This is a genomic window from Aliikangiella aequoris, from assembly GCF_053709105.1.
Genome location: NZ_CM132298.1, coordinates 2,332,744 through 2,390,414, shown reverse-complemented (window position 1 = coordinate 2,390,414; position 57,671 = coordinate 2,332,744). Strand labels below are relative to the sequence as shown.

The 57,671-nt window shown below is 40.4% G+C and carries 46 protein-coding genes and 1 tRNA gene (2 of these 47 only partly in view); 30 read left to right on the top strand and 17 right to left on the bottom strand.

Translation table 11 applies throughout. The features are described from left to right. Nucleotides 1-549, top strand: the 3' end of a protein-coding gene (locus tag ACUR5C_RS10325) for a glutamate synthase subunit beta (RefSeq protein ID WP_454465041.1). The gene continues 897 nt to the left of window position 1, outside the view; the window shows 549 of its 1,446 coding nt (coding positions 898-1,446); its start codon lies off the left edge, out of view; its stop codon occupies nucleotides 547-549. Nucleotides 550-728: 179 nt separating this feature from the next. Beyond that, entirely contained in the window at nucleotides 729-1,622 is an 894-nt protein-coding gene (locus ACUR5C_RS10320) for a hypothetical protein (protein ID WP_454465040.1), read from the top strand. A gap of 30 nt (nucleotides 1,623-1,652) precedes the next feature. Here ACUR5C_RS10320 and ACUR5C_RS10315 read toward each other — a convergent pair whose 3' ends face one another. Then, nucleotides 1,653-2,327, bottom strand: coding sequence for a MaoC family dehydratase (locus ACUR5C_RS10315; RefSeq protein ID WP_454465039.1), 675 nt, complete (start codon nucleotides 2,325-2,327; stop codon nucleotides 1,653-1,655). Between the two features lie 338 nt (nucleotides 2,328-2,665). On the opposite strand from ACUR5C_RS10315, the gene ACUR5C_RS10310 reads away from it, so the two are divergent. From ACUR5C_RS10310 to ACUR5C_RS10295, 4 genes are all read left to right on the top strand, one after another. Continuing rightward, the gene (locus tag ACUR5C_RS10310; RefSeq protein ID WP_454465038.1) at nucleotides 2,666-3,358 is read left to right on the top strand and encodes a zinc metallopeptidase; all 693 of its coding nucleotides are present in this window, start codon (nucleotides 2,666-2,668) and stop codon (nucleotides 3,356-3,358) included. A 37-nt stretch (nucleotides 3,359-3,395) separates the two neighbouring features. Next, nucleotides 3,396-3,935: a hypothetical protein gene (locus ACUR5C_RS10305; RefSeq protein ID WP_454465037.1), complete on the top strand. Its 540-nt coding sequence runs from the start codon at nucleotides 3,396-3,398 to the stop codon at nucleotides 3,933-3,935. 545 nt (nucleotides 3,936-4,480) lie between these two features. Further along, nucleotides 4,481-5,556, top strand: a protein-coding gene (locus ACUR5C_RS10300; RefSeq protein WP_454465036.1) for an IS3 family transposase whose coding sequence is annotated in 2 segments (ribosomal slippage) — nucleotides 4,481-4,730 and nucleotides 4,730-5,556 — 1,077 coding nt in all. Because the reading frame shifts where the segments join, the coding sequence is not laid out codon by codon here. 91 nt (nucleotides 5,557-5,647) lie between these two features. After that, entirely contained in the window at nucleotides 5,648-6,319 is a 672-nt protein-coding gene (locus ACUR5C_RS10295; protein WP_454465035.1) for a hypothetical protein, read from the top strand. A 602-nt stretch (nucleotides 6,320-6,921) separates the two neighbouring features. On the opposite strand, the gene argH is transcribed toward ACUR5C_RS10295, so the two are convergent. The 7 genes from argH to ACUR5C_RS10260 form a co-directional block, all read right to left on the bottom strand. Continuing rightward, the gene (gene argH, locus ACUR5C_RS10290; RefSeq protein WP_454465034.1) at nucleotides 6,922-8,238 is read right to left on the bottom strand and encodes an argininosuccinate lyase; all 1,317 of its coding nucleotides are present in this window, start codon (nucleotides 8,236-8,238) and stop codon (nucleotides 6,922-6,924) included. 44 nt (nucleotides 8,239-8,282) lie between these two features. After that, entirely contained in the window at nucleotides 8,283-9,302 is a 1,020-nt protein-coding gene (gene argC / locus ACUR5C_RS10285) for an N-acetyl-gamma-glutamyl-phosphate reductase (RefSeq protein ID WP_454465033.1), read from the bottom strand. Further along, nucleotides 9,295-10,749, bottom strand: a complete 1,455-nt coding sequence (locus tag ACUR5C_RS10280) for an acetylglutamate kinase (protein ID WP_454465032.1) — start codon at nucleotides 10,747-10,749, stop codon at nucleotides 9,295-9,297. The genes argC and ACUR5C_RS10280 overlap by 8 nt, the downstream gene beginning before the upstream one ends. Then, nucleotides 10,746-11,879 (bottom strand): acetylornithine deacetylase, encoded by a 1,134-nt coding sequence (locus ACUR5C_RS10275; RefSeq protein ID WP_454465031.1) that lies wholly within the window; start codon nucleotides 11,877-11,879, stop codon nucleotides 10,746-10,748. Before ACUR5C_RS10275 ends, ACUR5C_RS10280 begins: the two co-directional genes overlap by 4 nt. 2 nt (nucleotides 11,880-11,881) lie before the next feature. Further along, on the bottom strand, nucleotides 11,882-13,171 hold the full coding sequence (locus tag ACUR5C_RS10270; protein ID WP_454465030.1) for an argininosuccinate synthase domain-containing protein: 1,290 nt from the start codon (nucleotides 13,169-13,171) through the stop codon (nucleotides 11,882-11,884). Between the two features lie 26 nt (nucleotides 13,172-13,197). Then, complete coding sequence (locus ACUR5C_RS10265) at nucleotides 13,198-14,202, bottom strand: N-acetylornithine carbamoyltransferase (protein ID WP_454465029.1); 1,005 nt, start codon at nucleotides 14,200-14,202, stop codon at nucleotides 13,198-13,200. Nucleotides 14,203-14,666: 464 nt separating this feature from the next. Then, a complete protein-coding gene (locus ACUR5C_RS10260; protein ID WP_454465028.1) occupies nucleotides 14,667-15,233 on the bottom strand; it encodes a PhnA domain-containing protein in 567 nt (188 codons plus the stop codon). A 253-nt stretch (nucleotides 15,234-15,486) separates the two neighbouring features. On the opposite strand from ACUR5C_RS10260, the gene ACUR5C_RS10255 reads away from it, so the two are divergent. From ACUR5C_RS10255 to ACUR5C_RS10240, 4 genes are read left to right on the top strand one after another with little or no spacing between them, the layout of a single operon-like run. Further along, nucleotides 15,487-16,233 carry an NUDIX hydrolase gene (locus ACUR5C_RS10255; protein WP_454465027.1) on the top strand — a complete coding sequence of 249 codons (747 nt, stop codon included), beginning with the start codon at nucleotides 15,487-15,489 and terminating at the stop codon, nucleotides 16,231-16,233. Further along, a complete protein-coding gene (locus tag ACUR5C_RS10250; RefSeq protein WP_454465026.1) occupies nucleotides 16,233-16,895 on the top strand; it encodes an SGNH/GDSL hydrolase family protein in 663 nt (220 codons plus the stop codon). The genes ACUR5C_RS10255 and ACUR5C_RS10250 overlap by 1 nt, the downstream gene beginning before the upstream one ends. Before the next feature lie 24 nt (nucleotides 16,896-16,919). After that, nucleotides 16,920-17,369 carry an acyl-CoA thioesterase gene (locus ACUR5C_RS10245; RefSeq protein WP_454465025.1) on the top strand — a complete coding sequence of 150 codons (450 nt, stop codon included), beginning with the start codon at nucleotides 16,920-16,922 and terminating at the stop codon, nucleotides 17,367-17,369. A gap of 24 nt (nucleotides 17,370-17,393) precedes the next feature. After that, nucleotides 17,394-19,064, top strand: coding sequence for a cation:proton antiporter domain-containing protein (locus tag ACUR5C_RS10240; protein WP_454465024.1), 1,671 nt, complete (start codon nucleotides 17,394-17,396; stop codon nucleotides 19,062-19,064). A 31-nt stretch (nucleotides 19,065-19,095) separates the two neighbouring features. On the opposite strand, the gene metH is transcribed toward ACUR5C_RS10240, so the two are convergent. Continuing rightward, the gene (gene metH, locus ACUR5C_RS10235; protein WP_454465023.1) at nucleotides 19,096-22,815 is read right to left on the bottom strand and encodes a methionine synthase; all 3,720 of its coding nucleotides are present in this window, start codon (nucleotides 22,813-22,815) and stop codon (nucleotides 19,096-19,098) included. Between the two features lie 106 nt (nucleotides 22,816-22,921). Beyond that, nucleotides 22,922-23,902 carry a LysR substrate-binding domain-containing protein gene (locus ACUR5C_RS10230; protein ID WP_454465022.1) on the bottom strand — a complete coding sequence of 327 codons (981 nt, stop codon included), beginning with the start codon at nucleotides 23,900-23,902 and terminating at the stop codon, nucleotides 22,922-22,924. A 304-nt stretch (nucleotides 23,903-24,206) separates the two neighbouring features. On the opposite strand from ACUR5C_RS10230, the gene cysG reads away from it, so the two are divergent. Both cysG and cysK read left to right on the top strand, forming a co-directional pair. After that, entirely contained in the window at nucleotides 24,207-25,646 is a 1,440-nt protein-coding gene (cysG, locus tag ACUR5C_RS10225) for a siroheme synthase CysG (RefSeq protein ID WP_454465021.1), read from the top strand. A gap of 139 nt (nucleotides 25,647-25,785) precedes the next feature. Continuing rightward, nucleotides 25,786-26,742, top strand: coding sequence for a cysteine synthase A (cysK, locus tag ACUR5C_RS10220; protein WP_454465020.1), 957 nt, complete (start codon nucleotides 25,786-25,788; stop codon nucleotides 26,740-26,742). Between the two features lie 160 nt (nucleotides 26,743-26,902). Here cysK and metJ read toward each other — a convergent pair whose 3' ends face one another. Next, on the bottom strand, nucleotides 26,903-27,196 hold the full coding sequence (metJ, locus tag ACUR5C_RS10215) for a met regulon transcriptional regulator MetJ (RefSeq protein WP_454465019.1): 294 nt from the start codon (nucleotides 27,194-27,196) through the stop codon (nucleotides 26,903-26,905). Between the two features lie 223 nt (nucleotides 27,197-27,419). Here metJ and metB point away from each other — a divergent pair, with 223 nt between their 5' ends. The 7 genes from metB to ACUR5C_RS10180 all read left to right on the top strand — a co-directional run bounded on the left by metB (nucleotide 27,420) and on the right by ACUR5C_RS10180 (nucleotide 33,727). Then, nucleotides 27,420-28,721 (top strand): cystathionine gamma-synthase, encoded by a 1,302-nt coding sequence (metB, locus tag ACUR5C_RS10210; protein WP_454465018.1) that lies wholly within the window; start codon nucleotides 27,420-27,422, stop codon nucleotides 28,719-28,721. Continuing rightward, complete coding sequence (locus tag ACUR5C_RS10205) at nucleotides 28,714-30,243, top strand: aspartate kinase (RefSeq protein ID WP_454465017.1); 1,530 nt, start codon at nucleotides 28,714-28,716, stop codon at nucleotides 30,241-30,243. The genes metB and ACUR5C_RS10205 overlap by 8 nt, the downstream gene beginning before the upstream one ends. Further along, the gene (gene metF, locus ACUR5C_RS10200; protein ID WP_454465016.1) at nucleotides 30,240-31,157 is read left to right on the top strand and encodes a methylenetetrahydrofolate reductase; all 918 of its coding nucleotides are present in this window, start codon (nucleotides 30,240-30,242) and stop codon (nucleotides 31,155-31,157) included. Before ACUR5C_RS10205 ends, metF begins: the two co-directional genes overlap by 4 nt. Before the next feature lie 161 nt (nucleotides 31,158-31,318). Further along, on the top strand, nucleotides 31,319-32,335 hold the full coding sequence (gene galE / locus ACUR5C_RS10195; protein WP_454465015.1) for a UDP-glucose 4-epimerase GalE: 1,017 nt from the start codon (nucleotides 31,319-31,321) through the stop codon (nucleotides 32,333-32,335). A gap of 212 nt (nucleotides 32,336-32,547) precedes the next feature. Beyond that, a tRNA-Val gene (locus tag ACUR5C_RS10190) sits at nucleotides 32,548-32,624 on the top strand. 217 nt (nucleotides 32,625-32,841) lie between these two features. Continuing rightward, nucleotides 32,842-33,480 (top strand): CIA30 family protein, encoded by a 639-nt coding sequence (locus ACUR5C_RS10185; protein ID WP_454465014.1) that lies wholly within the window; start codon nucleotides 32,842-32,844, stop codon nucleotides 33,478-33,480. A gap of 31 nt (nucleotides 33,481-33,511) precedes the next feature. Next, nucleotides 33,512-33,727 (top strand): TIGR02450 family Trp-rich protein, encoded by a 216-nt coding sequence (locus tag ACUR5C_RS10180; RefSeq protein WP_454465013.1) that lies wholly within the window; start codon nucleotides 33,512-33,514, stop codon nucleotides 33,725-33,727. Between the two features lie 113 nt (nucleotides 33,728-33,840). Here the strand turns inward: ACUR5C_RS10180 and ACUR5C_RS10175 are convergent, their stop codons facing one another. After that, nucleotides 33,841-35,304 carry a DUF3300 domain-containing protein gene (locus tag ACUR5C_RS10175; RefSeq protein ID WP_454465012.1) on the bottom strand — a complete coding sequence of 488 codons (1,464 nt, stop codon included), beginning with the start codon at nucleotides 35,302-35,304 and terminating at the stop codon, nucleotides 33,841-33,843. A 225-nt stretch (nucleotides 35,305-35,529) separates the two neighbouring features. Here ACUR5C_RS10175 and ACUR5C_RS10170 point away from each other — a divergent pair, with 225 nt between their 5' ends. From ACUR5C_RS10170 to ACUR5C_RS10155, 4 genes are all read left to right on the top strand, one after another. Beyond that, nucleotides 35,530-35,991 carry an EVE domain-containing protein gene (locus ACUR5C_RS10170; protein WP_454465011.1) on the top strand — a complete coding sequence of 154 codons (462 nt, stop codon included), beginning with the start codon at nucleotides 35,530-35,532 and terminating at the stop codon, nucleotides 35,989-35,991. A gap of 77 nt (nucleotides 35,992-36,068) precedes the next feature. Then, nucleotides 36,069-37,061, top strand: a complete 993-nt coding sequence (locus ACUR5C_RS10165; RefSeq protein WP_454465010.1) for a TIGR01777 family oxidoreductase — start codon at nucleotides 36,069-36,071, stop codon at nucleotides 37,059-37,061. A 242-nt stretch (nucleotides 37,062-37,303) separates the two neighbouring features. Next, on the top strand, nucleotides 37,304-39,367 hold the full coding sequence (locus ACUR5C_RS10160; RefSeq protein WP_454465009.1) for a S8 family serine peptidase: 2,064 nt from the start codon (nucleotides 37,304-37,306) through the stop codon (nucleotides 39,365-39,367). A 76-nt stretch (nucleotides 39,368-39,443) separates the two neighbouring features. Continuing rightward, nucleotides 39,444-39,854, top strand: coding sequence for a hypothetical protein (locus ACUR5C_RS10155; RefSeq protein ID WP_454465008.1), 411 nt, complete (start codon nucleotides 39,444-39,446; stop codon nucleotides 39,852-39,854). A 67-nt stretch (nucleotides 39,855-39,921) separates the two neighbouring features. Here ACUR5C_RS10155 and ACUR5C_RS10150 read toward each other — a convergent pair whose 3' ends face one another. Together ACUR5C_RS10150 and ACUR5C_RS10145 are read right to left on the bottom strand one after the other, a co-directional pair. After that, nucleotides 39,922-42,135, bottom strand: coding sequence for a DUF1631 family protein (locus tag ACUR5C_RS10150; protein WP_454465007.1), 2,214 nt, complete (start codon nucleotides 42,133-42,135; stop codon nucleotides 39,922-39,924). Nucleotides 42,136-42,299: 164 nt separating this feature from the next. Continuing rightward, nucleotides 42,300-42,830, bottom strand: coding sequence for a sugar O-acetyltransferase (locus ACUR5C_RS10145; RefSeq protein ID WP_454465006.1), 531 nt, complete (start codon nucleotides 42,828-42,830; stop codon nucleotides 42,300-42,302). A gap of 108 nt (nucleotides 42,831-42,938) precedes the next feature. Between ACUR5C_RS10145 and ACUR5C_RS10140 the strand changes: the two genes are divergently transcribed. The 4 genes from ACUR5C_RS10140 (at nucleotide 42,939) to ACUR5C_RS10125 (ending at nucleotide 51,346) form a co-directional block, all read left to right on the top strand. After that, nucleotides 42,939-43,532 carry a DUF416 family protein gene (locus ACUR5C_RS10140; RefSeq protein ID WP_454465005.1) on the top strand — a complete coding sequence of 198 codons (594 nt, stop codon included), beginning with the start codon at nucleotides 42,939-42,941 and terminating at the stop codon, nucleotides 43,530-43,532. Between the two features lie 416 nt (nucleotides 43,533-43,948). After that, the gene (locus tag ACUR5C_RS10135; RefSeq protein WP_454465004.1) at nucleotides 43,949-45,085 is read left to right on the top strand and encodes an efflux RND transporter periplasmic adaptor subunit; all 1,137 of its coding nucleotides are present in this window, start codon (nucleotides 43,949-43,951) and stop codon (nucleotides 45,083-45,085) included. Continuing rightward, a complete protein-coding gene (locus ACUR5C_RS10130) occupies nucleotides 45,082-48,219 on the top strand; it encodes an efflux RND transporter permease subunit (protein WP_454465003.1) in 3,138 nt (1,045 codons plus the stop codon). The genes ACUR5C_RS10135 and ACUR5C_RS10130 overlap by 4 nt, the downstream gene beginning before the upstream one ends. Before the next feature lie 37 nt (nucleotides 48,220-48,256). Beyond that, on the top strand, nucleotides 48,257-51,346 hold the full coding sequence (locus tag ACUR5C_RS10125; protein WP_454465002.1) for an efflux RND transporter permease subunit: 3,090 nt from the start codon (nucleotides 48,257-48,259) through the stop codon (nucleotides 51,344-51,346). Between the two features lie 48 nt (nucleotides 51,347-51,394). Here ACUR5C_RS10125 and ACUR5C_RS10120 read toward each other — a convergent pair whose 3' ends face one another. Further along, a complete protein-coding gene (locus tag ACUR5C_RS10120) occupies nucleotides 51,395-52,171 on the bottom strand; it encodes a peptidylprolyl isomerase (RefSeq protein ID WP_454465001.1) in 777 nt (258 codons plus the stop codon). Between the two features lie 283 nt (nucleotides 52,172-52,454). On the opposite strand from ACUR5C_RS10120, the gene ACUR5C_RS10115 reads away from it, so the two are divergent. After that, nucleotides 52,455-53,201: a glutamine amidotransferase-related protein gene (locus ACUR5C_RS10115; protein ID WP_454465000.1), complete on the top strand. Its 747-nt coding sequence runs from the start codon at nucleotides 52,455-52,457 to the stop codon at nucleotides 53,199-53,201. 221 nt (nucleotides 53,202-53,422) lie between these two features. Here the strand turns inward: ACUR5C_RS10115 and ACUR5C_RS10110 are convergent, their stop codons facing one another. Next, nucleotides 53,423-54,448, bottom strand: coding sequence for a hypothetical protein (locus tag ACUR5C_RS10110; protein ID WP_454464999.1), 1,026 nt, complete (start codon nucleotides 54,446-54,448; stop codon nucleotides 53,423-53,425). Between the two features lie 42 nt (nucleotides 54,449-54,490). Then, nucleotides 54,491-55,567: a hypothetical protein gene (locus ACUR5C_RS10105; RefSeq protein ID WP_454464998.1), complete on the bottom strand. Its 1,077-nt coding sequence runs from the start codon at nucleotides 55,565-55,567 to the stop codon at nucleotides 54,491-54,493. Nucleotides 55,568-55,871: 304 nt separating this feature from the next. On the opposite strand from ACUR5C_RS10105, the gene ACUR5C_RS10100 reads away from it, so the two are divergent. After that, nucleotides 55,872-56,537, top strand: a complete 666-nt coding sequence (locus ACUR5C_RS10100; protein ID WP_454464997.1) for an alpha/beta family hydrolase — start codon at nucleotides 55,872-55,874, stop codon at nucleotides 56,535-56,537. A gap of 62 nt (nucleotides 56,538-56,599) precedes the next feature. Continuing rightward, a protein-coding gene (locus tag ACUR5C_RS10095; RefSeq protein ID WP_454464996.1) for a hypothetical protein crosses the window boundary here: on the top strand, nucleotides 56,600-57,671 show its 5' portion. 197 nt of this gene lie beyond the right edge of the window; only the first 1,072 of its 1,269 coding nucleotides appear in the window; the start codon lies at nucleotides 56,600-56,602; the stop codon falls past the right edge of the window.

Below are 57,671 nucleotides of genomic sequence, written 5' to 3'. Positions count from 1 at the left end.
GGTGGAGATACTGCGATGGACTGTGTTCGCTCGGCCATCCGTCAAAACGCTGCTTCAGTGACTTGTGTTTATCGGCGCGATAAAAACGCTATGCCGGGTTCTCCTCAGGAAATTAATAATGCGATGGAAGAAGGTGTGCAATTTGCTTTTAATAGTCAGCCTATATCAATTGAAAGTGATCAGCAAAAGCTTATTGGCGTTACCGTAGCAGCTACGCAGATACAAGCAAATAGTGCGAAGCACACCCGAGGTCAGCTTAAAGTTGATATAGAGAATACTCGTCTTATTAAAGCCGATGTCGTTATTGTTGCTTTTGGATTTTCAGCGAGCCCGCCAAATTGGTTAAAAGAGTTACGAGTAGAAACTGATCAATGGGGGTTAGTAAAAACCACACCTGCGGAGTCCGAAGAGTTAAGTTATTTGCAACAAACGACGGCAGAGGGAGTTTATGCTGGCGGTGATATGGTAAGGGGGGCAGACTTAGTCGTTACCGCCATTGCTGAGGGGCGTCAAGCGGCGAAAGAAATTTTGGAATATTTGAAAGTGTAATTTAGTAATAAAAACAGTTATTTTTAATACTTGATGAGAGTGTTTTATCTAATTTTTAAGGGTTTAACTTAAGTTCAATTAGAATAGGTCACAATAAGTTAGATGTTGACTATTTGGTTAGCTTTTTAGGTTGATTGAAGTTAAACTTCATTTATTGATTATTTCTTGCTCGAGTCGGTATGAAAGAGCTCTCATTACCTCTAAAAACATTTGATATTTTTCATTTATCGCCTTCTCAAGGCTTTGAGTCTCAAAGTGAAATAGAAGACTGGATTCCGCCAGAGGTTAAGCAGCAACTTTTAAAGATTATTAAAATTAGTTTTAAAGGGATTGATGCGGCCAGTTACTTAGAAAAATACTTTTATCCTAAAGACGCTTTTAAGTTTGTCCTAAGGCTTTACTATGTTGATGGTCAGAGTCAGCAAATCGATTCTAGCCAAAAAAGCGCGAGTAGCAAAGACACTGGCGCGAAAATGGGTAAAGACGCGAAATCTTCAAATTGTATCGTTGGTTACTGCTTATTGAGCTTTTCGCGCGCTCAATTTACTGCAAAATCTTTCACTTGTATGAAGGCTTCAGCAGCCTTTCTTCCTGCGTATCGTAATGGCAATAACACGATTGCTTTTTCATTATGGCAACCCATTAAACATTTACTGATGCATCCTTTTGAAAAAGTCATTTACTTAGATACTATCTTAAGTCCCGCAATGTATCGGATGATAGCCAAAAATGTAGCTATATATTATCCCAATAGAAGTGAGCAAACTCCACCTGAGGTTTTGGATTTGATTAAACAGCAACCTTATTCTAGCAATGTAGATTTCGATAATCTTGAACAGCAAGAAATTGCGATGGAGGAACCAAACCCGCACGTAGTTTGGGCTGGTAGAATGAGCAACTATAGCGAAGATGAAATATTAAGTTTACGATCTAGTACTAAGTCAGATATTCAATTTTACTGTGACATTAATCCAAACTTTGATAAAGGTTACGCAATTGTTTGCGCTGTACCAATTGGGTTAATGCAAATATTAAAAACCTTAGTAAAATCTATATTTTATTCCAAGCAGTGATTCAAAACGGCTAGAAATCAAAAAATAATTCTAAAAGTACAGTCGCATGACTGTTTCCGCAACACAAGCAAGGCGCTTGCTATTCTCAACTTCAATACTAATTTCGTTAACGAGTTCGATACTCTTCCGCATAGGGGTTAGCCCAATGAGTTTTGTCCGTGCGCGAACCCGAGTACCAGATTTAACTGGAAACGGAAATCTAACCTGATTAAGGCCATAGTTAACGGTCATTTTCGCTTCAGGGTAAGGATTGCTAGTGTCATCTACTGAATCGGTTAGTTTAGGTAACAAAGATAAAGTTAAAAATCCATGTGCGATAGTGGTTTTAAACGGTGACTCTTCAGCTGCGCGCTCAGGATCGGTATGAATCCACTGTTTGTCACCGGTAACTTCTGCAAACTGATTAATACAGTTTTGATCGACTAAAAACCACTCGCCGACAAAAGTTTCTTCGCCTAAGCTTTGCTGCAGTTTTTGATATGTTTCTGCCGCTTTAGGTGTAAGTACCAATGGCTCTATGGCGTCTGGCGCATCATCGTCAAATGGGTTAAATCGAGAAATCCACGGGTTATTTAAAGTATTAGTGATTTTCTTGGATAGTAGGTCAGAAAAATTTTTAAATTGCGGCTCAATACGAGCTCTAAAAACGGCATTGTTTTGCTGAAACTTTTGAGTTTTTTCTTTAATGAATTCAACAACATTCATAGGGCTAACTCCATTGTCCATCCGGGTTTCGGTTTATAATTACTGTTTGGTGACTCACTTACCCTTATAAAACTTAATTTAAGCGATTATTGGTTGGCTAAATTAGCCAAGTTACCTAAGTTAGCAAGGTTACAGTTTGCTTCAGTAATTTAAAAAAGCTGTTTGAATAATGTTGATTATACAAGGTCGGTTAGGCATAGTGCTACTGGTAGCACCAGTTTTTTAAAAGAATTTGTAAATTTCTGTCTATTCTTAAGCCGCTTTGCACAGAGTTTAAAATGTTACACAATTGGGGTTACTTTTAAATGTGTGATCATGGCTTATATTAAGGCGTATTAATGCACTTTGTTATTATTAGTATCATTATTGTTCTATTGGTCTTTGGACCACAATGGTGGGTTAGGTTTGTTTTAAAAAAGCATCATAAGGTGCTGGACAACATGCCTGGAACTGGTGGCGAGGTTGCTGCTCATCTACTGCATGTTTATCAGTTAGATCAAGTTAAACTAGAAACTACTCAGAGCGGGACCGATCATTATGATCCTGAATCTAATAGTGTTCGGTTAAGTCCAGAATATTTTAATGGCAAAACACTTACCAGTATTGCGGTAGCTGCCCATGAGGTAAGTCACGCGATTCAATTTAACCGCAATGAGCCAGTAACGGTTTTACGTCGACGCTACTTGAGCAAAGCCGTGCTTATTCAAAAAGTAGGGGCTGGTATGTTAATGGGCTTACCCTTACTTGGTTTAATCGTTAAAATTCCTCATGCTATTTTTGTCTACGCTTTGATCGGGTTATTGGTAATGTTGTCGTCGGTTTTTATTCATGCTGCTATTTTACCGGAAGAGTGGGATGCAAGCTTTAACAAAGCTTTACCTATTCTGGAAAAAGGGAATTATGTACCGAGCGAGTATCTACCCGCGATTCGCCAAGTACTAAAAGCCTGTGCGTTAACTTATGTGGCCGCGGCGCTAGCTAACGTTTTAAGTTTATGGCGATGGTTTGCATTGTTTAGGATGCTACGCTAAGAGCATACCCAGTTAAAAAAATCTGTGAGGAAAACTAGTGGTTAAACGAATTGCATGGTTATTGATGTTTCTATTAACGGGCTGTACGTCGGTGCCGCTGTCATCTTTAGTTAAGCTTAACTCACTTGGACAGCAGGGATTAGTTAATGTTTTGCCACAAGAAGTCCGTGCGAGAATTAGTCTCAGCGCGCCAGGGGCGTTAGAGCCCAAGGATGTATCGCTGGTGCTTAAATTTGAATTTTCCGGGGATAGGCCAGCCCAACATTTATTTAAACTAAAGCAGATTTCCAGTAAGTTAATTCCTGCAGAAACAGGTTTTTTTGTTGACCAGCCAGCTAAAAATCAATATGTATTTAAAATCGCCCCCAGTTCACAACAGGACTTTAGGCGAATGCAACGAGAATTTAGCCAGTATGGTAAACCGGATAAATATTATTGGACTGTGTATTATTATTTAAAACCTGAGTCAAAGCATTTGAAAAGCTTAAGCATAGATTTAGAACTACTTTTATCGGCTGCGGATGATTATTTTTTCTTAATTAAAGATGGCACAATAGATAAGCAGTCAATAAATTAATCCAAGGCTTGAGGAATAATTGCAAGCGCTATAGACTGTTAAAAAAAATAAAACTCACAATTTACGGGAAGGAATCTATGATTCTTAACGTGATTTTTTACATATAATAAGCATTAGGAGTCAAAATGATACGGACCGTCACTTTCATTTCAATTGATCTGATTCTTGGTGCATGCGCATCATTTCCGCTTTCAGACAAAGGTCCTCTGATTGTTCTAGCAACTCCTAAGTCGCTGGAGTGAACCGCTTGCTATAGAGACTTCTGTACTGTTGGTCGTTACTCCTCAATCAGATATTCGTGATTGTCCAAATGAGCAATTTTATGCAGGAAACTTTGATGATTGTCTGCCGATTAAAAATGTTTTACAACACTTTGCAAATGGATAAATCTCCTAACAAATGCCAGAAGTTGTAGGCAAAAAACAAAAGCTCCTTGAATTTAAGCGAGCGTTATCGCCAGCCGTACACTAAATCTGTAACTATCCCTTAAAATAATACAGCTTAACCGTAGAATTTTCTTTAAACTAACCTAAGAGGTTTTACACATGAGCAAACGAATGAATGAAAGCCAAATTGTGGCGATTTTAAAAGAAGCAGAAGCAGGCATGTTAGTAAAAGATATTTGCCGAAAGTACAACATCGGCAATTCAACCTTTTATAAATGGCGTGAAAAATATGGTGGCATGGAAGCGTCGGATGTAAGGCGTTTAAAAGAGTTAGAAGAAGAAAATCGTCGTCTAAAACAAATGTATGCCGACCTTAGCTTGAAGTCACAGTTACAGGAAGAAATTATAAAAAAGCTGTAGTGCCTGTTGTTGAGCGCAAAGTTTGGGCAAAAGAGTTGCAATCCACTTACACCATTAGTATTGCCCTCAGCTGTCAAATAACAGGCATGAGTCGTACCGCTTATTATTACAAACCCCAATTATCAAACGATGGTGAGATTATTGACGCACTCAATCAGCTGGTTGAAAAGCATCAACGCTGGGGCTTTCCTAAATGTTATAAGCGCCTCAGAGCTAAAGGGTATCGTTGGAATCACAAACGTGTTTACCGTATTTACACGGCAATGAAGTTAAACCTAAGGAGAAAAAATAAGAAACGACTTCCACCTCGTCAACCTGAGCCATTAGCCGTTCCTAACAAACTTGGCCAAGTTTGGTCGATGGATTTTATGAGTGACACTTTACACAATAAAGTGCGTTTTAGAACGTTTAATGTCATCGATGATTATAACCGTGAAGTGTTAGGCATTGATATTGGTACAGGCATGCCAGCGTCAAAGGTTACTCGTTATCTTGATAGATTGGCAGCTTGGCATGGTTACCCTAAAAAAGTACGAGTTGATAATGGTCCAGAGTTTACCTCGTTTGAGTTTATGCAATGGGCAAAGCGGCACAAGATCACGATTGATTACATCAAGCCAGGTTGCCCTTATCAAAATGCTTATATCGAACGGTTTAATCGTACCTATCGACATGAAGTTTTAGATTTGTATATTTTTACGAATTTACAAGAAGTGATGGATATAACCGAAAACTGGATAACGCTTTATAATACAGAAAGGCCTCATGATTCATTGAATGATATGACGCCTGTGGAATATAAATTAGCTATTTAAATTCTATGAGTGAGTTGTGCTAAGAATGGGGTATTTACAAATCTAATTTAAGTGTCAGTATCCATAGATAGAATATATAAGAGTTTAGAATATGCTTGATAAAGTTCCAACAGAAAGACTTCACTACATTGACGCTTTAAGGGTTATTGCAATCTTAATGATGTTTATTACCACGTTTCAATGGTTTTTGTCGCTGAGTGGGGATGGCATATTAAAAACTCAGCGCAAACTGCAGGGTTCTGAGCTCTCTTATTTTGAATTTTATCAGTCGTTTTTGCAGTTTAATTGGTGGCCGGAAGGTAATTTTCATTGGCTGCATCTGTGGTTTATTCCCTATCTTTTTGCTTACAATATAGTGTCTATACCCATATGTTTGTTGCTTAACCAAGAGACTTTTTTTGTGAAAAAAATACAAGCGGGGCTTGTAAAGCCGTATGGTCTCTATGTATTTATATTGATAGCTATTACGCCTTATATATTCTTGTCAGTACATTATCCAACAACACACGATTTCATTCATGATTACGCACGCCACTCATTTTTTATATTTTTCATTTTGGCAGGACTATTCTTCTTTAGGTTTAAGCAACTATTAGCAACGATAGAAGCGCGCCGACATACCTTTTTTAGGCTGGCATTTCTGTCTATTTTAATCATTAACGCACTTCGCTGGAATGGAATGGAACCCTTTCAATTATGGAGTAATTGGAAAGATGTGCCTCAAACATATCTGTACATAGCTTTATTGAATTTTAACTCATGAATGTGGGTTTTTGTTTGTGTGGGGTATGCTAGGAGGTACCTTAATAGAACAAGTAAACTGTTGGAGTATAGTAATAGGGCTGTTTATCCCTTTTATATATTGCATCAAACGGTAATTGTTATAGTTGCTTATTATGTTGTGCAAACGCCTGACGAAGCTGCTTTAAAGTATGTTTTTCTGCTAGTCACTTGCTTTGCTATTAGCATGATAATTTACCATTTATTTATTTTGCCATTTAAATTGCTAAGATTTACTTTTGGTATAAAGTAAGAAACTATAAAAGAAACGCTGGGGGATTGTGGAGGCGTCTATATATGTCCAGCTAGTCGCAAAGCGTAGTCAAGAGTCACGCCAAAACCTATCTAGCAGTGATATGTTTGTTAGGGCAAATAATTACGGCTGTCTAGCTTCACGCTAAATAGGAGTTTTTAATAGCGCCAGTAGTTCTACTGGCGCTTTATAAGCTTTGTAAGGTTAGCCCTAGAAATGATTATAAACAAGATCTTATTTGTTTTAGCAAACATCCATTTCAACCCCGAGGGATTTTAGTATAACTAACCCGTTAGACAATTAGTCCTAACGGGACTTTTATTTTGAAGCAACTAATTCTTAGTGTCATTTAAACTTGTCCAGCGTTGTTCAAGCTCTGCAAGCATTAAGTTAGCGCAAGCACCGGCTGATATTCGTTGCTTAATAGATTGCTTAATTAAATCTTGAGTCAATTCAGTTTCAGCGAGGTTATTTTTTTGGTAAGCATCGCGAAAAGGGACGCCGCTGGCGGCTAACTCTACTGCGCGATCTGTCGCTAACATACCTATTTCGAAGCTTTGGGCAATGGCTGCTTGGTTGAATTTTATACCTTTGATTAGTTCTGGAAATAAAGCGAGTGTTTTAAGCGCCTCAGACACGCCGCGCAACATTGGTGCCTTGATTAATTGCAAATCTCTTTGGTAACCGGATGGAAGTGAGAGCAATGATTGTATTTCATTGATTGCTCCTTGCAGAGTGGCGTATTTTGCGCGCATAAGTTCAACTAAATCGGGGTTGTTTTTATTGGGCATAATGGAGCTTCCGGTAGTCATGGCATCAGGCAACTGAATAAAACTAAACTCTTGCGAGGTAAATAAAGAAACATCCCAACAAAAACGGCGAATATCGAGAAGACACTGTGCTAGTGTATTAAGTACATTGAGTTCAATTTTTCCGCGGCTATTTTGCGCATATAGAGGATTAATTTGCAGGCGTTCAAATTCTAGTAGTTGTGTAGTAAGCGCTCTATCGAGAGGCAGGTTGACTCCATAACCAGCAGCAGTACCTAGCGGATTAGCATCAACCAATTGCAAGCTTGCTTTTAAACTGAGTAAGTTGTCGATAAAACTTTCCGCGAAGGATGCAAACCACAACCCCGCGGTCGAGGGAACCGCTCTTTGTAAATGGGTGTAGCCCGGAATGGCAAGCATTTTATTTGTTTCTGCTTGAGATAAGCAGGCTTGAATAATTAAATGAATACTTTGTTTCGCCTGGATTAATTGAGACTTAAGATACAAGCGTGTCGCCACTAAAACTTGATCATTTCTTGAACGACCTAGATGCACTTTCTTACCTATATCGCCAAGCTGTTCAATTAAGAAATATTCTATTGCAGAATGTCCATCTTCAAATCGAGAATCCAGTGTAAATAGACCTGAATCTATTTGTGCTTGCAGCTTATCTAGTGCGGTAGTTAAAAGGTCTTTTTCCTGCGAGCTTAATTGGTTAATTGCAAACAAGCCGGCTAAATGCGCTTTGCTGGCGCGAATGTCGTATTCAATTAACTGTGCATCTAGTGCTGTATCTTCACCAACCATAAATTCATTTATTGCAGTGGTTGAATGTTGAGCGGCTGCTTTCTGCCAAATGGGGGCTATATTTTTAGTCATAATGCTATCTCAGTAGTTTAAAAAGTGTAATTTGTCGTTGTGAATTAACTCACCCAGCAAAATGATTTTTTGCTGGGAACAATACCTAGTGTTTGGCATAAGCCAAGCGCTAAATTAATATTTTGAACTGCTTGGCTAGCTGCACCTTTGAGTAAATTATCTAAACAACAAACTAAGCTAGCAGTTAGACCATCGTCGCTTATGTGCAGCCCGCCTATTAGTGCGTTTGGCGTATCGCACACATGTTTTATTGATGGCATCCCGTCAATCCATTCAACAAAAGGCTGCTTTGCGTAGTGTTTTTTATAGTATTGGCGCAAACTAGAATAACTTTGAGGTTGTTGAAAGCAAATTTGAGCGGTTAAGTGAATGCCGCTAAACGCACTCGTCACATGGGGAGAAAATTTAACTTGGAAGTTAAGCTGGTGACTCACTTCTTGCTCATGTAAATGGCCACTGAGTTGATAGCCGATTAAATTGTCTCGTAAATTTTTCTGGTTATTATGTCTATTCGGATGAGTACCTGCGCCGCTATATCCGGAAACCCCAAAGCAGTTCGCAGGCTGCTTGAGTAAATGACAGAGTGGTTTTAGTAGCAACTGCATCGCCGTTGCGTAGCAGCCTGGGTTGCTAAGTTTGATTGAGTTAGACGCTTCAACTGGCAGCCTTTGCTGAGAGTTGACCTGTAACTCTGGTAGCGCATAATGCCAGTTGGAATCAAACCGATGATCCGCCGAAAGATCGATAATAAGCCGAGGCGAGATGCTTGCATTTTCAATTGCAACTAAGTAGTCCTTTGCTAGTCCATTAGGGAGCGCGAGTACTAGCACTTCAACTTGACTAGTTGCTACCTGTTGGGGTGACAGGTGACTAATTAATAAATGGCGGTTTTGTTTAAGCTTTGGGGAAAGCTGTAAGATAGACTTGCCCTGTAACTGACGGCTCGATACCCAAACTATTTTTAATTTCGGATGCTGGTCAATAATAGCTAACAGTCGTTGGCCTACATATCCTCTTACACCAACTATGCCAACACTATACTGGTGCTCATTCAAATTACTCATCACTAGCCTCGCTAGTCGCTAAGCTAACAGGCGTTTGTTTGCACTGAGGATTATCATTTGCAGACTGAGTGATATTTTCAATTAAGGAAGTTGGCTTATTAATCGCGTAGTGAAAACAAGCTTCAATGAGTTTTGGCTGCTTTAAGCCAATCCAAAAAACAATCCATTCGCCATGCTTGCGACAGCCATCACATTGGCTATAATAAAATTGATTGATAGGGTTAGTGATGCGTGAACGCCAAAAAAACTCAGGAAAATAGCTTAGTAATTTTTTCCATACCACTTTACCTAGGCCTTCGCCTTTAGCTTCAGGAGCGACGACAAATTTATCCAGAAAGTAATTTTCGCCAAATTTGCTAAGCACCGCAGCGGCGCGATAAGAGTAAGTTATAATTGCTTTTTCAATTGGGCTCGATTCAAAATAATTTTTAGATAGCGTTTGAGCAAAACTTGTTTCAATTAAATTTTTAAGTTTATGCGTTTTTATACTCTCAATAGAGTCATGTAACATAATGGATTCACCACGGCGCACTAGCGTTCCAGAGCCTTTGTGAGTAAACAACTCTTTAGCCAAGTTGCTTGGAGTAGTAATGGATACTGAGGTGGTAGTGGGTAGGCGGCTTAAGCAGGTTGCTATCTGGATAAGTTTTAGTTTCATTCCACCCTTAAGCCAGTCGCTGGCGAGCAAGTGTGAATAGTCCGTAACTAAATTGATACTGGAAATGATTTTTTTATTTTCATCAAGTATGCCTCCGGTGGGTGTTAGAAAAATAATTTTGTACGGATTTAACGCTATGGCAAGTTCGCTGGTCGCCATGTCGGCATTAATGTTTAGTGTTTGGCCTTGCTCGGTTTCAGCTAAACAAGAGACAATGGGAACGCAGTCATTTGCGATCGCCTGTTGAATAGGTTGTAAATTTACTTGGGTAACTTCTCCAACTAAACCCAATTGCTGGTTATGACTTGGTTTCGCCGTAAATATTCCCGATGACAAAGACACGGCTTTAACGCCGATGGTCTGTAATTTATTAGCGAGTTGAGTATTTTCTTTGAGGAAGACTTGCTTGGCTAGCGCTAATGTCTTTGTATCAGTGACTCTTTCCCCGTGAATGAATTTTGAGGGAATGTTGTGCAGGCTTAAATGAGCGCTCAATTGTTTGCCTGCACCATGTACAATAATTGGAAATAAGCCAATTTGTACCAAAAAGGCGAGCGAGTTACATAGGCTTTCTAAATCATCACTAAGTACCTCGCCGCCAACTTTAATTACCGCAAACTGCATTTTGTCGCCACTCATAAAGCGAGTTAAATACTGCTTGATTTCTTGCGGAGTGGCTAAGTTTTCTAGTAGCTGCAAGATGGTCTTTTTAGGCGAATAATGATTGTCGCTCAGATTACTGTCAGGTTGACGCAAACTAGTTATTGGATAGGGGAGTTGATTGGTCATGCGCTTAATTTTCCTATGCTATTGAGCGTGTTTAACATGTTGAGATAAAGCGCGTTAGCCTTGTCTAACTGAGCGAGTGAAACCCACTCGTCGCTCGTATGTGCTTGCGCAATATCGCCAGGGCCAAAAACTACACAAGTAAAGCCTGCGTTAGAGAATAAACTGGCTTCAGTCCAAAAATTAACGCTAGGTCCAACGGGTAACTTGAAAGCTTGAGCAAGTTGCTTAGCGTTTGCCAACTGCTGCGCAGCGAGACTCGGGTCTGCGGGTAAGCTTGCGCCATAAAATGCTGGTTCAATTGCAATGTGAATCGAATTATCTATGCTACTTAGCTGATGCAAAAAACTGTCGATATTTTGCCCTGGCAAGGTTCTAATGCCAAAGTTGATATGGCAGCTATCTGCGATCATATTCGCTTTAATTCCGCCGTTAATTTTTCCCACATTAAATGGAATTCCGCTTAAATCCGCAAAAGCTATTGGCAGATTTTGACAATACTCAGCGACCAGTTCAATCCATTTGGCCGCTTGATGAATTGCATTGCGAGCAGTGTTAGTACCAGACGCATGACCGGAAACGCCGCTGAATATTGCATTAGCGGTTAACACACCTCTATGACAAACTACGGCATGGCATAGAGTGGGCTCAGCTACCACTACGTTGCTAATCGATAGGCTAGAGACTAATGGATAAACGCTGCTTTTATTTTTATAATGGCGAATAAATGTTTTTACCGCGGTACTCGAACCGTGTTCTTCGTCAGTAGAAAATAGCAATGCAATATCACTTGTAGACTTATTCACTGCATTAAGTAAGCAGGCAGATGCACCTTTAATATCGCAAGCGCCTAGCCCGTAGGCTCTTCCATTTTTAATGTGAAGTTCCAGCGGTGGAGTTTGCCAGCCTTGCGTTACTGGAACCGTATCTAAATGCAAGTTAAATAAGGTGTTTGGTTGTCCTCGCACAGCGAGTAAACTTATACAGCCATTTCCACTGTCTTGCATTTCAAATTTAAAGCCCGGTAATTGACTTTTTAAGTAAACAAATATTGGATCACTTACGCTAATTTTACGCGGTGGGTTTTGGGTATCGAAACTCACTAAGTGTTTTAGGTGTTCAATAGCTTGCATAGCTAAGCCGCTCCACAAGTGTTAGTTTTATTTACGGATGTTAAACAGGCGAGTTTGGTTGATTGGCCAAATAATTTTATAAAGCCCTCAGCTTGTTGTATGTTCCAATCACTGCTCTGGGCGTAAGTTGCATTTTTATTAGCTAAAATATTCGCTGACTCAATCGCTATAGGGAGCACGCTGCCCAGAGAAAGTTCTAAGGTGACAGTGCCACTCACTTGTTTTTGGGTGGAGGTTAAGTAAGCTTGTAAGTCAGTTTTTAACGGGTCATAAAATAATCCTTCATAGACTAGCTCACACCATTTTTCTGCCACGGTTGCTTTAAAACGATTTTGCGCTTTGCTATTAACGCACTCTTCGAGCGCGCGATGGGCGGCATGTAAAATTGAAAGGGCGGGTGCTTCGAAAACAATACGTCCTTTTAGTCCGATAGTGGTGTCACCGGTATAAATTCCTCTACCAATGCTGTAACGACCACCCAGTTGGTTCAGCTGTTTAAGCAGCTCTGCTGGAGTGATATCGTGTGCGAGCAGTTGCTGGTTATAGCGAATAAGTTGACCTTGTTTAAACTCAAGTTTTATTTGGCTTGTCACAGGCGCAGGTTGCAGCGTGTTATGTGCAATGTTAGACGAGTTTGGTTGTTGGCATAATACATAGCTACTTGATGCGGGCGCTTGCCAGTGATCAATTTCTGATCCTGATAAGGTAACGCCTAAACAGTTTTGATTGATTGAATATGCCTTGCTAGCTTGGCTAACACTAAAGCCTTTGGCTTGCAGGTACTCTAATTCATAGTTTCGTACATTATCAGTGATTTTTTGGATCGCTCTTATCGGCGAAATAACCCGATATTCACCTAAACAGGCAACACTAATATCAAACCTCACTTGATCATTGCCCATGCCCGTACAGCCGTGTGCAAAATTGCAGGTATTTAACTCGTCACATAGTTTTAAGCAAGACTCGACAATTAAATACCGATCCGAGCAAAGTAATGGATATTGGTTTTGATACCAATGATCAGCGTAAATCAGTGGCGTAACCACTTGCTCCCAAAGTTGTGTGACAATTGATATTTCGCGATGTTGAATTGCGCCTAGCTGTAAAGCCCTTGCTTTTATTGCTGCTTTTTCTGCTTGGCTTATTCCGCCGGAATCGATAAACGCCGTGACCACTTGATAGCCTTTCTCGATTAAATAAGGCACGCAAAAACTCGTATCTAAGCCGCCAGAAAAGGCGAGTACTACAAGCTGATTATTCGTTTTACTGGATATTGTTGTATTGTTTGTCATTGTATTTCTCAGTTTCTATAAGTTGCTTAAGAGTTGAACAGTTGTGTCATTAATGCTTTTTGAACGTGTAATCGATTTGCCGCTTCCTCAATAACTTTGGAGTAATCTGCATCTACCACTCCATCGGTAGCTTTAATATTGCGACGTAAGGGTAGGCAGTGAGAGAAAAGCGCTCGATTAGTTATTGCCATTTTTTCTTCATCTACAATGAAATGTTTATACTGATCTCGAATTTTTTTTTCACTTTCCCAATTACCAAAATGCTCTAGAGATCCCCAGCTTTTAGCGTAAACCACATCTGCATCAGCATAGGCTTGCTGAATATCGTGAGTCACGGTAAGGCTACCGCCATAGGTGCTTATGTTGCTGCGGGCCTGTTGCAGATAGTCATTGTCGAGTAAGTAGCTAGGCTCAGGGCAGAGCAGCGTTATATCCATGCCAAACTTACTGGCAATAAGAATTGAAGAGTTGGCTACTGCGCTATTTAACGGCTTAGGGTGATAGGTCCAAGTGAGTAAATACTTTTTGTTTTTAACGTTGCCTAGATTGTTTTGCAGCATTTGCATGTGTGCGAGTTCTTGACAAGGGTGAGTGATGGTTTCCATATTAATCACCGGAACACTCGCATACTGAGCAAAGCGTTGAATAATTTTATCCTGCTTATCATCCTGCCAATTATTAAATTGTGGAAATGCTCGAATAGCAATTAAATCACAGTATTCGGAAAGTACTTTAGCTGCTTCTATCACATGCTCTTCGGCGTCGCCGTCCATTGTCTTGGCGAAATCAAACTCCAGCGGCCAAGCATTTTTACCCGGCTCTAGTACAATGGCTTTTCCGCCAAGTTGCCAAGCGCCTAGCTCAAATGAGGTACGAGTTCGTAGGCTTGGATTAAAAAATAACAGGGCGATGCTTTTGTTTTGCAAGTCGTTGCAATTAAGTCCTGACTTAAATTGATTGGCTAAGTCTATTAGGTGTTGCAGTTCATCTTGAGAGTAGTCTTGGGTGCTAATAAAATGCTTTGGTTGCATGAGTTTATTCCTGTTTAACGTTTAAAATGGTAAATAAAAGGCATAAAAAAACCCGGCGCTAAGGCCGGGTTTTTAAGTAATGAGAAAATTTTATTTCCGCATAGCTTCACTCCCGACCTTAAAGGTACGGCGGCGACGGCGGATAACTGTAGTTTGTGACACTAGCTGCGGTTGAAAGGATAAAAGTGACAAAAGTGTTACAGCAAAACTACTGACCTGAATCAGTGAGCGAGAGCTTGAGTAATCAAATGTTGCAATTGGTGTTGCTTGGTTTGTCACGAGTGTCACTTAAAAAGTTAATCGAATGATTATTATTTTTACCATGAGGAACTTTTAGGCTGCAAGTGTTATTACCTTAACTTTTTGGAATAAGGGGCTAGGTCAATTATTTTTGATCTGTTTTAAGTTGAGTGAGGCTAACCAAAGGGGGAGCCTCAGTGAACTTTTATTAGCTGAGCCTTTGATTACATCTTCTTTAAAAACTTACTGACTAGTACTATGCGGGTGCCATTAACTCGACCTTCAATGTGTTCAGGGTTACGGGTTAATGAAATATTTCGAACTGGGGTACCTCGCTTAGCGGTAAAATTAGCGCCTTTTACATCTAAATCTTTAATTAGGGTGACGTTGTCGCCTGCTTTGAGTTCAGCCCCATTGCTGTCATAGGTAGGGGCGTCGTTATGCATGAGCATGCCAGATTTAGCCCAAGCTATCATTTCATCATCTAGATAGAGCATGTCGAGTAAATCTTGTGCCCAGCCTTCCGGGGTTAGCCGATTGAGCATACGCCACGCGGTAATCTGAACTGCTGCAACGCTACTCCACATACTATCGTTTAAACAGCGCCAATGATTCTGATCTAAGTCTACCTCACCCGCCAATTGAGGAGCGCAAATGTCACACACTAAGATACATTTATCACTATCAGCGCTATCTGTCGGCGGCACTTCATAAACGCTTAAGTTTTGGGTGTTTTTACATAGCTCGCACTGGTTTTCTGCGCGGGTCATTAAGGCTTGTTTTACTGGCATGCTGTTTCTCGTAATCTTGAGGTGGCGTTATTATCCACAGTTTAGATTAAATTGAAAGGCGCGCCTAAGCCTTGGTAGCTATCTATCCCTATCATCAGATATAATGCTACCAGTAAAAAATGCTAAAAATTTGTATAACTTGCTGATATAAAAGCATTTGTGAGAAAGCGGTGGTCGCAGATAAAAATATTCATATCGGGTTTATTTAGCCTAAATTTATCCACTTAATATCGATTGGAAGGGGAGCGTATACATGGGTTTAGCTTTTACGGTAAACCATTATAACGGGGTAGTGGCAGCTAGCGAGGACTTTCCAGATAATCCCGCTGAGTTTTTACAGGCCTTACAAAGTTCATTAATTTCTTGGCAAACCGCTGGTCATCCCGTGGTTTGGTTACACCTATCATTAAAACAGTCCGACCTTATTGCGCCCGCTTTAACTCTCGGCTTTAACAATCATCATGCAAATTCACAAGAGTTTGTTCTGACCAAACGATTAATTAAGGATGCACTAATTCCTGACTATGCTAGCCATACTGTCGGCGTGGGGGGAATTGTTATTAATCAGCAGCAGCAAGTTTTGACTATCCGTGAAAAGGCGCATGTAGAAAAATACCCCAATAATTGGAAATTTCCTGGCGGCATGCTAGATATCAATGAGCATATTCAAGCTGGCGTAATGCGCGAAATTGAAGAGGAGACTGCAATTAAAACCGAATTTGTTCGCTTGCTTGGTTTTCGCCATTATCACGAGTCTCAGTTTGGCACCTCTAATATTTACGCCGTTTGCTTGCTCAGGCCTCTTACACATAACATTGTCAAGCAAGAGAGCGAAATAGCAGATGCTAAATGGATTAGTGTAAGTGAATATTTAGCAAATGAAAAAATTGGCGAGCTAAATAAAAAGATGCTAACCGCAGCGCTCAATGGTGATGGATTAAATAGTGTAAGCATTGCAAACTACGCTCAATCAGGTCAAGCATACGAAGTGTTTATATAATGAAGCACAACCAATTAAAGATATTTTGTTTTGGCGATAGTGTCGTGTGGGGCGAATCGGATGAGCTTGGCGGCGGTTGGTGTGAGCGCATAAAATTACTTGCGCTGCAGGGGAAAATTACGCCGAATAGTCAGCCAAGTAAATCTTTAGAATGCTTTGTGTATAACCTGGGAATAGGCGGTGAAACATCTGACGGTCTTGCTCGTAGGATCGAAAATGAGTTAGCTAGCCGAGTGATTCGAGCGCAGCAAAATTGGGTTATTGTGAGTCCAAGCATTAATGACATCGCGATTAAGAAAAATAAAAACACAGTCCCGCTCAGTTATTTCGAACGCAATATGATCGCTTGCATCAATGCAGCCAAAGCGCTTGGTTGCCGAGTTATTTTAAACGAAATGCTAAGTGTTAGTGATGTAATCGATGGTCGGCTTAATTCACACAGTAAACTGTTAAATAATGCCGATGTTAAAATCTATAATCAAAAAGTGAGTGAAATAGCTTTGCAACAAAATTGTCATCTAATAGGCTTTACCAACATGATAAAAGCCAGTGATAAACAGCTATTTGCTGTGGATGGGGTGCACTTAAATGCGCAAGGCCATGAAATTGTCGCGATTGAAATAATGCAACAGCTCAACCAATTGGTTAGCTCAGAAAAATAAGTCTATTGACCTAAGGAAACTCAAATGAGTGCACTAGAAGAATTTAAAGCAATCTATTGTGTTACCCACCAGCAAGAACTTATATGGGGGGATATGGATGCATTTCAGCATATTAATAATACGGTCTATTTTCGTTATTTTGAAAATGTACGAATGGCGTATTTTAACGCGACCCAAGTAAACCAAGTGATGGCCAAAGATAAAATTGGGCCTATATTAGGTGCTACCGATTGCCGCTTTTTAGCCCCTTTAACTTATCCAGATAAAATTACGATTGGAACGCAATTAACCGCATTGCGAAGTAAACGCTTTACCATGGAATATGCGATATTTAGCGAAAAGCAGGAAAAAGTGGTTGCTCAGGGAAGCGGCGAGATTATTTATTTCGACTATACTCAACAATGTAGTCATAAAGTTCCTTCCAAAGTTGTCGCATCGATTCTCGCGCTGCAGCCGGAGCTCAAACAAGAATAATCGCAAGGAAAAAGCTAAATAATTATGGTTTCTCACTACCTAATCGATTTTGTCATACTTTTGACCGCTGCGGTTGTCATTGTGCCCATAGCACAAGCGTTAAAAGTAGGTACTGTACCGGGTTTTTTGTTCGCAGGATTTATGGTTGGTCCAAATGCTTTTGGGCTGATTGCTCGCGCCTCTGAAGTTTCTGTTTTCGCTGAAATTGGGGTGGTTTTTCTACTTTTCATTATTGGTATTGAAATGAAACCGTCGCGAATTTGGCAAATGCGACGACTAGTTTTTGGCGTTGGTGCTCTGCAACTGCTGCTTACTGGTGCGGTAATTGGCTTGTTTGGATATTGGTTTATTGGCTTTTCGTTAGATGCATCTTTTTTGATTGGACTGGCTTTAGCGCTGTCGTCTACGGCGTTTGTATTACAGCTATTAACCGAAAGTAAGTCGTTAACCGCGACCTATGGACGAACCTCGTTTGCAATCCTATTACTACAAGATTTAGCGGTTGTGCCTTTATTGGCAATTGTTCCTTTATTAGTAATGCCAGAAATTACATTTGGCGCTGAAATAGGTATGAAACTACTCGAATCATTATTTGTTGTAGCCGCGGTGGTTATTGTTGGTCAGTATTTATTGCATCCGGTTTTGCACCGTGTTGCTCAATCCGGCAGCCCAGAAATTTTTACGACTTCTGCAGTGTTAATTGTGTTAGGTGCCGCACTTTTAACTGAGCACGCGGGGCTTTCTATGGCGATGGGCGCTTTTTTAGCCGGACTACTTATTTCAGACTCTTCGTACCGTCACCAGGTTAAGGCAGAAATCCAACCATTTAGAGGCTTGTTACTTGGGTTATTTTTTATGTCTATGGGCATGTCATTTAACCTTAGTTTATTACTAAACGAGCCTGTGCTTATGCTAGGGCTAGTGATTGGTTTGGTACTAATAAAAGTTTTGGTTCTGCTACCTATTGCATTGGTTTTTGGAATCGAGCGTAAAAATGCACTTGCTGTAGCGCTAGTTCTAGCGCAAAGCGGAGAATTTGCATTAGTTTTATTTGCGTTAGCACGACAATCTAAAATAGTTGACGATATTGTGTTTCAACAATTAATTCTTATTGTATTGTTGAGTATGCTTTTAACTCCTTTGCTAGCTTACGTCGCAGAGAAAGTGAGTAAACTACCCGAAGAAGATGAGCTACCTGCTGCCGACAGCATTAAAAATTTACCCGTGTTAATTGCTGGTTACGGTAGAGTAGGGCATCGATTAGGTGAGATTCTTACAAGGGCAGAGGTGCCTTTTGTTGCAATTGACTTAGATGCAACGGTTGTAAAAAAACAACGTAAACGTGGGATACCAATTTTTTATGGTGATGTGACTAAGCCTGCTTTGCTCAGTTCGGCTGGAGCGAGTCAAGCCAAAGTCATTATTGTAACCGTTAACGAACCTGAAGCGACTAAGAGTATCGTTGCTAGTTTACGCAACTTATACCCTAAAACCGAACTGTTAGTCCGGGCACATGACCAAGAGCAAAGTCGTCAACTAATGCAGCTAGGTGCAAGCCATGTAATTTCAGAAAACTTTGAAGCCAGCATGGAGCTTTCTAGCATGGTGCTTACCAGCGCCGGGGTTGAGCGAACCAAAAGCCGTCACTTAATTGCAGAGTTTCGAGCTGAGTATATTGCAAAAATTTCCGAGTAAAATTTTCTTGCAAAAAGCAGAGCTCATGGCTTTATGAATCATAGCCTAAATTAGGTGCAAGCCATCGCTCAGCCTGTTGAATGCTCCAACCTTTGCGTTCAGCATAATCGATAACTTGTTCTTTGGAAATTTTACCTACGCCAAAATATTGCGCATTTGGATGTGAAATATACCATCCAGATACGGCGGCAGTTGGGTACATAGCGAAGCTTTCGGTAATATTTAAACCGATGCGCTTATCCGGCTGAAGCAGCTCCCAAAGCGTACCTTTTTCGGTGTGATCGGGGCAAGCAGGGTAACCGGGAGCCGGTCGAATTCCTTGGTACTTTTCAGCAATAAGCTGTTCATTGGTTAATGATTCGTCACTTGCATAGCCCCAATATTCTCTTCTTACGCTTTCATGCATATGCTCTGCAAAAGCTTCTGCTAGCCTGTCTGCTAATGACTTAAGTAATATGGCTGAATAGTCATCGTTGGCTTGCTCAAAGCGGGTAACATGTGCTTCTATTCCAATTCCTGCAGTGACCGCAAAGCCGCCAATATAATCATTTACTTTAGACGTTACTGGTGCAATAAAATCAGCTAATGCAAAGTTAGGCTTTCCCGGTCGAGTTTGCTTTTGCTGGCGTAAAAAGTGAAGTGTTGCTTTTACTTGCGCTCTACTATCGTCGGTAAAGATTTGTATATCATCATCGTTAACGCTATTGGCAGGATAAAAGCCAATGACCGCTTTAGCGGTTAACCATTTTTCTTCTACTATGGCTCTTAGCATTTGCTGTGCATCGTTAAATAATCTTTGTGCTGACTCTCCAACGACTTTGTCTTGTAGAATTTTAGGATACTTGCCTGCAAGCTCCCAGCTTCTAAAAAATGGGGTCCAATCGATTCGCTCGATTAGCTTTTCAAGCGGGTAGTCTGTAAATACTTTCTCCCCCAAAAACGAAGGCTTTAGGCTATTATAGCTGCGCCAATCTTGGCTAAACTTAAACTCACGAGCAACTTTTAATGGCGTTGCTTTAAACTTGACTTGTTTGCCTTCGCGTTCAAGGCGCATTTTTTGATACTCTTGTTTTACCTCATTTATATAATTTAGTTTGGCTTCGTCACTTAATAAAAAGCTTGCCGCTGACACGACTCTTGAAGCATCGGTTACGTAAATTACTGAGTGCTCATAGTTAGGATCAATTTTTACTGCAGTATGTATTTTAGAAGTAGTTGCGCCCCCAATTAATAAAGGAATATGCAAGCCTTGCTGCTGCATTTGTTTGGCGACATAAACCATTTCATCTAGCGACGGTGTAATTAATCCAGATAACCCAATAAGGTCGCATTGTTGCTGTTTTGCGGTTTCAATGATCTTGTCGCAGCTAACCATCACGCCTAAATCAACGACTTCATAACCGTTACATTGGAGCACGACACCAACAATGTTTTTGCCAATATCATGAACGTCGCCTTTAACCGTAGCTAATAATATTTTTCCTTTTTTCTTATCTACTAAGTTAAGCGATTTTTTTTCTGCTTCCATAAACGGCTCTAAATAAGCAACTGCTTTTTTCATCACTCGAGCCGACTTAACAACTTGAGGTAAAAACATTTTTCCAGCACCAAATAAATCCCCTACGATGTTCATACCTGCCATCAGCGGGCCTTCTATTACGTGTAAAGGGCGTGCACACTGTTGTCTGGCTAGTTCAATATCTGCTTCAATATATTCGGTTATTCCCTTGACCAAAGCATGTTCAATACGTCGATTTAAATCGAGATCTCGCCATGCCAGTCGAGTGTCTTCTTTTTCTTCTACAGCGCCAGGTTGATACTTTTCTGCAAGGCTAATTAGTCGTTCCGTGGCGTTAGCGTCGCGGTTGAGCACTACGTCTTCGACAACTTGTTTTAATTCCAAGTCAACTTGTGAATAGACCTCAAGCTGACTTGCGTTGACAATGCCCATATCCATTCCCGCTTGAATGGCATGATAGAGAAAAACCGCATGAATTGCTTCACGCACTGGATTGTTACCACGAAATGAAAATGAAACATTAGAAACTCCGCCTGAAACTAACGCCCCAGGCAGGTTTTGTTTTATCCATTGAGTCGCTTGAATAAAATCGACCGCATAATTATTGTGCTCTTCTATGCCAGTTGCTATAGCAAATATATTAGGATCAAAAATAATATCCAATGGATTAAAACCAATTTCTTTGGTTAAAATATTGTAGGCTCGCTCGCAGATATCAATTTTTTTCTGATAGTTATCGGCCTGTCCGCTTTCGTCGAAAGCCATAACAATAACTGCAGCACCATAGCGTTTCGCCTTAGTTGCGTGCGCTTTAAACTCTGCTTCACCTTCTTTTAGCGAAATGCTATTAATGATGCCTTTGCCCTGAATGCACTGTAAACCGGCTTCAATAATTTCCCACTTTGAAGAATCAAGCATAACCGGTACTCTTGAAATATCGGGTTCGGCAGCTATTAGATTAAGAAATTTTACCATGCTCTGTTTAGAGTCGAGCATGCCTTCGTCCATGTTTATATCAATTATTTGGGCACCATTTTCTACTTGCTCCCTAGCAACATCGATAGCGGTTTCAAAATCATTTTCTTTTATTAAACGTAAAAACTTTTTAGAGCCTGTGACGTTGGTTCTTTCACCTACATTCACGAACAGGCTTTCATGATCAATGCGTAAGGGTTCAAGTCCAGAAAGGTGACAGGCTGGCTTTATATTAGGTGGCACTCTTGGCTTGTATTGCGCCGTTATGTGACTGAGCGCTTTGATATGTTCTGGAGTCGTACCACAACATCCTCCGATAATATTTAACAAACCTTGTTCGGCCCAAGTCGCAAGCTCATTCAACATATCTTGTGGTGATTCGTCATAGCCGCCGAACTCGTTTGGAAGCCCTGCATTTGGGTGTGCAGAAATATAGCTTTCACAAATTGAAGATAATTCTGCGATATAGGGGCGTAACTCTTTTGCCCCGAGAGCACAATTTAACCCAAAGCTAATTGGTTTAGCATGTTGTAATGAGTTGTAAAATGCCGCTGTTGTTTGACCGGTTAAAGTTCTGCCTGAGGCGTCAGTGATGGTACCTGAAATCATTATTGGACGGGTTTGACTAGAATGTTGAAAATATTCATCGACAGCATAGATCGCTGCTTTTGCATTGAGTGTGTCGAAAATCGTTTCTATTAATATGATATCTGCACCACCTTCTATAAGCGCTTGGGTGGACTCATAGTAAGCCTGTTTAAGTTGCTCAAATGTTATTCCTCGAAAACCAGGGTCGTTAACGTCTGGAGAAATTGAGCTTGTCTTATTTGTTGGGCCAAGAACGCCAGCAACAAAGCGTGGCTTTTCTGGCGTAGAATATTTCTCTGCAGCTTGTTTTGCTAGCCTGGCAGAGGTTACGTTGATTTCGTAACTTAGCGCTTGCATGTCATAGTCGGCCATAGCAATGCTGGTCGAGTTAAATGTGTTGGTTTCGATAATATCTGACCCAGCAGCTAAGTATTCGTTATGAATATTAATAATTGCTTGGGATTGCGTTAAGCTCAATAAGTCGTTGTTGCCTTTTAAGTCGCAATGCCAATCTTTAAAGCGCGTCCCTCGGTAGTCAGCTTCGTCAAATCGATGCTTTTGAATCATGGTTCCCATTGCGCCATCTAGCAATAAAATTTTCGATTTTAATAGCTCGGTTAGTTGTTCCGTTTTATCGAGATGGTTTTGTGGGCCAGACAAGAGACTCATAATATTGTGGTATCCAAAAATTAATCCAATATAAAAAATAATAGTGATTCAACACGGCTTGAATTTTCTAAGCGGTGTAAAAACTAGCTAGCTTGAAGCTGCTTGTTTAATGCATGGGTAAATGCTTTTGATTGACCGAACTATCGAGATTGGTATCTCCCGAAAGCTCTTTATTAATAAAGCTATTGAGCCAGTCTTTGGTAATGTGCGGTGCGAAGTACTCGATAAATGAATACATATAACTTCTGAGCAACAAGTTTTTATTAAAGGCAAGCCATGTAGTACAGCGGGGCAGAATTGACTTAGCCGAATAACCAATTAAATCATGATCAACTTTAGGATCAAACGCCATGCTTGCGATTATTCCAATACCCATGCCATTGCGAACGTAAGTTTTCATTACATCAGCGTCTCTTGCGGTAAAAACGATATTCGGACGTAAGTTGTTTTGCTTCATCGCTTTTACCAAACTTGACTCGCCAACTTTCGGTTCGTTATAAGTGATAATAGGGTATTGAGAAATGTCTTCTAGCGTAGGCTGAGTTAAATCACCGAGAGGATGGTCTTGTGGAAATACAATAACGCGATCCCAGTGGTAACATGGTATTTTAATGATGTCAGCAGAAACCGCCGAATTATCAGAGGCAATTACAAAATCAATCTGTTTCTTTTCTAATAGTTCATTCATTTGTTCGGCAGAACCATGTTGAATATCAATTTGCAACTGAGGAAAGCGAGAATGAAAGCGTTTAAATACGTTTGGTAATACATATTTTGCTTGAGTCTGTGTTGTGGCTAAGGAAAAGCTACCACTTTCTACTTTGTTTTTATCTTGCGCAAGACGTTTTATATTCTCAACTTCTTGCAATGCTCTGCGGGCATGCTTAACCACATCTTCTCCCAGCGCAGTTAGCCCTATCAACTGTTTACCACTACGCTCAAAAATTTTGAGATCTAGCTCGTCTTCTAACAGCCTTAGTTGTTTGCTTATACCTGGCTGTGAAGTGTAAATTTTTTCAGCGGCGGTTGTGATATTAAAGTTGTTTTCCACAATGGCGACTAAGTACTTTAACTGGTGTAACTTCATAATGATTCCAACATTAAAACTGTAACTTTCTGGTTTTGGACGTCTAAACGTAAAGATGGCGCAAATTTAACATCGTTACCCTATAATAGCAATAGGTATTATGGCCTTATTAATTATTGGTCTTTAGTTGCCTGCGAGAGGCTAGTTATTATTCAATAATAGAAGGCTGCGTGGCTTAATGCTAACGTGTTGGCTCGAAAGCAGTGTATTGCCACTAGTTATAACAGTATGGGCTTTGTTTATTTTGCTAAACCTAAAAATAATGGTGTTATTCGCAAAATGACTTTTTAGCCAAGAGGTCCGTATGGACTATTTACCAATTACTGTTCAAATGCAAAACCGTCAATGTTTAATCGTTGGTGGAGGGGAAGTGGCCGCCAGAAAGCTAAAGCATTTATTAAAAGCGGGTAGCCAAATCACAATTGTTAGCCCTAAATTTTCACCACAGCTCGAAGCGGCGGCAGTTAATACTTCTACTAAGCTAATTAAAGCAAAGTTTAATGAAAGTCATTTAAGTAATCAGTATTTAGTGATTGCCGCTACCGACGATGAGCAACTTAATACTCGAATTAGCACGGCAGCCAAAGAGCGCAATATTTGGGTTAATGTTGTTGATAACCTCGCTTTGTGTAGTTTTATTATGCCTGCGGTTATTGATCGCTCGCCCTTATTAATTGCGGTTTCGAGTTCGGGCGTTTCTCCGGTTTTAGCTCGCAAGATTAGAGAGAAAATTGAAGTCTTGTTACCAAAAAATTTAGGCTCTCTGTTGCTCCGCTTACGCGAGCTACGTCCATGGATAAAAAAAAACTTAAGCAACTTTGGCGTTAGACGAGCTTTTTCTGAGTGGTACATAGAAACTGCGATAAGTAATTCAAATGTGCTAGCCTTAAACTCTAAAAAGCTACTGCAACGCTATAAAACTGAGTTGAAGCATCCTTTGGGCAAAATCTACTTAATTGGCGCGGGGCCGGGCGATGCCGAACTATTAACGGTTAAAGCATTAAAAGTTTTACAAAAGGCCGACGTAGTATTATATGATGCACTGGTAAGCCAAGATATTTTAGATTGTGTGCGTAAAGACGCGACTTTAATTCATGTTGGTAAGCGCTCCAACCTTCACTTTGTAACCCAAGATAAAACCAACCAGCTATTAGTTGAGCAGGCTGAGTTAGGATTATCTGTTGTTAGGCTCAAAGGCGGCGATCCCTTTATATTTGGGCGAGGCGGCGAAGAATTGCAACATTTAAGTGACCATCAAATTGAGTTTGAAGTTATTCCTGGAATTACAGCCGCTTCAGGCTGTGCCAGTTATGCTGGAATTCCGCTAACCCATAGAGATTACTCTCAATCACTTCATTTAGTTACCGCCCACGAAAAAGGCTCTCAAAGCCGTGTCGACTGGCGAGCGATGGCGCAAGCGAACCAAACGCTCGTCTTCTATATGGGACTTTTGAGTAATCAAACCATCAGTCAAAAGTTGATTGCGTATGGATTATCTCAGAGTACACCAGTCGCTGTTGTAGAAAACGGAACTTTAGTGAATCAAAGAGTGCTATTAACTCGCTTAGATTATTTAGCTGCAGCGGTAGTTAAACATCAAATAAGTACCCCCGCGCTCATTATTGTTGGAGAGGTAACTCGATTGGCAAAAAGCTTAAATTGGAACTCGCAAAGCGTGTTAATTAATGAGCTTGAAAACGATGCTTTTAACCAAGTTGAGTCGCTTTTTAAAGAGGCACTATAAAATTGAAAGACCTTAGGTGCTGGCATAGGCAAAAGGGCACTCGACTTAATCGTCTCTTGAATTTGTGTAGAAGTTATATTTAATCACAAGATTTTTTAAACTAAATTGATATGTAAACTGATTAACAAGGATATTCACCATGAAATATGATTCTATTTTAGACACCATAGGTAATACACCGGTAATTAAAATTAACCGGCTAGCGCCAAAGCATGTCACTATGTATGTTAAAGCAGAGTACTTTAACCCTTTAGCATCGGTTAAAGATCGGCTTGCTTATGCCATAATTAATGACGCCGAAAAAAAAGGTCGATTAAAGCCAGGGCAAACCGTTATTGAGGCGACTTCGGGTAATACAGGTATTGCGCTAGCTATGGTTTGTGCAGCTAAAGGTTACCCTTTTGTCGCGGTTATGGCAGAAACATTCTCTGTGGAGCGACGAAAAATCATGCGCGCGCTGGGCGCAAAAGTAGTGTTAACGCCTGCGGCAGAGCGCGGTAGTGGCATGGTTAAAACTGCTGCTGCCTTAGCTGACAAAAACGGCTGGTTCTTAGCACAGCAATTTGATAATCCTGCGAATCCTGAGTTTCACCGTAATACAACGGCGCCAGAAATACTTAAAGATTTTGCCGGTGAGCGTTTAGATTACTTTGTGAGCGGATATGGTACTGGCGGTACCATAACCGGCGTGGGCGAAGTATTAAAAATTGCCAGACCAGAAATTCAAATTATTGGCACTGAGCCTGAAGGCGCCCAACTACTTGCCGGTAAGGAATGGAGCCCGCATAAAATTCAGGGGTGGACACCTGACTTTGTTGCCAGCGTTCTAAATAAAAAAGTGATAGACCAAGTGATTCCGGTAAAAGACGATGTAGCAATAAAGACTTCATTAGAATTAGCCAAAAATGAAGGGATCTTTTGTGGGATTTCGGCAGGAGCAACATTTGCAACGGCGCTAAAAATTGCGGAAACAGCCGCGCAAGGCTCCACTATATTGGCTATGCTACCTGATACGGGTGAGCGTTATTTAAGTACGCCATTATTTGCAGATATAGCAGAGGGATCAGACGAGGCTATCCTGGACTCGCTTAAATAGTTAGCTGCGGTTTAGATAAGTTAGACAATCTTGTCTAGCTTATCCTTAAACCTTAAAATTGAATAAATTTTTTTTAATACCCAGCATACTTGGCCTAAAAATTAACCCCAAACTTAAGTTTTAGCTGCGAATGATTAGAACTTTTGCTTATAGGTTTTTACTATTTATTTTCATTTAAAGTGCGCATCATACGCTCTGCATAATCTTCATTTTGTTTAGACAAGTCTTCGTCGGTGGGCAATGGTTGGCCCGTATAAGCGTGCAAAAATGCCTCGCATAATAATTCGCTATTAGTGGCGTGACGTAGGTTAGATACCTGCCTGCGGGTCCTTTCATCCGTTAAAATCTTTAAAACAGAAAACGGAATAGAAACGGTAATCTTTTTTACATTATTCTTTTTTTCACCATGTTCAACATAAGGGTTGATGAATTCCCCATCCCATTCAATTGCCATTTTGACCTCGATAGTTAATAACCAAAGGCTATTCTACACTAGTTTAAGACGTCTATACATCTTGACATCGACATCAAAGCAAATATACTTCTAGCCATATGGCCGTCTATACGGTTTGTTATGGATGTTGGCTAGTTTGGTCAACTACTACCCAGCAATTTGAATTGGCAGCTTTGCGAGTCGATTAGATTGTCAGGCGACTAAATAAGATGAGGATAAATAAATGAGCGTCGATTCAGATCAATTACAAGCGACTAAACCAAGCCAAGCAACAGATTTTCAAGCAGCACTACCCACGGAGTCTATTTTTGACCCACAAGAGCCGAACGCCGTTCGCTTAGACACTGTGAGTGTTCGTGCCGGAATTGAAAGTGATACTCAGCATGGCGCTATTACACCGCCACTTTATTTATCGAGTAATTACAGCTTTGCAGATTTTAATGAACCTAGAGAGTATGATTACACTCGTTCAGGAAATCCAACCCGACAAATTCTTGGTGACGCACTTGCCCAGCTAGAAGGCGGCTTTGGTGGGGTAATCACTTCAAGTGGTATGTCGGCCATTTTTTTAGTTTTACAGCTGTTAAAAGCTGGAGAACGAATTTTAGTACCACACGACTGTTATGGCGGTAGTTTTAGATTATTTCGTAGTTTTCAAGAGCGAGGTTTGCTTAGCGTTGATTTTGTTGATCAAACTAATCCAACCGCTCTTCAATTAGCGTTACAGAAACAGCCTAAAATTGTTTGGATAGAAACCCCAAGCAATCCATTGTTACGTTTGGTCGATATTCAGCAGGTGAGTGCGGCGGCGAAACTAAAAGGGGCACTGGTTGTTGTGGATAATACGTTTTTGTCACCTGTTCTACAGCAGCCATTGCTGTTAGGTGCAGATATTGTTGTACATTCCACTACAAAGTACATTAATGGCCATAGTGATGTAGTGGGTGGTGCTGTAATTGCAAAACAAAAATCGCTTTATGAAGACCTAAAGTGGTGGGCTAACTGTACAGGTATCACCGGTGCGCCATTTGATAGTTTCTTCATTTTAAGAGGTTTAAGAACACTTGATGTGAGAGTTAAACGCCATTGTGAAAATGCGCAAAAACTTGCTGAATATTTAAACGGCCATTCACTTGTTGAGCAAGTCTATTATCCCGGGCTAAAAACGCATAGTGGTCATGCTATTGCTGCTCGCCAGCAGTCTGCTTTTGGTGCGATGATATCATTTAAATTAAAAGGTGGATTAGCTGAAACGAAAGCATTTTTAAATGGCCTTAAAATATTTTCACTTGCCGAGTCTTTAGGTGGCGTTGAAAGTTTAGTTTGTCATCCTGCAACTATGACACATGCGGCTATCACTGAAGCAGAACAAATCACCGCAGGGATTACTAACAACTTGTTAAGGCTGTCAGTTGGTATTGAAAATATTGAAGACTTAAAAGCAGACCTAGAAAGCGGTTTTAAATTAGCACAAAGCGCGCTAAATAAAGCGAAACACACTACAAAGGCAGTTTGTCATGGTTAGTTTTAGTGATCCTGTGATTTCGCCAAAAGCATCGCAGTTGTTAAAAGATGCTTGCACGAACAGTGCTCAGCAAGTTGATAAAGTGAGTGTGCATAAGTTTGGTGGCTCGAGCTTGGCTAGCGCTCAAAGAATTCGTCATGTTGCAGATATTATTGCTAAATTGAGCGATCCTAATGACTTTATTGTGGTTTCCGCAAACGGAAAAGTTACTGATTGGCTTGCACAGTTGGTGACAGGAAATGCCCAAATACTCAAGCATATTCAGAATTTTTATATGGCTCTGGCGGTGGAACTTTTAAACAATCCACATGACTTTTTAACAGAGTTTAGCAGCCGCATAAAAAAGCTTAATGCTATTTCGGCTAACGAACTTTGTGAGCATCAGAGTGCACAGATAATTGCCTTGGGAGAGTATTGGAGCGCACAATTACTAATTGCCTATTTACAAGAATGCAAGATAGCGTCGAGGTTGATTGATTCGCAGCAACTGCTACGTACGAGTTGTCCGGACGATTATCAATGCTTTGATCGTACTTATTTTTTACGGCAAATCAACCGATTAACCTATGGCAACTTTAATAGTCGATTTGTAATGACTGGTTTTGTTGTGTCTGATATTCAAGGAAAAGCACTTTTACTAGGACGTAATGGCAGTGATTTTAGCGCGACTCTTTTAGCGAACTTACTGTCTGCTCGACAAGTTACATTGTGGACAGATGTTAATGGAATTTATCAGGCTGATCCTAACATTATAGATAACGCGCAAGCGATCAAACAGCTAAGCTATGAAGAAGCGCAGGCGCTAGCCAGTCTAGGCACCAATGTTTTACACCAAAAAACTATCACTCCTTTGATTGCCGAAAAAATACCACTTAGAGTTTGTTCATCGATAACGACTGCAGAAATATCTACCACCAAAAAAGTGCAAGGCACGCTAGTTGCTCAGTGTGATAGCGAAACGCGACCCAAGCAATTAAACCGGTTAAAACAAAAAAACAAGTCGGTAAGCGACGTTTTTAAATCCGCTATTAAGTCAATTGCAATTCAAGCGAATGAAATTATATTGGTTGGAAAAAACATAAGTTCAAACAGTGAATTTCTGTTAATTCTTAATACAATCATTAACGAGTTAAATCGACAAAATAATTCAAAAGTAAGTTTCTCCATTAAGTTGAGTAAAGAACAAACTCCTCGCTTTAAAAATAAACAGAATAATACTGAGAACTATTTACTCGCCATTTATAGTTCGCTTCAAGTACAAGATTGCGTTGCGAAAGCGAATGAGCCTGTTATATCGAAAGGCCGGCTAGAGTTAGAACCCTCATTTACTACCAAGAAAAGTGACCCCTTAGTGAAAGCAGCACAGTTACTGAATGATTTGTTGGTAGGTGATTTTAAAACATTAGATGATTTTTATTTTAAGCAAGCCAGATTATCCCCTGCTATAAATCAGCAAGCAACGCAGCAAACGGCAGTTTTAAATGCGCCACCACAAACACTTCGTTCGATAGGTTCGTTATGAGTAGTTTTCATGTTCAACAAATTGAGTCACTTAATCAAGGACTTGCTGATTTACAAGGCAAAGTCAATGTATCTTTTGAGTTCTTTCCACCTAATTCGGCACAAATGGAAACCACTTTGTGGAATTCGGTAAAACGCTTAGAAGTACTTGCGCCACAGTTTGTGTCGGTTACTTACGGCGCAGCTAATTCGACCAGAGAAAGAACCCACAAAATTATAACTAAGATCCAAACAGAAACTGAATTAAAGCCAGTACCACATTTAACCTGCATAGGAGCGTCTCAATGGGAACTAGAAGAAATTGCTAAAGGCTATTGGGAACAAGGAATTAAGCATATTGTGGCGCTGCGCGGAGACTTACCTGAAACTAACGCTGCAAACAGCGACAAGCCTGAACTCTTTGCATTAGATTTAGTTAAGCTCTTAAAGCAAGTCGCCGACTTTGAAATCAGTGTTGCAGCCTACCCAGAAGTTCATCCAGATGCGCCAAGTGCCCAGTTTGACTTACTTAATTTAAAGCGTAAAGTCGAGGCGGGCGCAAGCAGAGCCATTACCCAGTTTTTCTTTGATACAGCAACCTATTTACGCTATCGAGATAAGTGTTTAGCAGCAGGAATTGAAGTTGAGATTGTGCCGGGAATTTTACCCGTCACTAATTTTAAACAATTACTCAAGTTCTCTAAAATGACTAACGTGACTGTTCCAAGTTGGATGCATAAGCAGTATCAAGGTTTAGACAATGACCCAGTAACGAGAAACTTAATTGCCGCCAATATCGCCATTGAACAAGTTAAACTTTTAGCTAAAGAGGGGGTACGAGATTTTCATTTTTATACTTTAAATCGGTCTGACTTGACCTATGCAATTTGTCACTCGCTAGGAATAAAAGCACAAAGTCAAGAGCTAGTAGCTTAATTGAATTGAAGCGTTGCACGGGTAACCTCATTTGCCTATAATGCTTGTCATAGTACGAATTCAAAGGGTTAGCTTAATCATACTTCAACTCTTTGAAAGCTTTTCAATTGATAAAGTTGCTTCATCTCTAACGACGAAGTCCCCACTTACAAGGAATTAAAATGACGCAAAAAATATTAGTTACCGGTGGAGCTGGTTATATTGGAAGTCACACCACGTTACTATTACTGGAAGCCGGATATGAAGTCGTCGTTGTTGATAACCTGTCAAACTCATCGATTGAAGCATTACGCAGGGTAGAGAAAATTACTGATAAACCTGTGACTTTCTATAAGTTAGACTTGCGCGAAAAAGCAAAGTTAGCTGATGTTTTTCAAGCACACCAGTTTGAAGCAGTGATTCATTTTGCAGGACTAAAAGCTGTTGGTGAGTCGAGTGAAGTTCCTTTAACTTATTACGACAATAATATTAATAGCACCCTAGTATTACTAGAAGTTATGCGGCAGCATCATTGTAAAAAGATTGTCTTTAGCTCTTCTGCCACAGTTTATGGTGATCCTGCGAGCGTGCCCATAACCGAAGATTTCCCCACTTCTGCGACTAATCCTTACGGTAGAACTAAGCTGTTTATTGAAGAAATTCTCAGAGATTTAGTGGTTTCCGATCCAACCTGGCATGTTGTCATGCTACGCTATTTTAACCCGATAGGCGCCCATGAAAGCGGCACTATTGGTGAAGACCCGCAAGGTATTCCGAATAACTTAATGCCTTTTGTTAGCCAGGTAGCTGTCGGTAAACGCGAAAAGTTATCTATTTTTGGTAACGATTATGCAACCATTGATGGTACCGGAGTTAGGGATTATATTCATGTAATGGACTTGTCTGACGCTCATGTTAAGTCGGTACAAAATATTGATGCTTTAAATAAAGTTAATGTGTTTAATTTAGGAACTGGTAATGGCTACTCTGTATTACAGATAGTTAAGGCGTTTGAAGAGGGCGCTAACAAACCGGTGCCTTATCAAATCGTAGCACGACGACCAGGCGATATTGCTGAGTGCTGGGCCGATGCGAGCAGAGCCAAACAAGTCATTGGTTGGCAAGCATGCCGAGGCTTAGAGCAAATGGTTGCAGACACTTGGCGCTGGCAAAGTAATAATCCTAATGGATATAGCTAAAATACCACTAATTGCTAAAATTATAGCTCGCTGCAAAACATAGGTTTAATAAAATCAATGTGTTGCAGTGAGATTTCTTGAAATTTTGACAAAAAAACGCTAAAAATGGCTTGCGCAAAATTATCTTTCTGATAACATACGCGCCTCGTTGATAGCAGCATGCACTGGCCAAAGCTAGCAAGTGTTTATTTCTCAACGAATCTATTTATATTAGTCGCGTAGCTCAGCTGGTTAGAGCACCACCTTGACATGGTGGGGGTCGGTGGTTCGAGTCCACTCGCGACTACCAATTTATTCCTTTCAAATACAAACGCCTTATTGACAAGCTAGTGCGCAAAACAAGCGCTTATAGTCTGCGATCCTAACTTTTAAGCAAAACCGCCCAACTATTTTGTGCTCTCTGTGTTACGACACCGTTATTTACCTTTTTGATTGCTTTAATCTACTGATGAAATATTCGCGTATATATTATTTGTTCTAGTATGAGTTTATTTGGGGTAATGCGAATGAAGCTATTAAAACAGCCTCAAACTTTTTTAAAATACATTAAATTGCTTTTGTTGGGAGGAGTGATGGGCACGCTCGGATTAGCCGATTTAGCGATAGGTCAAAATAAAAGTCAAAATCATAAGCAAAATACAGTTAACTCTAAGCAAAACTTCATTATTGATTTTACTCAATCGGCAGAGTTAGCTCGCTGGTTTGTGATAAATGACGAGGTTATGGGCGGACGTTCATCTGGGCAACTACAAAGTGATCATCAAAGGGGCATATTTAGCGGAGAAATTTCCTTAGATAATAATGGGGGCTTTAGTTCGGTTTACCGAAAACTTGATCAACTTGAGTTGGAGTTTAGCCAAGTATCGATTGACATAGAGGGAGATGGGCAGGCCTATCAGCTAAGAATGGTCACTAATATAGAAGGCTATCGAGTCGATTATAAAAGAGAATTTAAAACTCAGCGCGGCAAGCGGCAGTCGCTTAATTTTGTACTAGATGATTTTAAAGCTACATTTCGTGGTCGTCTAATTCCTAATGCGCCAGTTTTGAATTCAACCAAAGTTCGAGCGGTAGGTTTTCTTATTAACAAAAATTTAGCAGGTGATTTTGCATTAAGAATCAACCAAATTGTTTTTTCGAAATGAGTATAAATAACGCGAGATTCAGAGAATTAATGTGAACAGTATTCATCCAAAAGCACTTCTCAATAGTAAGTGGACTAAAGTTAAAGTGGATAATAAAGAAAAGCACTTTATTGTCACCCAGGTTACATTTGATGAACAAGGCAACGTCACTAAATGTATTTTAGAAGCGATTATTAATAATGCTGAATATCTTATCAATTGGCGAGAATTAAAGCAGTCTCAACAGTGGCGAATTGGCTGGCAATAGTTCGTTCAAGCCGTTGGGTAGCCACCATTAAAATTCAGGCTCAAGAAGCGCATGAATTTTAACGGCGGGCTTTTTAAAGGAAAAGTTAAAGCTGCTTTTAAAAAAAAAGGGTGTTAACGCCTTTCTCTTGAAGTTGATCTGTCAGAGCGCCGGTTAGAGTGAGATGAACGCTGTGATGCTCGCGCTTCACTTCGTGTCGTTCTTTCTGATCTTTCCGATTTTTGTGACCTTTCCGATCTTTCTGCTCTTTCCGATCTGCTCTTTGAGCGAGAATTACGCTCATTGTAGTTTTCCTTGCGAGCTCGGTTGGTCGAACGCTCTACTGGTACTTCTCGCGGTGGTTGATAAGTGCGCTCTCGAGTACTGCGCTGTTTATCCACTTTTTGTTGTTCAGCTTTATGTTTCTCAGCCGCTATTGGTTGACGCTTTTCTACTTGGCGTTGTTTAACTTGCCGAGGTTGAGAAGAATCACCACGCCAATGATCTCGTTCTATTCTTTTATTAAGCCGTTCCTGTGGTTTACGCTCTCTAAGACTCTTTTTATCATCTACTGAGTGAGCGCGCATTTTTTGTTTGATGCGTTGTTGCCGGGTTAGTTCTGGCTGCTCACGATCGGCTTTTATTTTAGTGTTTAAACGAGACCCAGATAAGTCCTGACGTTTATTTCTAATTTGATGTTCGTTGCTGCGAATTTGTTTAGTGGTTAATTGACTCGGACGATTGCTAGCATAACGATTGCGCGTAACTTCGGTTCGATAGGCCACTCCGCGTCGATGCTTAGGGTTATGTTGCCAGCGGCGCGCATTTTCGTGTCGAATAATATGGGTGCGATGGTAGCGGCGTTTCGCATAGCGTCTATGATCTAATACCACAACGTGATGGTGTCGCCAGTTAAACGCACTAAAGTGGTAATGATGGCTGTGTGATAAGTAAACGCGTGGGTGCCAATAAAAATAGCTCGTATGTGAATAGTGGCGTCTGTGACCCCAGTGCCAATCCCAGTAAACCGGTGGGTGACTGTGCCAATACCAGTTTCCATAGACTACCCGAGTGTCATAATAGGGAATGTAAATGGTTTCTATTTCGACTGGTTGGATAATAATTTGGCGTTCTTCCCGAATAATTTTAGTATTCTCCATTTTACTCAGCGAACCAGCTTCATCGGCTTTTCTGCGTAATGATTGAATACTTGCAAGCACGCGTTCTTCGTCTTGAATAAAAGCATCGCCAATTGATTGCATCCAGTCGAGCTCTTTGCTTAGCCTTTCTAGAACACGAGGGAAGGGAACTAATGCTTTTACGCTTAAATCCCAATCTTTATCTTCTGTCTGTTGAATCGCTTGGGCAGCGCTTAAATTAGCGTTATCTTCAAGCCAACGGTGGGCTTGAACAACTTCTAATGGGTAAGTAGAAGCAATTAAAATATGAGTTAACACACTGTCGGGGTAAAGAGCGATGGGGGCTAAAATTTGTTCTAACTGGGCTTCGCTAAAGTAGTCTTCGCTGTTCGCTTCCGACCAGCTTTTAGCAGAGCTCAGGCTAAATATTAGCGCTATTATTACTACAATATTTTTCATCGTATCGGTCCTATATCGATTGTGACCTGTGTATTCAAACATAACCAATCTGAATGCTAACTTAATAGCTATGCTCGTGGTATTAGAAGCATGTAATTCAACGCTTTAAGGCGTAACAGGCATTAATAACAAGGATTGCACTGAAATAAGTGTAAGGCTAAGATTAATTTAACAGGCTGAGTCATACTTAGCTAGCGTTAGGCTTTTAAATTTGGAGTAATTTTCATGGCATATTGGCTATTTAAAACAGAACCAGAAGAATTTAGTATTGATGATCTTCAAAATATGTACCCAAATGCCGAGCCTTGGGATGGCATTAGAAATTATCAAGCAAGAAATATTTTAAGAGATAAGGTCCAAGTGGGTGATTTTGCGTATATTTATCATAGTAGCTGTAAAAATGTTGGCATTGTAGGCGTAGCTGAAATAGTTAAGGCTGGCTATCCCGATCCAGCCCAGTTTGATCCTCATAGCCGCTACTTCGATGAAAAAGCGTCAAAAGATGAGCCTAAATGGTTTTGTGTTGAGGTAAAATTTAAACAAAAATTTACCCGCGTGATAAGTCTTAAAGAAATCAAGCAAGTACCTCAGCTGAGTGAAATGCAATTAGTGAAACAGGGCAGGCTTTCTGTACAAGCTGTTACAGCAAAAGAGTGGCAGTGGATCAACTCTCACCTTGCAAAGTAAGTGAGTTAATAACGGGGCGTTTTTAGAAAGTTATAGCGGCACTATATAAATGTTTACCAATTTAAAGAGGTACACGCATGTCTAATTTCCTTATTACTGGTGGTACAGGTTTAATTGGTTCTCAGTTGACTCAAGCGCTAATTACTCAAGCTGAAAATATTTATGTGCTCACGCGCAATGCCTCTAGAGCGCAAAATCACTTTAAACTGATACTAAATGAAGCAAAACCAAATGAAGCAAAACTAAATGAAGCAACATTATCAAAATTAAAGTTTGTAGAGAGTTTCGCTGCTATTCCCAAAACACTTCAGTTTTTGGCGATTATTAATTTGGCTGGAGAGCCTATCGCCGATAAAGCCTGGAGCAAAAAGCAAAAGGTGCGCTTGCGTAGTAGTCGCATCGATTTAACTAAGCAATTAGTCGAGTGGATTAAAAGCCTAAGCGTTCCGCCTAAAGTTTTGCTTAGTGGCTCAGCGGTTGGTTGGTATGGTAGTCAGGGAAACAGCCCTTTAACCGAGGCGAGCCTTGCAAAGTTTAATCAAGTAGGAGACGAGTTCTCGCATCAATTGTGTGAAGACTGGGAAACCGAAGCGAAAGCCGCAAGGTTGCTTGGCATTAGAGTGTGTTTGTTGCGAACCGGTTTGGTGCTTAGTAAAAATGGCGGCGTATTGGCGAAAATGCTATTGCCCTTTAAGCTTGGGCTAGGCAGCCGACTAGGAGACGGCAAGCAATTTATGCCCTGGATACATTTGCAAGACTATATCAACGCGGTGGTGTTTTTAATTAACCAAAATAACCAACAAACTTCTATATCAGCACCATTAGAAGGCGTGTTTAATTTAACTGCGCCTAATCCTGTCACTAATTTAGAATTCAGCCAGACCTTAGCAAGCCAGTTAAATCGGCCACTGATATTTTCTGCGCCAGCTTGGTTATTAAAAATATTACTAGGCGAGCGTGCAGGCTTGTTGATTGGAGGACAAAAAGCTTTGCCAAGTCGGTTGACCGAGCTTGGGTTTAATTATGAGTTTTCTCACCTAAAAAATGCGCTCAAGTCGCTGTTAAACTGATTAAAATTAAGTGGCATAATAATAATTCGCACAAAATCCAACCCCGCCGCCCCCGAACCGGGTGAAAACCGCCTGCCTTAATCGTTATTTTTATTACCTATCATTCTAAACAGGTCGCTTATCTCAAACTAAATTAATATAGGGCGTAAATTGTCTCACCCTAGGGGATTTCCCTGATACCTCGAGCAGGCGTTTTAGCGCATAGTATTGTGAAAATAAAACAATCAACGAGGATAATAATAATGCTAAGTAAAACAACTCGCGCACTACTATTAAGCTTATTTGCAAGCGGTGCGGCTTGCGCAAATGCAAACCCGATTATTGGCAGTCAGTTAGAGCAGATGATGCCTACCCTGACCGGGAAGGTAAAGGTTATTGTTTCAACCCATCAGCGTGATCAGTTAGACGCGGTAATGAGCAATCTAAACATTCCATACTTGGCAATGAGCACTCTGCCTATGGCTGGCGCAAGTCTTTCAAAGACTCAGTTAGAATCAATGGCAAAAGATGAGAGGGTCAAAAGTATATATTTTGATGCGCCGGTTGACTACTATAACTTTACCTCGGGTGAAATAACTCAAGGGCATTATGTACACGATGTAGAAGGCGTTACTGGAGTTGGCACAACTATTGCCGTTTTAGACTCAGGTGTCGATGCGACTCATCCAGATTTAACCTTAGGCGATAAGGTTGTTCAAAATATAAAAATTGCTGGTGACTTAGATTTTGCTGGCGGCAAAAATTTATTTATTGAAGGTTTGCCTAATTCAGATACAACTTCAGGACATGGTACTCATGTTGCTGGAACTGTTGCGGGCAGTGGCGCTGCATCGGCAAACGATTCACGACGAGCTTTTTATCACGATGGTATCGCTCCCAATGCCAAACTAGTTGGTATTGGTGCGGGCGATGGAGTTTCTATTCTCTATTCTATCGCAGGTTTTGATTATGCTATTGCGAATAGCGAACGATATGATATCGATGTCATTACTAACAGCTGGGGTGGGGGCGATGGCAACAATTTTGACCCTAACAATCCTGTAAACCAGGCGTCGTATGCTGCGTATAAAAAGGGCATAGTGGTTACTTTTGCTGCTTCTAACTCCGGGCCGGATAACAACACTTTAAATCAATATGCCGTTGCGCCTTGGGTAATTAACGTTGCTGCAGGCACCAATGTTAAAGGACTCGCAGATTTTTCTAGTCGAGGTGTTGAAGGCGATAAAATTAAACAGCCGGACATTACCGCGCCCGGTAGTGGAATTATATCGACTCGAGCGGTGAACACGGCACTACCAGCAATTGGACCAGTCATTGATACAACACATCCAGACTATCACATTTACTATGCGCGAATGAGCGGTACTTCTATGGCTACTCCATTTGTTGCCGGTGTTGTTGGCTTGCTTTTAGAAGTTAATCCGCAGTTGTCGCCAGACCAAATTGAAGAGATTATTAAAGTTACTGCAGAGCCTATGCCTGATTATAAAACCCATGAAGTGGGAGCAGGCTATATTAATGTAAAAGCCGCAGTCGATTTAGCCAAAAACATTCAAGGTAAACGTGGCGAGTTTTTATTAGGAGATACCGCATACTCTAGTCAAGGTGACTGGAATATCATCGCCGAAACAGATCAATACGTTGACTATGTGTCTAACTGGTCATTAAAAAGCGACGCTTTAGCTAGTGATGGCGTTTATTTAGAAAGTAAACGGCGCCGAGCACAATTGTTATTCAATTTTGTTGGCGAAACCCTTCAAGTAAATTATATTGCTCATCCAAATGGGGGGCATGCCAGCGTAATGATTAACGGAGTGAACCAGGGAGTCATTGATTTTTATTCACCTACAAAAACGAATAAAAGTTATGTGGTTTCTAATTTAGATGGCAAAGTAGTGAATGCAGTTTCAATAAAACGCATGAACGGAAAGATCAATATCGACGGATTTAAAACTGACGGATTTATGGTTGATAATGGACTGAGTATTATTAATGAACAACAAATAATAACAGGCAATATTGGCCCTTCTGCTGAAAACATTCAAGCTAACGACCATCTCATTAAGGTTACCGATAATACGACGGCGATCAACGCAAGCTTGTCGTGGCCTGGTGTCGCAGACCTAGATTTTCAGCTAATTAATCCGCAAGGTGAGGTTGTTGCAAGTAGTGCATCTTTAGAAAATCCTGAAGTCATTGATTTTCGACCCGACTCAGGTGGCGACTATTTGCTAAGGGTGAATGGCTACATTTCAGTTAACACAAATTATGAAATTGATTTAGAAGTTTCAAGTGTTAATCAATAAGGTAAAGCCCACCTGACTGTAAATAAAACCTCAGCTTATTACAAGCTGAGGTTTAGCTGTTAATGGAGTCTAATTAATGAGTAACCTAGATAACGTTGTAGAATTAAGAATTAGATGGCGCGCCAAAATGCATGAGCTAAGCGCGAAGAAGACCATGTTTTGGGAAGATGCACCTGCATCATTTAAAGTTCCCATGTTTGAATTTCTGGGCGCGCCAGTTATTCTGTCGATAGAAGATGATAAAAATTTTATTGTTATTTGTACGCGAGGCGTTCATGCTATTTTAAATGGAGAAGAGCGGGCGTTTTTACACACAGAAATTTCTGGAATAGTCGGCCCCAAAAGTCTAGAAAATATTAAAGAAATGGAATTAAAATGTTTTGAGATTTTACTCGATGATGGAAGTAAAATTAAAATTGAAGCAGAGCAAGGTGCGCCTTTGCTGATGATTTGGAACGTGTTGGTTATGCTGGAAAAGATGTGTTGACTAGGAGCAGTGTAGCCTAAATTAATTGAATATATTAAAAAATAAACTGGTGTGGTTAGAGATTTTTCTATTTATCTGATTTTAAATTGCGCATATTTGAAATTACAGAAGCAAGTGCTTGATCGAACACATCATCATTTTCATCTAATAGAAGCTGTTTATTAACATATAAATGGGCTAGTTCATCAAGCAAGCACTCTTTTATCTTTAGACCGCTTCGATCGGTAAAAATAAATTTACCAGTTGAACTGATTTTTGCAGCAAGTCGACATTTTGTTAATTCATCATTAATGAGTATCTTTACCCAAGTTCCTACTGCTATTTTGTTAACTCGGCTTTTGTCTGCTTCACTGGCTTGTTTATTGCCAGACTGAGTGAGCTCAAGTGATTTTGCTTTACTAGTCTTAACTGATGCTACTTTAATTTTTTCTACAGCTTGCTTTGCTAATGCGTCTTTTGGTACAGCTTCCTCTTTTGCTGGCTTGTTTTTTGATAATTCAGCTGATTGGTTTTTTTCGGAATTAGCTGCTTTAGATTTTGGTAGACTTTCGTTATGGCTTTTAGTTGTGTCAGTCTTTAGTTTGTTTGGCTGTTTGTTGGAATTAGATTGTGCAGTTCTACTATTGTCATCTTCTTGCAAGTCTGGCGCTGTCTCAGTTTGCAACGTTTGAGTATCTGAGTTGGTTCTATTTTTGGCTTGAATATTTTTAAAGAGTTCACTAATTACACTTTGAAAGGCAAGCTCATATAAAGGCTTGTCCTCAACCATTGTTACTTGCTTTGACTGGAGTTTGTCTAGCATTTGTTGCGATGAAAGCTCTCTAAACTTAGTGCCAGTTGAGGTAACTAAGATATATTTATCGTTTGACTTGATGTAAGACGCTAGTTTGCATTTAGTTTTCTTATTTTCATCTATATAGTTTAACCATCGTCCGGGTTTGATTAAATCTAAAGATTTTTTGTTAGCTATAGTGTCTTTTTCTTTACGGCTTTTGGGAGCATCTTGCGACTGAGACGGCTTGTCAGTTAATTGATTTGGTATCTCAGAAAAAAGTTTTAATACCCATTGCTGACTATTTATTTTGCTTATGTCTTCTTCATTAGTTGGATCTTCAGATGAGTTTTCAAATAATTCAGATTCAAAGGGGGTTGCTGGTTTCAAACGGATGATTTTTTCTTTTGGACCTTGCTCTAAGCTTGACTTAGCATCAAGTATGATTTGGGAATGCAATGCGTCTAACTGTTGAAAAAACGCGGTAGTTTCTGCGTGTGAGTAGGAGGTTTTAGCTAAATCAATCTTAAGTTGTGAATAGAGCTGATCTTGAATCTCTAAGAATTTCTCCAACTCTTCAACGGTTTCTACTTTTAGCGTACTCACTAATAAACACTTTGCAAGGTGGATAGCATGAAATGCTTCCAACTCAGGTGCTTTTAAATATTCAAGGTAAAGAATATGGCGCCAAGCATTCTTAAGCATATGGATGATAAAGTCGGGAGTGTTTTCTTTATACAAAAACTCCTCAATAGCAATATTGGCCCAACGGTCGGCTTGCTCTGCCTTCGCTTTACCTTCTTCTGCTTCTTTAATTCGTTTTTCGAAAATTTCAATGCGTTTAACATGCGCTTGTGCAAATTCAGCTAAGTGCTGAGCGGTCTCCTTAAATGCTTGCTTTAAATTTTGGTTCGCAGCCGCTTGCGCTGAGAGAAAATCGAGAGCTTGCTTTATTTGTTGACTTATTTGCTGAGAGCGATTGTCACCTTCTTGCCAAATAAGACCACAAGTCATTAAGGCGTCTAAAAGTGGTTTTAGTGGGTTAGAGCGATTAAAGAGTAGCTTTGGATGTTGCACAAACAAAACTAAACTGAGTAATTTAAATGGCATTATTGCTTTGGAAAATTCAGGGTGAAAGTCACTACCTTCAATGACTTTTAAAAATAGCGTGTCAGTTAATTCAACTAGATGTACATGAGGCTCGGGTAAGACTACATTGTTGCTCTTAAGTGCCGCCTGGACTTCTGCTAACAGGCTTTGCTGAGTTGCCCTAAGTTCAGTCACAACGCTATTTGACTCTTTAGTTGTTGAATGATTTAGCTTTATTAACTCTATGAGTTGCTGCGTGTAATTGAGCTGGTTATCACTTGATTGTTCGCAAGTGCCAAGATTAGATTCGGTGAATTGATCTAAGCTGCTCACAAATGACGCGATTAAAGCTTTGTTTTTGTTTGACTGTTGGTCGTTAAGTGTACTTTTGTCTTGAATTGATTCGGATGTTTTGGGCATAAGGTAGCTATATTCAATCAAAGTAAAAAAACAACGCCAGCCAAATTTTTGTCTAGCCAGAACATTTTGAAGTTTAGGTATACATGGTGGAGCAGACTCTAAGTGTTAATTATAGTCATATCCATGATTATTTTATGGGAAATTTTAACAAAAATAGAAGAAACTTATATTTTGCGGATAAGGCAAGCTGGGTTTCCTGCATAAAGACAATTGCCAGGGACTGTTTTTGTTACAACGCTGCCTGCTGCGATGACGCTATTATCGCCAATATTTACGCCAGGTAAAATGATAGCGCCAGCTCCAATCCACACGTTTTTACCAATGTTAACCGGGCTAGCCAAGTTGGTTCGTTGGGCACGCAGCGCTGGGTTTGTTGGGTGATTAATGGTTAGAATCTGTACATTAGGGCCAATTAGGGTGTCATCACCAATTTTTACTGGTGCACCGTCAATTATGGTGCAGTTAACGTTAAGGTAAACCTTGTTGCCAATTTCTAACGGGAATGCATAGTCACAGTGAAATCCCGGCTCAATAAAAACTGCGTCGCCGCAAGATGCAAACAGCAACTTTATCTTTTTTAAGTTCCCTTTACTCGGGCTGCGAGTGTAGTTTCTACATAATTCATGTGCTTTTTGACGCGCTGCACGCATTGTTGGAGTGAGACTATCAAACTCTATTGCGGAATGATTGGGCATTGAATAAAGTGCTCTCGATGTTTGGGCTTTTAAAGCATGGTTACGGACTAGTGTTCAAGCGGTAATAATGCGACAATTTGTGGCTAGTTTCTATCGTGAGAGTTGTAAATGCAAGACTTTGAGTTTAATCAACAAGATCTCAATCAGTTAAACTTGTGGCAACAGCAATTATTTGCAACAGCCTTGTTGCAACGTATGTTGCCCAATTTTGACTATTTTGTGCAAGGAATGGCGTTACCTTCAAATCGACTAATGCATAATCAAATTGATAGTTTATGGCAGAAACTTAGCGGTCTTCCTATAAAAATCAATCATGAAATTCAGTTAGAAAAACTCCAGCAAATTACCCCAGAACCAAACGATTACGATTGTTTTGCGGTTTTTCCTGCGCTTAATTGTTGTACTGGATTAAACTGTGTATTAAGCAGCTTTATCGAAGCCGATCATCAGCTCGCCTATGAAGTCAGCCGTTTGTCTTTAGAAACGGTTACTGGCTATTTAAATTATGTTCAGCTACAGCAGTCTCAAGGTGAAGCTCCGGCAGCCTTATTAAGTAACGACCCGCTTTATTTATGGGAGCTAGAAACCCAAAATGGACTCTTCAATTTGGTTGTACAGGCCAAGCAGGGCAAAGCGAGCTGTGATGCAGCAAAAGTATTGGTTACAGAGCAGCGCTTGTCGAATCTAGCAATTGAATATTAAGCGGTATTTAAGCTAACAAAGCGATAAAAAATAGGATGGGGCGCTATTTTATTCCGTGGGAAAAATAGGCCGCGCAAGGAATTTGTTCAGTAATTGAATAATTGTCATTGTCCAGTAATGAATATTTACATTTTTGTATCAATATGGCCCAAGCATAGCTACAGCAACGAGGGGTTTCCAGTTATGCTTACGAGTTATTAAATTGACGCTGCGTAGCAGTTTTACTGGCTGTCAGGCCGAAACGCGGCGTTGCTTAAACTCAATGATATGGCTGATAAAAAGTATAAAAATGTAAAGACACTATACACATACTATTTAGTAAGGATAATAGCCTGAAATACTGAGTTAATAGCAACCTTAATGCGAAATTTCTTTTAAAACTTAAATGATAGATACATTAAAAGCGAAAATAATCTATGAGAAACTTTAATCACCTTACCACTCGCGTACTGCTTCCACTTGTCTGCATTTTGTTGGTTGTAAGTTGTGGCAATGACCAACCAAACAAGCGCGGTAAGCGCGGCGCAGAACAAGCTAAACGGGCTATTCCGGTCGCTACTGAAGTCGCTAAGGTTGGCCCAGCAAAAGCCTTTTACGTGACTACTGCAACTTTAACGCCCAATAGCGATGCACAAATTAATGCACGTACTAGTGGTGTGGTAACCCAGATTCTTCGAGAAGAAGGCGATCAAGTAAAGGCTGGCGAAGTGCTGTTATTACTAGAAGATGACGATCAAAAGCTAAGATTAAAGCTTGCAGAGCAAAAGCTGGAAAGCAATAAGCGAGAGTTTAACCGGTTAAATAAAATGAAAAATGCGGGTGCGGTTTCTCCAAACGAGTGGGAAACAGTTAACAGCGCCTATTCATCAGCAACTATTGAATATGAGCTTGCCAAGTTAGCGTTAGATTACACCAGAATTTCTGCGCCCTTTGATGGCACAGTTGTTTGGCGGGAAGTTGATTTAGGCGCCTATGTTGCTAACGGCCAAATGCTCTATCGAATCATGTCAGTTTCTCCACTTTTAGTAAAAGTCTACGTGCCGGCGAACCGAGTTGCGAATGTTAAATCGGGGCAACAAGTAGAGTTAACCGTAGACAGCGTTGAGCAGCCGTTGCTAGCTGAAGTTGACTTAGTCAGTCCTATCGTTGACCCAAACACTGGCACGGTGAAGGTAACGCTAAAATTAGAAAATTATCCTCAAGGTGTTAGACCTGGTGATTTTGCTGAAGTTAAGCTAGTCACTGAAAAGCGAGACCAAGCCATGTTATTGCCGACGGTTGCATTAATAGAAGAACGCGGCAGTTTTTATGTGTTTGTTGAAAAAGATGGCAAAGCGGTTCGTAAAAATGTGGAAATTGGGTTTGTTGTTGACGACTTAACAGAAATTGTTGCGGGGCTAGAAATGACTGATCAAGTCGTTGTGAAGGGACAACGCAACTTAAATGACGGCAATTTAATTCAAGTAATGAATAAAGAGGGTGGTTCAGCAAGTCAAACTGCTGACAGTGGTAATTTGGCTAAACCTAAAAGCCGTGGCGGTAAAGACTCATGATTCATGGGGCGGTAAAATTTTCAGTAAAACGCAAAGTCACTGTTTTTATGGTGGCTTTAGCGGTGATTACTTTTGGAACGGTTGGTTTTTCACGCTTACCTATCAACTTGTTACCATCATTAAGCTATCCTTCATTAACTGTGCAAACCGAATTTCCTAACGCCGCACCGGCAGAGGTTGAGCAGTTAATTACGCGCCCTGTAGAAGAGGTTGTAGGCGTTTTAAAAGGGCTAAAAGAAATTCACTCGGTGTCTCGCTCAGGCATTTCAGAAGTTACCCTGGAGTTTGCGTGGGATGCTGACATGACCGATTTGGCTATGGACATTCGAGAAAAGCTCGACCGCCTAATTCTACCCCTAGATGCGGAGTCGCCAATTGTATTGCGCTATGATCCCTCGCTCGATCCGATTTTAAAATTAAGTTTAAGTGCCAATGAAAGTGTTTCATTGGCGCAGCTAAGACTGCTAAGTGATCGACAAGTTAAAGAAACCTTAGAGCGAATTGAAGGCGTAGCTTCTGCAAAGATTCAAGGTGGGGAAGAAGAAGAGATTCATATTAATATTAATCAAGGAAAAGTTGCGGCAATGGGCATCAGCCCGTCTCAACTAATTCAATTGCTTGGAGATTCAAATATTAATCGCCCCGGCGGTAGTTTAAAAAACCAACAGACTCAATTATTAGTAAGAACTTTAAATGAGTATGACAATTTGCAAGAAATGCGCGATCTACGTATTACACCACCAGGTCAGGCCGCTGTGCGCTTGGGTGATGTGGCAGAAGTCGTATGGGCAAGTAAAGATCGCGAAGAAATCACACGCTTTAACGGCAAAGAGGGCATTTTAATTTCTCTTTACAAAGAAGGCGATGCGAATACGGTTGAAGTCGCCAAGGCGATTAAAGCCAAACTAGGCGAGCTAAAAGCCAAGCTTCCAGAAGAAAGTCAAATTAACGTTCAGTTTGATCAATCACGTTTTATTGAACAGTCGATAAACGAAGTTAAAAACTCGCTCATGATTGGTGGGCTTTTGGCCATTATGATCTTGTGGCTGTTTTTAAGAGATTTTCGCTTAACCGCAATAATAACCACCGCCATTCCCTTATCGGTTATCGCTACCTTTATTTTTATGTACCGCGGTGAAGTGTCGTTAAACATTATGTCTTTAGGTGGACTTACTTTGGGAGTGGGAATGTTGGTAGATTCTGCCATTGTGGTGCTAGAGTCTATTCACCGGCAGCGCGAAAATGGATTAAGTTTAACCCAAGCAGCAATTGTTGGAACAACTGAAGTTGGCGGAGCTGTAACCGCTTCGGTGTTAACGACAGTCGCGGTGTTTATTCCCATCGTTTTTGTAGAAGGTATTGCAGGGCAGTTATTCCGTGACCAAGCATTAACCGTTACATTCAGTTTATTAGCCTCACTGGTGGTTTCATTTACTTTAATTCCTATGCTTGCATCATTGGGCGAAAAAGGCCGCAGTAGCTCAAAAGTACCTAATAAAAAACTGCCTAAAGAGTCGCTCGGGTCGTTGTCTCGTTGGTACGAAAAGAGTTTGCGAGCTTGTTTAAAAATAAAGTGGGCAGTTGTTGCGAGCGGGTTTGTTGCATTGGCTTTAGTTTGGCAGTTACTACCATTAATTCCTACTTCATTGATTCCGCAAATGAGTGAAGGCGAGTTTTATTTTGATGTTAGTTTACCGGAAGGCACTGCTTTGCCTACGACTAATCAAGTGCTTTTAGAAATGGAAAGCATTGCGTTAGCTCAAGCGGGAGTTGCAAAAGTTTATACTTCTGTCGGCAGTCGAAATGTGAGTGGTGGACTTTCGCTGAAAACTAAAGATGAAAATTTAGGGCAAGTTAGTATTGTAATAAATGATAGAAGTGACGGCGAGCTTGAAGAAAGTGTGGCAATCGCTTTAAGACAAGCCTATGCCAATATTCCGCAGGCAGATATTCAGTTTGGGCGTCCTTCGTTCTTTAGCCTCAAAGCACCCCTACAACTATTGTTTTTTGGTGAAGACCTCGAGCTTTTGCGAGAGTACAGCATTCTTTTGATTGATAAAATGGAATCTATTGATGGTATTGCAGATATACAAGCGTCATTAGAAACCGGTAATCCAGAATTAATGATTGAGTTTGATCGCCAAAAGCTATCAAGACTTGGTTTTACCGTACAAAGCGTTGCACAAAACTTAAACCAAAGAGTTAACGGTGAAGTTGTTTCGCGTTTCCAACAGCCAGATCGGCAAATTGATATTCGGTTACGTAACCGAGTCGATGATAGAAACTCGTTAACTGATATTCAAAATATGGTGATAGGCGAGGCTGATGGTAAACCAGTGACGCTTGCTGCTGTCGCGACCATTAAAAATGCGCAAGGACCCGCGGCAATTGATCGAATTCAGCAATCAAGAGTCGCCATAATTGAAGCTAACTTTAAGCAAAGAAGTTTGGCTGATGTTGCGATGGAGCTAGAATCGTTAATCGCAAACAATCCTCCTCCGCCAGGAATTGTGTTTGAATTTGGTGGCCAAAAGAAAGAAATGGAGCAGTCTTTTAACAGTATGTTGTTTGCTGTTTTGTTGGCTATATTTTTAGTTTATTTAGTTATGGCTGCTACTTTTGAACATTTGGGACACCCATTTGTCATTCTGTTTACCATTCCATTAGCCATGATTGGGGTAATTTTAGGGTTATACATAACAGGCTATGCCATTAGTGTTATTTCATTAATTGGCGCGGTATTTTTAGTCGGTGTGGTTGTCAATAATGCGATTGTGCTGGTAGACGCCATTAACCAACAGCGTCGCGCTGGATTAGCAAAGATTGAAGCGGTGGTTAGTGCTTCAAAAGCCCGATTACGCCCCATTTTAATGACTACTTGCACCACGGTTTTAGGCTTGCTGCCTATGGCAATTGGCTTTGGCGAGGGGGCAGAGTTACGTGCTCCACTTGCGGTTGTGGTGTCGTTTGGGTTAGTTGTTGCTACAGGGCTTACTTTGTTTATTATTCCAGCCGCTTACGCGATTATGCCATCGACAATTAGTTCTGACGAAGAGCTCGCGGCCTTAGAAAAGGCAGTTTCTGACGCAGAAGATAAAGAAATGCACCATGTTCCGCAGAGCAGTAATTCGTAATGTTGTACTTTCTTAATTTACAAAAGGAGAGCAGCTAATGACGCTTCCTGAAATTGCGGTAAGGCGACCGATTGGAACATTAATGGCGCTTATTAGTTTACTTGTTCTTGGCGTTATCGCATTAACAAGGTTAGAGCTTGCATTTATGCCGGAGGCTGAAAGAAAGGCGCTATTTGTTGTTGCTAACTATCCCAATGCTTCACCTAAAGCCTTAGAAAGAATGATATTAAAACCTTTAGAAGAAGCGCTTTCTTCTATGAATGGGTTAGAACACATGTGGTCTAATGCAGACAGCCGCGGCGCGCGAGTTAATTTAAATTTTGCGCTAGAAGTTGATATGGATTTAGCGCGAGCGGAGATTCACGAGCGAGTCGATAGAATTAAAGATGAGCTGCCTGAAGATTTAGAGCGAATCATTATTGCTGGAAACTGGAATCCTAGAGAAACTGGCGAAACTATTATGGAAGCTCGGCTCAGTTCGGGCCGAGATTTAAGTAAAAATTATGATTTGCTCGATCGTAAAATAGTCAAGCCATTAGAAAGAATTGCTGGTGTGGCGGTGGTTTCACTCGATGGCGTTAACCCGCGCGAAGTTAGGGTCAACCTTAACTTAGATAAGCTCAAACAACACAATATTAATACTGCGCAAGTTTGGCGCGATATTTCAATGAATAATCGAAATATGGCGGTTGGCGTGTTGCGCAGTTCATCGACCAAAATTAGTTTACGTGCGCTTGGCACCTTAACCAATATTGATGAGATTAAAAGCTTACCCTTGAGCGGCACCAGTTTAACCTTGGGTGACATTGCTGAAATACGATACCAAGAACCGCCCCTGACTTATGGACGGCATCTTGATGGTGACTTTGCGATAGGATTAAACGTTGCTAAAGAGTCCTCCGCAAATACCATCGCAATTGCCGATGCGGTTTATGCAAAAATTGAACAAATGAAAAGTGATCCTGAGCTTGACGGTATTAACTTTTTGGTTTGGCAAGATCAAGGTAAAGAAATAAGAAACACTTTAGGCGACCTACAAGAAACCGGACTGTTTGGCGCAATATTAGCGAGTATCGTTCTGTTTTTATTTTTGCGGAAGGTGTCGACGACGATGGTCGCTGTTGCCTGTATTCCTTTTTCACTGATTGTGGCTTGTGGGGTTATTTGGCTTCAAGGAAAGTCGCTCAATACCATTTCTTTACTAGGCCTAATTGTTGGATTGGGCATGTTGGTCGATAACGCCGTTGTGATAATGGAAAATATTGATCGCTTTCAAAAGAAAGGCTACGAAGGCAGGGTGGCCGCTATTTTAGGTTCAAAAGAAGTTTCTGTTGCAGTCATTACCGCCACTTTAACTTCGTTAATTGTGTTTTTGCCGATGATATTTTCTAAGCCAAATAATATGAATGTAATATTGCAAGAACTCGGCCTAACAATATGTATTACATTAATTGCTTCACTTTTTATTAGCCAAACACTCATTCCTCTCGCTTCGACTAAGCTGCTAAAAAAATCCAAGCAACAAGTAAAAACGCCAATCATAGATTGGTTACAAAAACACTATGCACGGATTTTAAGCTTTACTTTAGCGCACCGCTATATTGTTGTTATTGTGGCGCTGTCGGTATTAGGCTCGATCTATTATCCGATAAAAAATATTAATTTTAATTTCGACGCAGCACCAACTGAAATGTTTATCGGAATTCGAGTTGATATAAGCGAGTCGCTTTCGTTAGAAGCAAAAGAAGATATTATAACGGAAATTGAACAAGCGCTCGAGCCGCATAAAGAAGCGCTAAATGTAAAATCCATTTACGCTTGGTGGAGTGAAAATCGCTCCATCATTAGGCTTTACATGGAGTCGGGCTTTCAAAACGAAGAAGCGATGAACGCGGCGCGAAAGGTAGTTCCTGGGTTGCTACCTAAAATAGCAGGGGTTGATTTAAAGTTAGAAGAAAGTGGGCCTTTCTGGCGGCGTAATAGTGGGCGTCGAGTTGCAGTGCAGTTAAGTGGACCAGACTCGGAAACTTTAGGGCAGTTATCGAGTGAAGCGCTTACTTTAATAGAAACGATTCCGGGACTGTTTGATTTTTATAGTACGGCAGAAGGCGGCCAGCTTGAGTTTCATGCAGAGCTCGATAGAAGCCGAATGGCAGCGTATGGGGTGTCGCCTAACCAGCCAGCAAATGCAGTTGAAATGACTTTTAGAGGGCGACCTTTACCGCGCTTTAAAAGTGAAACTGGTGAAGTAGAAATGCGGCTTATTATCGATGAAGAACAAGATACTTACGTTTCTGATGTCAAGAACTTGGTCATTCCTAAAGACCAAGGCACCACCATTAGACTCGATAATGTTGCAGATTTTTCAACCCAAAAAGGTCCCGCGAGAATTAATCGTCAAAATAAAGTTTCCAGTGTCTGGGTTGGAGCAAGGTTTGAAGAAGGCAAGCGTAACGAATACCAAAAACAATTAATCGACGCGCTAAAAGAAATGGAGTTGCCCAATGGGTACAATTGGGAGTTTAACTCTCGCTGGCGTGGAGCTGAAGATAGTGAAGAAGAGTTTCTACTTAACCTTTGTATGGCATTAGGGCTTATTTTTGCAGTAATGGCTGCGCTGTTTGAGTCGATGCGCCAAGCTTTTGCGTTAATGATTAGTTTGCCGTTTGCTTTGGCGGGCGCATTTTGGACGTTATATTGGTTTCAAGTTGATTTTGATCAACCCGCATCGGTTGCAGTATTGCTACTTTTAGGCGTGGTAGTTAATAATGGCATTGTAATGATCGAACATATCAACCTTTATCGACGTGACGGTTGGGAACGCTCTGCAGCAATGATACAAGGCGGTAAAGAACGCTTGCGCCCAATCATAATGACTGCGTTAACGACGCTCGTAGGGCTAATTCCGATTGTTATCCAAAAACCATCACTGGGTGGTGTCTATTATTACTCTATGGCGTATGTGATTATTGGCGGATTATTATTTTCGACCTTGCTCACCACGCTATTTTTGCCCGCAACTATTTCGTTAATTGAAGACTTTTGGGTAATGATTAAAAGGTTTTTTGGCTGGGTAAAACGAAAGCTGCTCGGCTTTGGCAAGTCAGTATTAAGTCATTCAAGCTAAAAGTGCCGCTACAACGGCACTTTTAAAGGAATTTATACCAAGCCAAGGTTAGCGCTTTAACTGGCGTCTTAATAATAACATTAAGCCAATCAATGTGAATCCTAAACTACCCCCACCGCTACTTTCAACTACCGGCTCTGGCTCTGGTTCTGGCTTAGTGCTTAACGCTGGGCTTAAATTTGCTGCTGTATTTGCGTTGGCATCGATCACGGTAATGCTAGTCACCAAAGCTAAGTGAGTTTCATTCGGTGGAGTGCTGCCGCTAGCGTCATAGTTTTGTAATGGCAGATTGTTTAAAGCACCGCCAAAGTTAAAACGGGGTAAGGCTGCTATCGCATCGACTACGGCCATGCCATCTCCTGTGACTTCACCAAATACCGTAAAACCGTCATTTTGAATATCTAAATTAGCGCTGTTGTCAGCTAAGTTAATAAACCATTGAGACGTTGCGCTGTCGGGGCTAGAGGGTAGTTTCGCCATGGCGATAGTGGCGCGAACATTAGAATATTTAGGCTCATTTTGAATGCTGGCTCTGGTGGTTATAGACTCCGGAGGCCAAGCATTGGCGTAAGTAAAGCCACCGCCTTGAATAATAAAATTAGGTACTGAGCGGTGTATAAAAGTGTTACTAAAGTCATTTGCATTAACGTATTCAAGAAAGTTGTTAACCGCAATCGGGGTTTCTTGATCGTAAAGGTTTACTTCAAAATTGCCTAAAGGGGTTTCAAATTGCACAATAGTCGCAGTCGCTTGAAATGAGATAAGGCTTAATGTTGATGCAAGCAACGCCGTTTTTATTTTATTAATAGGAAAGAGTTTGTTCATCTGATACCTGTGCGATTTCCTGAGTTACTAAAAGAGGCACTTAGCATAACCATCTCTTAACCGAGTCTCAACTGAGATTTATCTTTTTGAGTGGCATTTTTTGTTATTAGGTTATGCTTTTCCGCTATTAGTTGGGCTGGCTGCTGTTTTGTTACGCTATTGGTTAAATTGAATACTTGACCGCTTACCCCTAATACTTTGGGAATTTCGCATTAGTAATTAGCGCATTAGTAATTAGCGCATTAGTAATTAGAAAGTCTCAATACTTCCAGAGAGAGTTGTTTTGGCAAAAATAATGGTTTTTCAGCATGTGCCCTATGAGCCTTTAGGAACACTAGATGCACTCATTAGATTAAGAAAACACCGAATTCGATATATTAATTTTGGGCGTGATCCGCAGGCCAAGCCAAATATTGAAGGGTATGATGCCTTAATTATCTTAGGTGGTCCCATGAATATAGGCGAAGAAGCACTTTACCCTCATTTGGACATAGAAAAAAAAGTAATTTTACAGGCGATCGATTTAAATATACCGATTTTGGGGATTTGCTTGGGTGCACAACTTATTGCTGCTGCTTGTGGCGGTAGGGTGAAGCTTGCCGCTGAAAAGGAAGTTGGTTGGTATAAGATGACTAAAACAAAGGCAGGCCGAGCTGATCCTGTGATAAGGCATCTATTGGCAGAGCAAAAGATTTTTCAATGGCACAGCTATACTTTTGAACTTCCTGCTACTGCTGAACTGCTTGTTAGCGGTGATTTAGTGACTAACCAAGCATTTAGATTAAAGCAAAACGTTTATGGTTTGCAGTTTCATCTAGAAGCAAACTTAGCATTAATAGAGCGCTGGTTAAAGTTGCCGCAGCACTTGGAAGAGCTAGGGTTAAATACCGCACAACAACAAGTCGAGGCGATATGGACCGAAACTCGTTACCAGATTGAAAACTCATTAAATGTTAGTAAAAAAGTGTTTAGCGCTTTTTTAGATCTTATCCCTAAAGTTAAAGCCAAACATCGTTTTAGCCATCGTTAATCAGTGTTTTAACAGTCTATTGTCGTTAAAATTATTACTCTTTGTAGATATTTTTGCGAATAATCATTATTTTGGTACTTTACCCGTTGAATTGTTTTATTACTCACTATATCCTGCTTCAACTTAATAATGAGTCGGCACAAGTCGATCCATAATTTGAATGGAATCCCCTCCGTTGTTTTATAGGTTAAGTTTAAGGCTAGCAATTGCTAGCCTTTTTTTTATTCAAACTGTTTTCTCCACTGTCGATAATTTTGCTGTTTGTCAGAGAATACTTTTAATAAGTCTAGGCTAATAAAATAGCCCTTGTCATTGCCATGTTTAGAAAATCCAAGGGTATAGGCATTATCAAAATGTAAAAAAATCGCTTCGCCTCGGTCTTGAACGCCATTGCGATCGCTAAATACAAAACCAATTGAAGCACCAAATGGAACTCCTAAGAAAGAGTCTTCCCATTGATTAAAACCAAGCACTTCTATTCCAATGGCTTCTTTAGTTTGCTCTCCATCTGGTGATGCATTTACATTTTCAAAAACTAGCGTAGGGTGAAGAAGAAAGTACTGAGTTGCAGGCGGGTCTAGCAAGTTATCATTGTCTTTATTTTTATTATAGAACCATGTGGTTAACCAAATATCGGTAAAAGTTTGAACACGTCCTTGCTCTATAAAATGATTCCATTTATTGGTTAGAATCTCAAGTTCACCGATAACACCATCTAAGCTACCCTTTTTTACAAAAAATGGACCTCTTAAATAATTTAATAGCCCTGCAAGCTGCGTAAAGGTTTTATGGCAGTTTTCTGCAAGACAAGCGCCAGCTTTTTCGTCTTCAATGGTTTCAACAAATGTGGTCTGGTTGTTTCCGCTACCTAATTTAAAACCAATGAAGTCTCGTTGCGGTATTGCCACTAAACTAAAAACCCCGACTGGCTTAGAGCGATTCATTTCCTCATTAAACATCTGTAGCCAAATAGAACCATACGACGAAAAATAGTTATGTTGCTGAAAAAGTTCTAGTTTAGCCATTTCAATAACCGGTTTAACTAAAGTTTCTATTTCTTGGAAAGTATAAGAGCGGTTATTTTTATTACACTCTGCTTGAACTAGTTTTTCTGCAAGTTCAAAGCTCTTTTTAAAAGCTGAGTTATTTGTCGAAAGTGGCTTTGAGCAGCTGAAATCTTGTGCTGGTAAAAGTGGCGTTAAAAATAGTCCAAAAACAAGGATTAATTGATGTAGTGAATTTTTCATATTGTTGAGCCCATGATTAAACTAGAAGCTTGAATGACAAAGTTAATGATTGTTTGTTTGAAAAGCTTGAAGAAATTTCCAAAACTTCTCAGCTTCACTAATGATCCTTTCCACTGAGTCGGCTTTTTTAAAGCTAGTAGCGTCTAGAGTTTGTTTAAGAATATCAAATTTAGTTTGTTCTGTGGTTTCAAGAAAGTTTTTAAATGCCGTGTCTTTCTGTTTTTTTGTCGGTCGAAAATCTCCGCCGAAAAGTGTGTAAAATAAATCAATATACACTTTAGGATTTTGCAAATAATGTGTTATTGCATGAGTGTTAAAATCGTTAACTGCCGCTAGTTTAATATCTCTGAACAAGCCAAAGTCTAAATTTTGGCTAGCGATCCAGTCTGGCATATCATTGACAGGGTCAAAAGCGCGTGGCCAAGTAAATGGATCTAGGTTATGTCGAATATTGATTAATTGGTTGCAAACTCCGCCAACAGGTTTTACTAAGCTGAGGTAAGGATCTTTAGCGCCTAAAACTAAACGGCTAACATTGGCGACCATAATTACTGCGTCAAGTTGGTATTCTGCAATACTTAATTTTCTATTGCCGGTTGCGCCAGGACCAAATAGTTTATGTAAAGTATCGTGAAGAACGGCAGTACCTAAAGAGTGACCAAGCAATACGATAGGCGTTGTAGGGTCGTTAAGTTTAATGCGTTTGATTTCTTTGGCTAAGGCTAATGCCATGTCGGCACGAATTTTTTCGCCATAAAAGGTTTTATATAAAATCACGTCGAGCCAGTGTGTGTTAAAGAAAGTATCTTCGCCAAAGTCTGCTTCAAGCTCAATGAGTTTATTGGCAATTTCAGTCGCTTTGTCGATACCAACTAACTTACTCTTTAAACTACCAGCATTTTGAGAAATTTTTTGTCTAATTTGATTAAACGTTTGATTATAGGCGATGCAAACAACTTCAACTTTTTGCGAAAAGGGCTCTGTATTTCCATTGGCGTCTTTAAAAAAGGCTTTAAAATTAGGTGAAGCTTGGTCGAGTGTTTGGGTGATTTCTTGTTTGAATGAGTCAGCGGTATGATTTCCCATGCCGTGTAATCCAATAAGAACGGGCTTTGCCATGCTAAGAACCTCCGTGTGCTTGATAAAATCGATTCAAACTTGATGAAGCGCTTGTTTATTCCAAACGAACACTGGTTTAACAGCCTATAGAATCAAGGTTGAGCGTTTAATATACCCGATTATTAGGCTGGCAATCCGACTTTATAAGAAATAATCTATAAATCGAGATAAGTAAGTCGAGCTAATAAGTTCGTCTCTCGTTCGTTGAACCGTCTTTGTTCGCTGATATTCGTTAAATAAATATCTCAAAACTGTTAAACTGCGAAGGTTCGCAATCTGGATAAATTATTATAGGAAAGTTACATTGCCAAACCTTTTAAATCAGGCTAAAAATAGTGTTTTTCTGTTTGCTCACGGTGCAGGAGCCGACAAAGATTCTGATTGGATGCTGGCGTTAGAGTCGCGTTTAGTTCAGGCTAAGTTACCCGTAATCCGCTTTAATTTTCCTTACATGCAGCAGCGCCTCATTGATGGTAAAAGGCGCCCACCTGACAGGCAACCCAAATTATTAAAAGCTTTTGCTGATGAAGTCTTAAAGATCCCGCTAGATAAAAAAGTCATCATTGGTGGAAAATCAATGGGAGGGCGTATGGCGACATTGTTAATTGATCAAGCGGTCAAAGAAGTCGTTTCAGAGCATGAGCAACCAATTTTAATTAAAGAGCAGTTGGCCAGAATTGTTGGCGTTGTGTGCATGGGGTTTCCATTTCACCCGCCTAAAAAGCAGGATAAATATCGTGGTGAGCATTTACGTGATTTTGTTTGTCCTACGCTAATTTTGCAAGGAGAAAGAGACAGCTTTGGAAATAGACTAGAAGTTAGTGATTATCCGCTGTCTGCTCAAGTTAAAGTTGAGTGGCTTGCTGATGGTGATCATAGTTTTAAACCAAGAGTAAAGTCTGGGAGTTGTTTAGCCGACAACCAAGATACAGCTGCGCAATCCATAATCAATTTTATTAATAGCTTATAACTATTTGAATTAAATAGGATTTGTTCTAGTATAGTCAGCTAAATTTAGCGAGCGATAAAAGCATGCAAGCAGTCACCTTAAGTTTCCGTATAAAAACTGAGTTATTTACCTGGTCTAGTTTGGCATTTATTTTGGCCTTATTAGAAGGTGGAGTGATGGGCGTTGTTATCAAAAACGGTTTCGACGGGAAAGTGTCTGATTGGGTGCTTAATATTGCCGTAGCAATAGCAACAGGGGCTCCTTATTACTCTAATCTTGTGAGTTTTGTTTGGGTTCGGTTGAGTCGAGGGCGCAGTAAAGCACGGCTAATTTCCAATTTAGCATTAACTTGTTGCTTCTGCGGCTTAGGCATCAGCTTTGTTGAGTTTAACCTGCTGGGGCTTGTTGGACTGTTAAGTCTGTTAATTGTCGCTAGAACTTGTTGGTCTGGCATTTTAACGGTTAGGTCAACTATATGGCGTGATAATTACCCGCGCTATATTCGCGGTAAAGTCACTGCAAAATTAGCCACCTTAACTTCCTTGCTGATGTCATTAGCGGCCATTAGTGCAGGCTGGCTGCTCGATTGGCAGTTTGCTTCGTTTCAGTGGCTGTTTTTAGGCTTTAGTGGGTTCTCACTTTTGGGTGCATACCGTTATCGACGCTTATCTGTACGTCATCAACACCGGCGAATCATTAGCGAACAAGCTAATTTAAACCCGCTTTCTGCGGCTCGAATGTTTGCTTTGTTACGAGATAACAAAGCTTTTGGCAAATATATGTTAGCGATGTTTATTTTAGGCAGTGGTAATTTAATGTTTATGGCGCCGTTAATCGTTTACCTAAATGAATACACTATGCTGGCCAAGAGTAGTCAAATTTTAATTACCACTGCGATTCCTTTAGCGTTAATACCATTTGCGGTAGGCTGGTGGGCGAGGCTTTTAGACGGCAATCATATATTTCACTTTAGAGCAATTCATAGCTGGGGGTTTGTAGGCGCTATTGTTACTTTCGTGCTGGCACAAATCACAGGCTTCAATGAGCTCTATTATGTTGGCGCTGTTTTCTACGGCGTGGCGATTTCAGGTGGTGTGATTGGTTGGAATTTAGGCCATAATGATTTTGTCGGTAAAGCCGACCCTATGGAATATA

Bases quoted from the DNA above. Each gene is read 5' to 3' on its own strand.
- ACUR5C_RS10320 (WP_454465040.1), top strand. From the start codon at position 729: ATGAAAGAGCTCTCATTACCTCTAAAAACATTTGATATTTTTCATTTA.
- ACUR5C_RS10315 (WP_454465039.1), bottom strand. From the start codon at position 2,327: ATGAATGTTGTTGAATTCATTAAAGAAAAAACTCAAAAGTTTCAGCAA.
- ACUR5C_RS10310 (WP_454465038.1), top strand. From the start codon at position 2,666: ATGCACTTTGTTATTATTAGTATCATTATTGTTCTATTGGTCTTTGGA.
- ACUR5C_RS10295 (WP_454465035.1), top strand. From the start codon at position 5,648: ATGCTTGATAAAGTTCCAACAGAAAGACTTCACTACATTGACGCTTTA.
- argH (WP_454465034.1), bottom strand. From the start codon at position 8,238: ATGACTAAAAATATAGCCCCCATTTGGCAGAAAGCAGCCGCTCAACAT.
- argC (WP_454465033.1), bottom strand. From the start codon at position 9,302: ATGAGTAATTTGAATGAGCACCAGTATAGTGTTGGCATAGTTGGTGTA.
- ACUR5C_RS10280 (WP_454465032.1), bottom strand. From the start codon at position 10,749: ATGACCAATCAACTCCCCTATCCAATAACTAGTTTGCGTCAACCTGAC.
- ACUR5C_RS10275 (WP_454465031.1), bottom strand. From the start codon at position 11,879: ATGCAAGCTATTGAACACCTAAAACACTTAGTGAGTTTCGATACCCAA.
- ACUR5C_RS10270 (WP_454465030.1), bottom strand. From the start codon at position 13,171: ATGACAAACAATACAACAATATCCAGTAAAACGAATAATCAGCTTGTA.
- ACUR5C_RS10265 (WP_454465029.1), bottom strand. From the start codon at position 14,202: ATGCAACCAAAGCATTTTATTAGCACCCAAGACTACTCTCAAGATGAA.
- ACUR5C_RS10260 (WP_454465028.1), bottom strand. From the start codon at position 15,233: ATGCCAGTAAAACAAGCCTTAATGACCCGCGCAGAAAACCAGTGCGAG.
- ACUR5C_RS10255 (WP_454465027.1), top strand. From the start codon at position 15,487: ATGGGTTTAGCTTTTACGGTAAACCATTATAACGGGGTAGTGGCAGCT.
- ACUR5C_RS10250 (WP_454465026.1), top strand. From the start codon at position 16,233: ATGAAGCACAACCAATTAAAGATATTTTGTTTTGGCGATAGTGTCGTG.
- ACUR5C_RS10245 (WP_454465025.1), top strand. From the start codon at position 16,920: ATGAGTGCACTAGAAGAATTTAAAGCAATCTATTGTGTTACCCACCAG.
- ACUR5C_RS10240 (WP_454465024.1), top strand. From the start codon at position 17,394: ATGGTTTCTCACTACCTAATCGATTTTGTCATACTTTTGACCGCTGCG.
- metH (WP_454465023.1), bottom strand. From the start codon at position 22,815: ATGAGTCTCTTGTCTGGCCCACAAAACCATCTCGATAAAACGGAACAA.
- ACUR5C_RS10230 (WP_454465022.1), bottom strand. From the start codon at position 23,902: ATGAAGTTACACCAGTTAAAGTACTTAGTCGCCATTGTGGAAAACAAC.
- cysG (WP_454465021.1), top strand. From the start codon at position 24,207: ATGGACTATTTACCAATTACTGTTCAAATGCAAAACCGTCAATGTTTA.
- cysK (WP_454465020.1), top strand. From the start codon at position 25,786: ATGAAATATGATTCTATTTTAGACACCATAGGTAATACACCGGTAATT.
- metJ (WP_454465019.1), bottom strand. From the start codon at position 27,196: ATGGCAATTGAATGGGATGGGGAATTCATCAACCCTTATGTTGAACAT.
- metB (WP_454465018.1), top strand. From the start codon at position 27,420: ATGAGCGTCGATTCAGATCAATTACAAGCGACTAAACCAAGCCAAGCA.
- ACUR5C_RS10205 (WP_454465017.1), top strand. From the start codon at position 28,714: ATGGTTAGTTTTAGTGATCCTGTGATTTCGCCAAAAGCATCGCAGTTG.
- metF (WP_454465016.1), top strand. From the start codon at position 30,240: ATGAGTAGTTTTCATGTTCAACAAATTGAGTCACTTAATCAAGGACTT.
- galE (WP_454465015.1), top strand. From the start codon at position 31,319: ATGACGCAAAAAATATTAGTTACCGGTGGAGCTGGTTATATTGGAAGT.
- ACUR5C_RS10185 (WP_454465014.1), top strand. From the start codon at position 32,842: ATGAAGCTATTAAAACAGCCTCAAACTTTTTTAAAATACATTAAATTG.
- ACUR5C_RS10175 (WP_454465012.1), bottom strand. From the start codon at position 35,304: ATGAAAAATATTGTAGTAATAATAGCGCTAATATTTAGCCTGAGCTCT.
- ACUR5C_RS10170 (WP_454465011.1), top strand. From the start codon at position 35,530: ATGGCATATTGGCTATTTAAAACAGAACCAGAAGAATTTAGTATTGAT.
- ACUR5C_RS10165 (WP_454465010.1), top strand. From the start codon at position 36,069: ATGTCTAATTTCCTTATTACTGGTGGTACAGGTTTAATTGGTTCTCAG.
- ACUR5C_RS10160 (WP_454465009.1), top strand. From the start codon at position 37,304: ATGCTAAGTAAAACAACTCGCGCACTACTATTAAGCTTATTTGCAAGC.
- ACUR5C_RS10155 (WP_454465008.1), top strand. From the start codon at position 39,444: ATGAGTAACCTAGATAACGTTGTAGAATTAAGAATTAGATGGCGCGCC.
- ACUR5C_RS10150 (WP_454465007.1), bottom strand. From the start codon at position 42,135: ATGCCCAAAACATCCGAATCAATTCAAGACAAAAGTACACTTAACGAC.
- ACUR5C_RS10145 (WP_454465006.1), bottom strand. From the start codon at position 42,830: ATGCCCAATCATTCCGCAATAGAGTTTGATAGTCTCACTCCAACAATG.
- ACUR5C_RS10140 (WP_454465005.1), top strand. From the start codon at position 42,939: ATGCAAGACTTTGAGTTTAATCAACAAGATCTCAATCAGTTAAACTTG.
- ACUR5C_RS10135 (WP_454465004.1), top strand. From the start codon at position 43,949: ATGAGAAACTTTAATCACCTTACCACTCGCGTACTGCTTCCACTTGTC.
- ACUR5C_RS10130 (WP_454465003.1), top strand. From the start codon at position 45,082: ATGATTCATGGGGCGGTAAAATTTTCAGTAAAACGCAAAGTCACTGTT.
- ACUR5C_RS10125 (WP_454465002.1), top strand. From the start codon at position 48,257: ATGACGCTTCCTGAAATTGCGGTAAGGCGACCGATTGGAACATTAATG.
- ACUR5C_RS10120 (WP_454465001.1), bottom strand. From the start codon at position 52,171: ATGAACAAACTCTTTCCTATTAATAAAATAAAAACGGCGTTGCTTGCA.
- ACUR5C_RS10110 (WP_454464999.1), bottom strand. From the start codon at position 54,448: ATGAAAAATTCACTACATCAATTAATCCTTGTTTTTGGACTATTTTTA.
- ACUR5C_RS10105 (WP_454464998.1), bottom strand. From the start codon at position 55,567: ATGGCAAAGCCCGTTCTTATTGGATTACACGGCATGGGAAATCATACC.